The organism is Nesterenkonia sp. YGD6 (genome assembly GCF_022565895.1).
Lineage (GTDB): Bacteria > Actinomycetota > Actinomycetes > Actinomycetales > Micrococcaceae > Nesterenkonia.
The window spans coordinates 56,465-110,740 of record NZ_JAJOYY010000007.1; the positions used below are offsets into that span (position 1 = coordinate 56,465).

At 69.0% G+C, this 54,276-nt stretch carries 49 protein-coding genes; 33 read left to right on the plus strand and 16 right to left on the minus strand.

Annotation, left to right across the window (positions count from 1 at the left end; genetic code table 11):
• Nucleotides 1-74 precede the first annotated feature (74 nt).
• The 4 genes from LTI14_RS11780 to LTI14_RS11795 all read left to right on the plus strand — a co-directional run bounded on the left by LTI14_RS11780 (nt 75) and on the right by LTI14_RS11795 (nt 4,884).
• A complete protein-coding gene (locus LTI14_RS11780) occupies nt 75-890 on the plus strand; it encodes a glycosyltransferase family A protein (protein ID WP_241466231.1) in 816 nt (271 codons plus the stop codon).
• A 104-nt stretch (nt 891-994) separates the two neighbouring features.
• Nucleotides 995-1,825 carry an endonuclease/exonuclease/phosphatase family protein gene (locus LTI14_RS11785; RefSeq protein ID WP_241476637.1) on the plus strand — a complete coding sequence of 277 codons (831 nt, stop codon included), beginning with the start codon at nt 995-997 and terminating at the stop codon, nt 1,823-1,825.
• Nucleotides 1,826-1,961: 136 nt separating this feature from the next.
• On the plus strand, nt 1,962-3,218 hold the full coding sequence (locus LTI14_RS11790; RefSeq protein ID WP_241466235.1) for a flavin monoamine oxidase family protein: 1,257 nt from the start codon (nt 1,962-1,964) through the stop codon (nt 3,216-3,218).
• A 4-nt stretch (nt 3,219-3,222) separates the two neighbouring features.
• Nucleotides 3,223-4,884, plus strand: a complete 1,662-nt coding sequence (locus tag LTI14_RS11795; RefSeq protein WP_241476638.1) for a cryptochrome/photolyase family protein — start codon at nt 3,223-3,225, stop codon at nt 4,882-4,884.
• A gap of 7 nt (nt 4,885-4,891) precedes the next feature.
• On the opposite strand, the gene LTI14_RS11800 is transcribed toward LTI14_RS11795, so the two are convergent.
• Nucleotides 4,892-5,545 (minus strand): hypothetical protein, encoded by a 654-nt coding sequence (locus tag LTI14_RS11800; protein WP_241476640.1) that lies wholly within the window; start codon nt 5,543-5,545, stop codon nt 4,892-4,894.
• Here LTI14_RS11800 and LTI14_RS11805 point away from each other — a divergent pair.
• From LTI14_RS11805 to LTI14_RS11820, 4 genes are all read left to right on the plus strand, one after another.
• A complete protein-coding gene (locus tag LTI14_RS11805) occupies nt 5,536-5,760 on the plus strand; it encodes a hypothetical protein (protein ID WP_241476641.1) in 225 nt (74 codons plus the stop codon). The genes LTI14_RS11800 and LTI14_RS11805 overlap by 10 nt on opposite strands.
• A gap of 80 nt (nt 5,761-5,840) precedes the next feature.
• Nucleotides 5,841-6,059: a hypothetical protein gene (locus LTI14_RS11810; protein ID WP_241466243.1), complete on the plus strand. Its 219-nt coding sequence runs from the start codon at nt 5,841-5,843 to the stop codon at nt 6,057-6,059.
• A 95-nt stretch (nt 6,060-6,154) separates the two neighbouring features.
• Entirely contained in the window at nt 6,155-6,295 is a 141-nt protein-coding gene (locus tag LTI14_RS11815; RefSeq protein ID WP_241466245.1) for a hypothetical protein, read from the plus strand.
• A gap of 3 nt (nt 6,296-6,298) precedes the next feature.
• Nucleotides 6,299-6,748, plus strand: coding sequence for an N-acetylmuramoyl-L-alanine amidase (locus LTI14_RS11820; RefSeq protein WP_241466247.1), 450 nt, complete (start codon nt 6,299-6,301; stop codon nt 6,746-6,748).
• Between the two features lie 14 nt (nt 6,749-6,762).
• On the opposite strand, the gene LTI14_RS11825 is transcribed toward LTI14_RS11820, so the two are convergent.
• Nucleotides 6,763-7,998, minus strand: a complete 1,236-nt coding sequence (locus LTI14_RS11825) for a glutamate--cysteine ligase (RefSeq protein WP_241466249.1) — start codon at nt 7,996-7,998, stop codon at nt 6,763-6,765.
• A gap of 270 nt (nt 7,999-8,268) precedes the next feature.
• Nucleotides 8,269-9,078: an aldo/keto reductase gene (locus LTI14_RS11830; protein WP_241471119.1), complete on the minus strand. Its 810-nt coding sequence runs from the start codon at nt 9,076-9,078 to the stop codon at nt 8,269-8,271.
• Nucleotides 9,079-9,418: 340 nt separating this feature from the next.
• Here LTI14_RS11830 and LTI14_RS11835 point away from each other — a divergent pair, with 340 nt between their 5' ends.
• A complete protein-coding gene (locus tag LTI14_RS11835; RefSeq protein WP_342357761.1) occupies nt 9,419-10,330 on the plus strand; it encodes an NADP-dependent oxidoreductase in 912 nt (303 codons plus the stop codon).
• Nucleotides 10,331-10,482: 152 nt separating this feature from the next.
• Nucleotides 10,483-12,690 (plus strand): catalase, encoded by a 2,208-nt coding sequence (locus LTI14_RS11840; protein WP_241476643.1) that lies wholly within the window; start codon nt 10,483-10,485, stop codon nt 12,688-12,690.
• A 92-nt stretch (nt 12,691-12,782) separates the two neighbouring features.
• Here LTI14_RS11840 and LTI14_RS11845 read toward each other — a convergent pair whose 3' ends face one another.
• From LTI14_RS11845 to LTI14_RS11855, 3 genes are all read right to left on the minus strand, one after another.
• On the minus strand, nt 12,783-13,949 hold the full coding sequence (locus LTI14_RS11845) for an aromatic ring-hydroxylating oxygenase subunit alpha (protein WP_241476645.1): 1,167 nt from the start codon (nt 13,947-13,949) through the stop codon (nt 12,783-12,785).
• A gap of 85 nt (nt 13,950-14,034) precedes the next feature.
• Nucleotides 14,035-15,216, minus strand: a complete 1,182-nt coding sequence (locus tag LTI14_RS11850) for an NAD(P)/FAD-dependent oxidoreductase (protein WP_241476647.1) — start codon at nt 15,214-15,216, stop codon at nt 14,035-14,037.
• On the minus strand, nt 15,213-15,560 hold the full coding sequence (locus LTI14_RS11855; protein ID WP_241466260.1) for a bifunctional 3-phenylpropionate/cinnamic acid dioxygenase ferredoxin subunit: 348 nt from the start codon (nt 15,558-15,560) through the stop codon (nt 15,213-15,215). Before LTI14_RS11855 ends, LTI14_RS11850 begins: the two co-directional genes overlap by 4 nt.
• 187 nt (nt 15,561-15,747) lie before the next feature.
• Here LTI14_RS11855 and LTI14_RS11860 point away from each other — a divergent pair, with 187 nt between their 5' ends.
• The 4 genes from LTI14_RS11860 (at nt 15,748) to LTI14_RS11875 (ending at nt 21,415) form a co-directional block, all read left to right on the plus strand.
• A complete protein-coding gene (locus LTI14_RS11860) occupies nt 15,748-16,518 on the plus strand; it encodes an IclR family transcriptional regulator (RefSeq protein WP_241466265.1) in 771 nt (256 codons plus the stop codon).
• A 150-nt stretch (nt 16,519-16,668) separates the two neighbouring features.
• Nucleotides 16,669-19,323, plus strand: coding sequence for a GcvT family protein (locus LTI14_RS11865; protein ID WP_241476649.1), 2,655 nt, complete (start codon nt 16,669-16,671; stop codon nt 19,321-19,323).
• Nucleotides 19,320-20,489, plus strand: a complete 1,170-nt coding sequence (gene solA, locus LTI14_RS11870) for an N-methyl-L-tryptophan oxidase (protein WP_241466267.1) — start codon at nt 19,320-19,322, stop codon at nt 20,487-20,489. The genes LTI14_RS11865 and solA overlap by 4 nt, the downstream gene beginning before the upstream one ends.
• Entirely contained in the window at nt 20,486-21,415 is a 930-nt protein-coding gene (locus tag LTI14_RS11875) for an aldo/keto reductase (protein WP_241466268.1), read from the plus strand. The genes solA and LTI14_RS11875 overlap by 4 nt, the downstream gene beginning before the upstream one ends.
• A gap of 67 nt (nt 21,416-21,482) precedes the next feature.
• Here LTI14_RS11875 and LTI14_RS11880 read toward each other — a convergent pair whose 3' ends face one another.
• Nucleotides 21,483-22,115 carry a YitT family protein gene (locus LTI14_RS11880; protein ID WP_241466269.1) on the minus strand — a complete coding sequence of 211 codons (633 nt, stop codon included), beginning with the start codon at nt 22,113-22,115 and terminating at the stop codon, nt 21,483-21,485.
• A 170-nt stretch (nt 22,116-22,285) separates the two neighbouring features.
• Between LTI14_RS11880 and LTI14_RS11885 the strand changes: the two genes are divergently transcribed.
• Together LTI14_RS11885 and LTI14_RS11890 are read left to right on the plus strand one after the other, a co-directional pair.
• Nucleotides 22,286-22,807 carry a polyketide cyclase gene (locus tag LTI14_RS11885; protein ID WP_446740398.1) on the plus strand — a complete coding sequence of 174 codons (522 nt, stop codon included), beginning with the start codon at nt 22,286-22,288 and terminating at the stop codon, nt 22,805-22,807.
• Nucleotides 22,808-22,818: 11 nt separating this feature from the next.
• Nucleotides 22,819-23,301 carry a (deoxy)nucleoside triphosphate pyrophosphohydrolase gene (locus tag LTI14_RS11890; protein WP_241466270.1) on the plus strand — a complete coding sequence of 161 codons (483 nt, stop codon included), beginning with the start codon at nt 22,819-22,821 and terminating at the stop codon, nt 23,299-23,301.
• Between the two features lie 326 nt (nt 23,302-23,627).
• On the opposite strand, the gene LTI14_RS11895 is transcribed toward LTI14_RS11890, so the two are convergent.
• From LTI14_RS11895 to LTI14_RS11915, 5 genes are read right to left on the minus strand one after another with little or no spacing between them, the layout of a single operon-like run.
• Entirely contained in the window at nt 23,628-24,560 is a 933-nt protein-coding gene (locus LTI14_RS11895; RefSeq protein ID WP_241476651.1) for a lysylphosphatidylglycerol synthase transmembrane domain-containing protein, read from the minus strand.
• 4 nt (nt 24,561-24,564) lie between these two features.
• The gene (locus tag LTI14_RS11900; RefSeq protein ID WP_241471126.1) at nt 24,565-25,533 is read right to left on the minus strand and encodes a class I SAM-dependent methyltransferase; all 969 of its coding nucleotides are present in this window, start codon (nt 25,531-25,533) and stop codon (nt 24,565-24,567) included.
• A complete protein-coding gene (locus LTI14_RS11905) occupies nt 25,488-26,540 on the minus strand; it encodes a glycosyltransferase family 4 protein (RefSeq protein ID WP_241471127.1) in 1,053 nt (350 codons plus the stop codon). Before LTI14_RS11905 ends, LTI14_RS11900 begins: the two co-directional genes overlap by 46 nt.
• The gene (locus LTI14_RS11910) at nt 26,540-27,358 is read right to left on the minus strand and encodes a CDP-alcohol phosphatidyltransferase family protein (RefSeq protein WP_241471128.1); all 819 of its coding nucleotides are present in this window, start codon (nt 27,356-27,358) and stop codon (nt 26,540-26,542) included. Before LTI14_RS11910 ends, LTI14_RS11905 begins: the two co-directional genes overlap by 1 nt.
• Nucleotides 27,359-27,405: 47 nt before the next feature.
• Nucleotides 27,406-28,638 (minus strand): ROK family protein, encoded by a 1,233-nt coding sequence (locus tag LTI14_RS11915; RefSeq protein ID WP_241471129.1) that lies wholly within the window; start codon nt 28,636-28,638, stop codon nt 27,406-27,408.
• A 222-nt stretch (nt 28,639-28,860) separates the two neighbouring features.
• On the opposite strand from LTI14_RS11915, the gene LTI14_RS11920 reads away from it, so the two are divergent.
• The 4 genes from LTI14_RS11920 (at nt 28,861) to pheT (ending at nt 35,468) form a co-directional block, all read left to right on the plus strand.
• Nucleotides 28,861-30,552, plus strand: a complete 1,692-nt coding sequence (locus LTI14_RS11920; protein ID WP_241476653.1) for a glycoside hydrolase family 13 protein — start codon at nt 28,861-28,863, stop codon at nt 30,550-30,552.
• A 126-nt stretch (nt 30,553-30,678) separates the two neighbouring features.
• On the plus strand, nt 30,679-31,800 hold the full coding sequence (locus LTI14_RS11925; protein ID WP_241476655.1) for a hypothetical protein: 1,122 nt from the start codon (nt 30,679-30,681) through the stop codon (nt 31,798-31,800).
• Nucleotides 31,801-31,850: 50 nt separating this feature from the next.
• Nucleotides 31,851-32,900 carry a phenylalanine--tRNA ligase subunit alpha gene (gene pheS, locus LTI14_RS11930; protein ID WP_241466278.1) on the plus strand — a complete coding sequence of 350 codons (1,050 nt, stop codon included), beginning with the start codon at nt 31,851-31,853 and terminating at the stop codon, nt 32,898-32,900.
• Nucleotides 32,901-32,903: 3 nt separating this feature from the next.
• Entirely contained in the window at nt 32,904-35,468 is a 2,565-nt protein-coding gene (gene pheT, locus LTI14_RS11935; RefSeq protein WP_241476657.1) for a phenylalanine--tRNA ligase subunit beta, read from the plus strand.
• A gap of 64 nt (nt 35,469-35,532) precedes the next feature.
• On the opposite strand, the gene LTI14_RS11940 is transcribed toward pheT, so the two are convergent.
• Together LTI14_RS11940 and LTI14_RS11945 are read right to left on the minus strand one after the other, a co-directional pair.
• The gene (locus tag LTI14_RS11940; protein WP_241476658.1) at nt 35,533-36,729 is read right to left on the minus strand and encodes an N-acetylglucosamine-6-phosphate deacetylase; all 1,197 of its coding nucleotides are present in this window, start codon (nt 36,727-36,729) and stop codon (nt 35,533-35,535) included.
• Between the two features lie 35 nt (nt 36,730-36,764).
• A complete protein-coding gene (locus LTI14_RS11945; protein WP_241471134.1) occupies nt 36,765-37,772 on the minus strand; it encodes a quinone oxidoreductase family protein in 1,008 nt (335 codons plus the stop codon).
• Nucleotides 37,773-37,875: 103 nt separating this feature from the next.
• Here LTI14_RS11945 and argC point away from each other — a divergent pair, with 103 nt between their 5' ends.
• From argC to LTI14_RS11975, 6 genes are read left to right on the plus strand one after another with little or no spacing between them, the layout of a single operon-like run.
• On the plus strand, nt 37,876-38,907 hold the full coding sequence (argC, locus tag LTI14_RS11950; RefSeq protein ID WP_241476660.1) for an N-acetyl-gamma-glutamyl-phosphate reductase: 1,032 nt from the start codon (nt 37,876-37,878) through the stop codon (nt 38,905-38,907).
• The gene (gene argJ, locus LTI14_RS11955) at nt 38,904-40,103 is read left to right on the plus strand and encodes a bifunctional glutamate N-acetyltransferase/amino-acid acetyltransferase ArgJ (RefSeq protein WP_241476662.1); all 1,200 of its coding nucleotides are present in this window, start codon (nt 38,904-38,906) and stop codon (nt 40,101-40,103) included. The genes argC and argJ overlap by 4 nt, the downstream gene beginning before the upstream one ends.
• Nucleotides 40,104-40,115: 12 nt before the next feature.
• Complete coding sequence (gene argB / locus LTI14_RS11960) at nt 40,116-41,060, plus strand: acetylglutamate kinase (RefSeq protein ID WP_241466284.1); 945 nt, start codon at nt 40,116-40,118, stop codon at nt 41,058-41,060.
• Nucleotides 41,057-42,373, plus strand: a complete 1,317-nt coding sequence (locus LTI14_RS11965) for an acetylornithine transaminase (protein WP_241476663.1) — start codon at nt 41,057-41,059, stop codon at nt 42,371-42,373. The genes argB and LTI14_RS11965 overlap by 4 nt, the downstream gene beginning before the upstream one ends.
• Entirely contained in the window at nt 42,370-43,344 is a 975-nt protein-coding gene (gene argF, locus LTI14_RS11970; RefSeq protein ID WP_241471138.1) for an ornithine carbamoyltransferase, read from the plus strand. Before LTI14_RS11965 ends, argF begins: the two co-directional genes overlap by 4 nt.
• Before the next feature lies 1 nt (nt 43,345).
• Nucleotides 43,346-43,846 carry an arginine repressor gene (locus LTI14_RS11975; protein WP_241466287.1) on the plus strand — a complete coding sequence of 167 codons (501 nt, stop codon included), beginning with the start codon at nt 43,346-43,348 and terminating at the stop codon, nt 43,844-43,846.
• A gap of 75 nt (nt 43,847-43,921) precedes the next feature.
• On the opposite strand, the gene LTI14_RS11980 is transcribed toward LTI14_RS11975, so the two are convergent.
• Nucleotides 43,922-44,380 carry an ankyrin repeat domain-containing protein gene (locus LTI14_RS11980; RefSeq protein WP_241466288.1) on the minus strand — a complete coding sequence of 153 codons (459 nt, stop codon included), beginning with the start codon at nt 44,378-44,380 and terminating at the stop codon, nt 43,922-43,924.
• Between the two features lie 164 nt (nt 44,381-44,544).
• Between LTI14_RS11980 and LTI14_RS11985 the strand changes: the two genes are divergently transcribed.
• The 3 genes from LTI14_RS11985 to LTI14_RS11995 are packed head-to-tail and all read left to right on the plus strand — an operon-like array spanning nt 44,545 to nt 48,074.
• Nucleotides 44,545-45,783, plus strand: a complete 1,239-nt coding sequence (locus LTI14_RS11985; RefSeq protein ID WP_241466289.1) for an argininosuccinate synthase — start codon at nt 44,545-44,547, stop codon at nt 45,781-45,783.
• Nucleotides 45,784-45,785: 2 nt separating this feature from the next.
• Nucleotides 45,786-47,252: an argininosuccinate lyase gene (gene argH / locus LTI14_RS11990; RefSeq protein ID WP_241471139.1), complete on the plus strand. Its 1,467-nt coding sequence runs from the start codon at nt 45,786-45,788 to the stop codon at nt 47,250-47,252.
• A 36-nt stretch (nt 47,253-47,288) separates the two neighbouring features.
• Nucleotides 47,289-48,074, plus strand: a complete 786-nt coding sequence (locus LTI14_RS11995; RefSeq protein ID WP_241471140.1) for a lytic transglycosylase domain-containing protein — start codon at nt 47,289-47,291, stop codon at nt 48,072-48,074.
• Here the strand turns inward: LTI14_RS11995 and ykgO are convergent.
• Nucleotides 48,034-48,156: a type B 50S ribosomal protein L36 gene (gene ykgO / locus LTI14_RS12000; RefSeq protein WP_084479720.1), complete on the minus strand. Its 123-nt coding sequence runs from the start codon at nt 48,154-48,156 to the stop codon at nt 48,034-48,036. The two genes, LTI14_RS11995 and ykgO, sit on opposite strands and share 41 nt — an antisense overlap.
• Nucleotides 48,157-48,216: 60 nt before the next feature.
• Between ykgO and LTI14_RS12005 the strand changes: the two genes are divergently transcribed.
• The 4 genes from LTI14_RS12005 to tyrS all read left to right on the plus strand — a co-directional run bounded on the left by LTI14_RS12005 (nt 48,217) and on the right by tyrS (nt 53,786).
• A complete protein-coding gene (locus tag LTI14_RS12005; RefSeq protein ID WP_241476664.1) occupies nt 48,217-49,311 on the plus strand; it encodes a GTP-binding protein in 1,095 nt (364 codons plus the stop codon).
• 41 nt (nt 49,312-49,352) lie between these two features.
• The gene (locus tag LTI14_RS12010) at nt 49,353-50,015 is read left to right on the plus strand and encodes a DNA-3-methyladenine glycosylase (RefSeq protein ID WP_241466293.1); all 663 of its coding nucleotides are present in this window, start codon (nt 49,353-49,355) and stop codon (nt 50,013-50,015) included.
• Nucleotides 50,016-50,139: 124 nt separating this feature from the next.
• The gene (locus LTI14_RS12015; protein ID WP_241476667.1) at nt 50,140-52,404 is read left to right on the plus strand and encodes a HelD family protein; all 2,265 of its coding nucleotides are present in this window, start codon (nt 50,140-50,142) and stop codon (nt 52,402-52,404) included.
• 65 nt (nt 52,405-52,469) lie between these two features.
• On the plus strand, nt 52,470-53,786 hold the full coding sequence (tyrS, locus tag LTI14_RS12020) for a tyrosine--tRNA ligase (protein ID WP_241471144.1): 1,317 nt from the start codon (nt 52,470-52,472) through the stop codon (nt 53,784-53,786).
• Nucleotides 53,787-54,276: the final 490 nt, after the last annotated feature.

The following is a 54,276-nucleotide window of genomic DNA, read 5'->3' on the forward strand; positions in this document are numbered from 1 at the left end:
AGTGCAGGAGTGAAATGTGCTGACTTCTCAAGACGGGCGGCGAGGGCTGCGATCAAGTAAGGGCCGGGGCCGATATGAGCATCAACGACGAGAATCTCGACGAGCGCGCAGCGCCGAACACCGCGCCGGTCACCGTGTCGGTGGTCATCCCGGTCAAGGACGACAGCGCAGAACTGACCGTCTGCCTCGCGGCGCTGGCGGCACAGACCCGGACCGCGGACGAGATCATCGTGGTCGACAACGCCTCTGTCGATGACTCCGCCGCGGCCGCCCGCGCTGCCGGCGCGACGGTGCTGAGCTGCCTGCAGCCGGGGATCCCCGCCGCGAGCGCCACCGGCTACGACGCCGCCACTTCTGACCTGATCCTCCGGCTCGATGCTGACTGTGTGCCGGAACCGCGATGGATCCAGGATGTGGTCTCCGCCTTCGAGCAGCAGCCCCACGTCGCCGCCTTGACCGGTCCTGCCAAGTTCATCGACGGACCGGTGCTGCTGCGGCGTCCACTGGTGCATGCCTATCTCTTCGCCTACAGAAACTTCTCCCGGCCCGCGCTGGGGCATCGGCCGCTGTTCGGCTCCAACATGGCCATGCGGCGCGAAGCGTGGGAGCAGGTACGGCTCTCCGTGCACCGCGACGACCCCGAGATCCACGACGATCTGGACCTGGCCTTCCACCTCGGAGAGCGTCATCGTCTCGGCGCGATGGGCGGAGAGCCGATGGGCATCTCGATGCGCCCCTTCAGGGACGCCAGAGCCTTCCAGCGCCGGATCAAGCGCGGATTCCGGTCCGTGACGGTGCATTGGCCACACGACTTCCCGCCCTTCCGATGGCGCCGGGCGTCTCTGCGCAGACGCGGTCATGCTTCGGAATCGGGACGCGCACGCACATGAGTGCGCCTGACGCGCACGCGGATCCCCGCCCGACGGCCGTCCACCCAGCCGTCGCCCCTGACGCTGCCCTGATCGGGCCCATGCCGGCCCCAAGGCTCCACGTCATGAGCTGGAACATCCGGCGGCGCACCTTCGCCTTCCATCCGCGCCGAGCCGATCGATGGGAGCGCCGGGCCCCCGGACTGCGCAGCCTGCTGCAGACCGAACGTCCGACTCTGCTCGGCGTCCAGGAAGCCCTCGCCGATCAGGTGAGGTTCGTCGCCGACGTGCTGGGCGGCTCCTACCGATCCGTCGGGCACGGGCGGGGGCCTCAAGGGGGAGGGGAGGCCTCGCCGCTCTACTACGACACAGACCGCCTCGAACTCCTGGACTGGGAGCAGAGCGCCCTCTCGGACACCCCGCACCACCCGGGTTCCCGAACCTGGGGAAATCTCATCCCGCGCAGCCTGGTCTCGGCGAGATTCCGGGACCGTGCCACATCCACGGCCTTCCTCGCGATGAACACCCACCTCGACCACCTCTCCCACCGCTGCCGGCTTCGTGCCGCGCAGAGCATCCGGCACCGGGTGACCACCAGTACGCTGCCGGTGGTGCTCACGGCGGATATGAACGCTCAGCCCAGCAGCGCACCGATTGCGGAGCTTCTCCGCGGCGAGGCGCTCGCCGACACCTGGGCCGCGGCTGCGCAACGCGACAGCGAGGAATGGGGGACCTTCGCCAACTACCGTGAACCGCGCCTCGACCGCCGCAGGATCGACTGGATCATGGCCTCACCGGAGTTGGGCGTGGCCCGCGCGGCGATCAATCCGGTGCGCCATCGCAGCGGGTGGGCCTCGGATCACCTGCCGGTCCAGGCGGTGCTGCACCTTCCCCGCCCCGGCAGACATCACCATCTCGGTGATTCTGCTGATCGCGGCCTGGAGCAACGTCTTTGACCTCTACACGCGCATCCCGAACTGGGATCTGCTGGTGCACTTCTTCTGCACACGTGTCCTGGCCGTTCCTCCTGTCGAACCGACGCGTGTCAGACGTTCGGCCTAGACTGACCACCACGCGACGGGATGGGGACTCATGGACACCGACGTCATAGTCATCGGCGCAGGACTCGCCGGGCTGCAGTGCGCCCGCCGCCTGCAGCGCAACGGACACCGGGTCACAGTGCTCGAAGCCGGGGACGCGGTCGGAGGACGGGTGCGCACCGACCTGATCGAGGGCTTTCGCTGCGACCGCGGGTTCCAGGTGCTGAACCCGGCCTACCCTGCCGTGCAGGATTGGATCGACATCGGTTCGCTCGGCCTTCAAGCATTCGGGGTCGGCGCCGTGATCCGCACCTCCACGACCACCACCACGCTGGCCCATCCGCTGCGGCACCCGCAGCATGCCCTGTCCACGCTGCGGAGCAAGCACACCCCGCCCTCAGACCTGCTCGCCTTCGCCCGCTGGATCGCCCCGACCCTGCGACAGTCCGCCACCGGGCCACGTCCCGCGCAGGATCAGACGCTGCACGACTCCTTCGAGGAGGCCGGCCTCACCGGACGGCTGCGACGGGACGTGCTCGACACGTTCCTGGCCGGCGTCCTCGCCGACAGCACCGGGGAGAGCTCGGCGAACTATGTTCGCCTGCTGGTCCGCTACTTCGCCCTCGGCGCCCCCGGGCTGCCCCGCGGAGGGATGCAGGCGCTCCCCGAACAGATGGAGACCTGGCTTCACGAACCGGTGCGGCTGAACACGTCCGCCCGGGACCTGCGGCACAGCGGCGACGGCGTCCAGGTCAGCACCGACGCCGGGCCGCTGCGCGCCCGGGCCGCCGTCGTCGCCGTCGGACCGCAGGACATCCACGAGCTCACCGGCCAGCCGGCGCTGCCCACCCATGGTCTGACCACCTGGTGGTTCCGCGCCCCGGAGCTGCCCCAGCCCGGACCCTTCCTGATGCTCGACGCCAGCCGGCGCGGCGGAGGCCCCGCCGGTCCGATCTGGAACACCGCTGTGGTCTCGCAGGCGGCTCCTTCCTACGCCCCGGAGGGTCAGCACCTGATCCAGGCGACCACGCTGTTGGACCGTCCCGACGGCCTCGCCGAGGAGGCCGCCGTGCGCCGGGATCTGGAGCGGCTCTACCAGGGATCCACCGCAGACTGGGAGCTGCTCACCCATCACCTCGTGGAGCACACGCTCCCGGTCCAACACCCGCCCCTGCTTCAGGCCCGCCCCCAGCAGCTGGGGGATCGCGTGCTCATCGCCGGGGATCACCGCGACCATGGCTCGATCCAGGGGGCGCTGGTCTCCGGCGACCAGGCCGCGCAGTCGCTGACCAGACTGCTCGCCGGCTGAGCCCATGACGAGTCCTCCCGTGCTTCGTCTGGTGCTGCCCCACCAGCTCTTCAAGGAGCACCTCGACGTCGACCCTGACACGGTGTTCGTGCTGATCGAACATGACCTGCTGTTCCGGCAGTACTCCTTCCACGCTCAGAAGCTGGTCCTGCACCGCGCCTCGATGGACCAGTTCGCGCGGCGCCTGCGGGCCCGCGGTCACCAGGTGTGGGTGCTGCGCAGCCAGACCGACCGCAGCTCCCACGCACAGCTGGTGGAGCTGATCCAGAAACTGGCCCCGGCACGGGTGACCGTCTACGACGTGGTCGATGACTGGCTGGAGCAGGATCTGCGCGCCGCGCTCGATGAGGGCGGATGCTGGCTGCGTGAGCAGGATGTGCTGGAGACGCCGAACTTCCTGACCAGCCGCGCGCAGGTCGATGACTGGTTCGGGTCCCACGGTGCCCGGATGCACGAGTTCTACGTCTGGCAGCGCCGCCGGTTCAAGCTCCTGCTCGACGCCGACGGGGAACCTGCCGGTGGGAAATGGTCCTTCGATGCGGAGAACCGCAAGAAGCTCCCGCGCGGGTACACGCCGCCCACGGTGGGGCGCTTCGCGAGTCATCCGATCCTGCAGCGGGACGGAATGTTCGATCTCGACGCGCTGAGGCGCGATGATGACAGCGGCAAAAGTTCTGAAAGTACTGACCGTACAGTCAGTGCCGAAACAGTCCAAGGGTCTGGCACTTCAGCCGATGACGACGGCGCGGCCGACGACGTCCAGCGGGCCATCGCCTGGGTGCGCGACGAGTTCCCCGACGCCCCGGGGGATCCCGCGCTGTTCGCCTGGCCCGTCAGCGCGGAGGAGGCGCGCGAGCATCTCCGCGAGTTCGTCCGGGAGCGTCTGAACGACTTCGGCCCCTATGAGGATGCGATCTCAGCGGAGCACCCATTCATCGCTCATGGGCTGCTGACCCCGGCGCTGAACATCGGACTGTTGGATCCCCGTGAGGTGGTGCAGACGGTTCTCGAGGCTGCCGACGAGTCCACCCCGCTGGCCTCCGTGGAGGGATTCATCCGTCAGGTCATCGGCTGGCGGGAGTACATGCGCGCCACCTATCGCACCCGGGGGCGTCAGCTGCGCAGCGCCAATCGGCTGGAGCACCACAACACATTGGGAACGGGCTGGTGGGATGCCAGCACCGGCCTGGCCCCGGTGGACCTGGTGATCTCCCGCGTCCTGGCGACCGGGTATGCCCACCACATCGAACGCCTGATGGTGCTGGGCAATGCCATGTCGCTGCTGCGGATCCACCCGGACGCGGTCTACGAGTGGTTCATGGAGCTCTTCATCGATGCCTACGACTGGGTGATGGTGCCCAACGTCTATGCCATGAGCCAGTTCGCGGCGGGAGAGGCGATCACCACCAAGCCCTATGTCTCTGGCAGCAACTACCTGCGCAAGATGTCGGACCTGCCCAAGGGGGACTGGGCGCAGGAGTGGGACGGGCTCTACTGGACGTTCATCAGGGATCATCGCGAGATCTTCGCAGCTAACCCGCGCGCCCGCATGGTGGTCTCGCTGCTGGACAAGATGGACCAGGAGAAGCGACGCGCCCATCACGAGCGTGCTCAGCACCTGCTGGAACCCGGGCAGCCCAGCAGGCTGCTCCAACAGCCAGGGTGATGCCGACTCAGCTGCCGTCTGGAGCGGCCCCGCCGCGCTGCGTCCCTTCACGCTTCAGGGCTGCACTCCAGCTGCCGTAGGTGTTGCGGATGCTCGGGCCAGAGGGAAGATCGGTGCGCCCACGCTGCTGCTGGGCCTTCCGCCAGTCCACGTAGCTCTGATAGCTGGTGGTGAAACCCTCCCTGGCTCCTTGGCCGGTGAAGTCCCGCAGCGCCGCGCCGAACTGAGCTGGAGTGAACCGGGCCGTGCCGAAACCGGAGGGCCGCGCTCGGCTCGAAGGGGCCAGCCCGACATTTTGCAGCGCCGCGCTCCAGGACCCGTCGGCACGCTTGAGGATCGTGCTCGCGCCGATGGGCCAGACGTTCCGGGCCCTGTTCGGCGCTGCCGGCTGGGCGGCGAGGAGATGACTGCGCAGCTCCTCGTACTTCTTCGCCGAAAGGCTCAGCGACGGGTCGCCGGCCACTGCGTCGCGACCTGCCCGCACGGCGTCGAGCACCTCATTGACGCTGTCCCCCGCACCCTGGTCCTGCAACATGCGAGTGACGGTGTCACGCAGATCATCGGCGAGTGCGGGGGAATGGCTGCTCGGAATGCGCCCCACCCCGATCGCATAGAACAGGCTGGCCGTGATGGCGCTCTGGCTCACTGGTGATGCGGCCATACGGTTCACCCTCCACGTTGCTGTTGATCTGCGGACTCCGGACGCTGCGGGATCAGGCGCAGCTGCCATGCGCGGAGTCTATAGGCTGGCCCGATGGTCGAATCAGAGGCGCTCAGCTGGGGCTGCTCGGGTCGGGCGCGGTGCTGCTGATCATGCAGATCCTCAGCATCGTGCTGGTGCTGGTGTCATTGGGCCCCGTGAACCTGCTGCTGTGAAGCGAATCGGTGCTGCACCCCTGAACACGCCCTGGAAGGTTCACTTTGTGGACCCCCTGAGCGCCCGGTAGGTTGCGAGAATGCATCTTTCCCGTCGCACTTTGATAACAGCCGCCGCCGCTGGGGCCACCGCCGCCGGAGTCACGGTCGCCTCGGCACTGCCCGCCTCGGCGGCTCCGGGACGGTTCCGCACTCGGCCGCGCCCGCGCATGCGGCGCCAGCCCACCGACTATGACCGCACGCGGAAGCGGCAGAACCCTTCGAACAACCTCGGCTGCCCGCTGGGGAGGGGATTCTGATCGCCTCCCCGCAGGTCGGCTCCAGGAGCGCTCTGGGAAGCACTGACACCGCGGACCGCTGCTGGGCCTGGGTCGGGGGAAGCAGCGGCGAGTCTGTGACGATCCTCGGCGAATGGTTCTCCGCCAGCGCCCGCACCACCGAACAGCTTCCGGCCCTGCTCGCCGGAGCGCAGCTCGAGCTCTCCGCGCAGGACGCAGACACGCTCACCGCCGTCTCACACGATATGGAGAACTGACCCGTGAAACAGAACGTGATCTGGAAGACCTCCCCGAACTCCACCGTGGGTCGGGGCGGGACCGCCGTGGACCGCATCGTCATCCACTACATCGTGGGAAACCTGGCTGCCTGTGACGCCACCTTCCTGAACCCCAACTCCCAGGTCAGTGCGCACTACGGGATCGGCGAGGGGCGCATCCACCAGTACGTCAGCGTGCACAACACCGCCTGGCACTCCGGGAACTGGGCCTTCAATCAGCGCAGCATCGGGATCGAGCACTCCGCGGACCCCGAGCGCGCGCCCACCACGCAGACGCTGAACATGTCGATCCAACGCTGTGTGACGCTGTGCCGGCAGTTCAACCTGAATCCGCGCACCGCCATCGTCCCGCACGAGTCTGTGGTCCCCACCGCCTGCCCGGGCACCGTGGACTGGGAGTACATCCGGGACCGCACCGCCGCCCTGATCTGAGCGGTGCGGGTGGGCTACAGCCAGTCCTCCCCGGCGTTCACCGACTCCCGATTCAGCAAGGCCAGATTCGCTGACTCTCGAGCCGACGCATCCCGATTCAGAGCTCCTGGATCGGACGCACCCTGGTCGAAGGGTCCCTCACTGACGGCGCCCGGATGGCTGACATTGTGGGTGGCGTGCAGCGCGGCGGCGATCACGTCGCGGGGGTCACCGGCGTGACGGAAGGCCTCCCTCTGGTGGTACGCACCGGTCCCGTTGCGCAGAATCTCGCTGATCAGCGCATCCACCTGGCGGTCCTCTCCGTACTCCGAGAGCACCGGTGCGACGGTGTCGAGCAGGTGGGTCACCACTTCCCCGGCCGGAGCTGGCATCGCGGTGAAGGGATCCACCAGCAGAGACTCGATTCCGCAGCGACTGGCCCGCCAGGTCCACGCCCGCAGCACTGCGGTATCCACCGGCAGCGGGGGAACACCGGCGCGCCAATCTCGCGCAGCAGTCTCCACCAGGGCGCGAGTCAGGGTGGCGATCACCGCGGCGTGGCTGGCGAACAGGCAGACATCGGGGACCCGCACCTCCACCGTGGAATGACGTTCGCAGATTCGGGCGTCGAAATAGATCATGCCGTCATCCAGCGGCACCCGGGAGCGCAGCAGGGATTCGCGCTGCCGGTCGTAGGCGTCGATGGACTCGAAGAGATCGGGTGGCCCGGTGTTCGGCCAGCGGCCCCAGGTCTGATAGCGGTAGCTATGGAACGCGGTGTCGCTGTCGTCCCAGAAAGGGGAGTTGCTGCTGAGCGCCAGCAGCGTGGGCAGCCAGACCCGGATCCGGTCCAGCACTGCCACAGCCTCCGCCCGGGAGTGCACCTGCACATGGACGTGCATCCCACCGGTCAGTTGCTGCAGTGCCGTGATGCCCGCCCATCCAGCCATCTGCTGAAACCTCTGGTGCGGGACCAGGTGTGGAGTCACTGCCCCGGGAGCGGTGGCCAGGGCCACCACACGGCCTCCGACGTCGGCGGCACAGGAGTCCGCCCAGGCGCGGCCCGAGCGGATCGTCGCCAGCTGTTGACTCAACGTGGTCTGCGGCGGGTGGACCACCTCAAGCTGTTCCTGCTGCAGCTCTGAGGCCAGTTCATGCCCGGTCTCGGTCCGGACGCCGTGCCGCTCCGCGACCTGCCACCCCAGCGGCAGGAGCTCCAGCTCAGAGTCGTCCACCAGCAGCAGCTCTTCTTCAACGCCAAAGGTTCGCACGGACAGGTCCCTCACCCTCGAGAGTCATTCGGGTACGGCGACGAAACCGGCGGACAGTCACACCCCCGTGCTGACCGCGCCGGTCTTCGCCCCCGCTGATGAGGCGAGCGTACCTGCGAACCTCAACTCGCAGAAGAGTCGAAAGTACTATGGGAAGGTGGTCCTCGCTAAGTCGCAGGTCAGACCCATTCAGCGGCAGAAACCTGCCACTTTTCATGCGTCAGTCTCGGCGTGCGCACCTTGCCGCATGCCCGCCAGAAGGGGCGAGGATCATCCGGTGAAGGTATCCGGGTGACCGCCGCGGCGGCCGTCCTCGCCCTTGTCCAGCGTTGCGATGGCGGTCATGTCCTGATCGCTGAGCTCAAAGCTGTGGATGTCCATGTTCGTCGCGATCCGCTCTGCGGAATTGCTCTTCGGGATCGCGACGACGCCGCGCTGCAGGTGCCAGCGCAGCATCACCTGGGCCGCAGTGACCCCGAGCCGCTGCGCGATCTGGGTGAGCACCGGATCACCGAACTGATCCGTGCGGGCCAACGGGCTCCAGGCCTGCACCACGATTCCGCGCTCCTGGCAGAAGCGGCGGGCGTCGTCGTTGGGGAAGTAGGGGTGCATCTCGATCTGGTTCACCGCCGGGGCCACACCGGAGGCTTCGATGAGGCGCTCCAGCTGGGCGGGCTGGAAGTTCGAGACGCCGACGGCGCGGGCTCGGCCGTCCTCGGCGAGCTCTAACATGGCCTTCCATGTGTCCACATAGTCGATGTCCAGCATCGGCATCGGCCAGTGCATGAGGAACAGGTCCACATAGTCGAAGCCCAGCGTCACCAGCGACTCCGTGAACGTCTCCCGGACGGCGGTGGGCGCGTGATTCCCGTTGTTCAGCTTCGTGGTGAGAAAGACCGCGGCTCGGTCGACCCCGGAGCGCCTGACCGCCTCGCCGACCTCCGCCTCATTGCCATACATCTGCGCCGTGTCCAACAGCCGGTAGCCGGCATGCAGGGCGGACACCATCGCTTCGGTGGTGGCCTTGCCGGTGCCGAAGCCGATCTCTGGCATCTGAGTTCCTGAGTTGAGCTCGATCATGCGGCGATCCTACGCTCTCAGCACGCTGCGGAGGTGGCGCTGGCCTGCACCGAGCCGGGTGAGATGAAGCCCAGAACCGCGGCGAAGCCGGTGAGCACTGCCAGCTGCCCGGGGTCGGATTCCGACTCTGGGACACCCGGCGCAGTGCGTGAACGACTTCTCCTGGAGAGTTCACGGTGCCCCGCTCAGCCGAGGCCGTCCCGGAGCGGCTGGTGGCATCGCTGAGGTCGGTCGTGGCCTCGCCCGCGCCCTCGGACTGGAGCTGAGCGTGGCCGGCAGGGATCTGCAGCGGCGCGGAATAGAAACCGCTCACCGGGGGGTTGCCATGACCATGCGTGCAATGAGCTATTCCAAATACGGCGACCCCCAGACCCTCGAACTGACCGAACTTCCGCTGCCCAAGGTGGCGCCCGGAGCCGTCCTGATCAAGATCGAACGCGCCTCGGTGAACCCGGTGGACTGGAAGCTCATGTCCGGCGGGCTGGATCAGCTCATCGACGTCGTCTTCCCGGTGATCCCCGGCTGGGACGTCTCCGGGGTCATCGAGACCACCGGCCCCGACGTGCCGGAGTTCACCGCCGGTGACCGCGTCGCCGCCTACGCCCGCAAGGACTTCACCCACGGGGGGACCTACGCCGAGTACGTCTCGGTGCCTGCCGCCTCCGTGGCACGGGTCCCCGACGGGGTGGACTTCGACTCCGCCGCCGGACTGCCGCTCGCCGGCCTCACCGCGCTGCGCTCGCTGGAGACCCTCGAGATCACCGCCGAGGACACGCTGCTGATCCATGCCGCCTCCGGCGGGGTGGGCCACCTGGCCGCTCAGCTTGCAGTCGAGCGCGGGGCCACCGTGCTGGGCACCGCGTCGGAGCACAACCACGCGAAGCTGCGCGAACTCGGCGTGACACCGCTGACCTATGGCGAAGGCCTGGCCGACCGGGTCCGCGAAGCCGCGCCCCAGGGCGTCACCGCTGTGGCGGACTTCGTCGGGGAGGTCCTTGACGACACGCTGGCAGTGCTGGCCGACGGTGGCCGGCACATCTCCGTGGCCGACCCCTCCGTCGAGGAGCACGGCGGCCACTGGATCTGGGTCCGCCCTGATGGAGACCGGCTGCGCTCGCTGCTGGAGAAGGTCGCCGCAGACAACCTGCGCGTGGCCGTGGATCGCGTCTTCCCGCTGGCAGAATCCGCCGCGGCCATGGAGGCCAACCAGTCGGGGTCCAACGGCAAGATCCTCATCGATACCACCCGTTGAAGCGCCGACGGTCGGCACCGCGCCTCACGCGTCGTGCCGACCACCAGCCAGCGGGTCTAGCCTGACCACGCGAGGTCTCATCCCAGGGGGAGAGGGCCAACCGGTTCTTCTGTGAGACCAGCTCTGGTCGAAAACCACAGAGAAGAGTTGCGATGAATGACATCCATATTCCAGGCGCGCCACAGGCCGAACCTCCCACGGAGGGCCAGCCGGTCGAGCCGCGCGAGCCGCTTCCGCCCAAGCAGGACCAGCGCGCGGCAGCACCGGTCAGCCCCACGGGCGCCGAAGTGCCGGGCAGTGACACGGGACGCGTGCAGCAGGGCAGGTACCTGACCACCGCGCAGGGAGCCCGCGTCCGCGACACCGACCACTCATTGAAGGCCGGCAGCCGGGGACCGACTCTGTTGCAGGACCACCACCTGCGCGAGAAGATCATGCACTTCGATCACGAGCGGATCCCGGAGCGCGTGGTCCACGCCCGCGGCGCCGCCGCGCACGGCGTCTTCGAGTCCTACGGCACCGCCGGTCACCTGACCTCAGCGAAGTTTCTGGCGGAGAAGGCCACGACCGAAGTGTTCACCCGCTTCTCCACCGTGCTGGGCAGCCGAGGCTCCGCTGACACGGTGCGTGACACCCGTGGCTTCTCCACGAAGTTCTACACCGACGAGGGCAACTATGACCTCGTGGGCAACAACATCCCGGTGTTCTTCATCCAGGACGGGATCAAGTTCCCGGACATCATCCACGCCGGCAAGCCCCACCCGGACCGGGAGATCCCACAGGCGCAGAGCGCGCACGACACCTTCTGGGACTTCGTCTCGCTGCACACCGAGGCGCAGCACCACACCATCTGGAACATGTCCGACCGCGGCATTCCGCGCTCGCTGCGCATGATGGAAGGCTTCGGCGTCCACACCTTCCGGCTGATCAACGCCGCGGGCGAATCTTCGCTGGTGAAGTTCCACTGGAAGCCCAAGCTGGGCGTGCACTCCATCACCTGGGAGGAAGCGCTGATGACCAACGGCGTGGACCCGGACTTCCACCGCCGGGACCTCGCCGACGCCATCGAGGCCGGCGCCTTCCCGGAATGGGAGCTCGGCGTGCAGGTCTTCCCCGACACCGAGGATCAGATGTTCGAAGGCATCGATCTGTTGGACCCCACCAAGTTCATCCCCGAGGAGCTCGCCGAGGTGCAGATGCTCGGCAAGATGACCCTGAACAAGAACCCGCAGAACTACTTCGCGGAGACCGAACAGGTGGCCTTCCACCCGGGACACCTGGTCCCCGGCATCGAGGTCACCAATGACCCGCTGCTGCAGGCCCGCCTGTTCTCCTACCTGGACACCCAGATCACCCGCCTGGGCGGCCCGAACTTCGCGCAGATTCCGATCAACCGGCCCCGCGCGGCGGTCAATGACATGCTCCGCGACGGCTTCCATCAGAGCGCAGACCACGCCGGAGTGGCCCCATACCACCCGAACTCCTTCGACGGCGGCAATCCATACCCGGTCAAGGACATCTCGGCCGAGTCCGGCGTGCCCAGCGCGCTGATCGACTTCCCGGAACCCGTGGCGGCCAGCGTGAAGGTGCGGGAGAACCCGCAGAGCTTCGATGACCACTACACCCAGGTCACGATGTTCTACCGCAGCCTCACCCGCACCGAGCAGCTGCACGTGATCCAGGCGTACACCTTCGAGCTGGCCAAGTGCTACGAGCCTAGGATCAAGGAGCGCCAGCTGCAGCAGCTGACCCACATCGACGCGGACCTCGCCGCCGGAGTGGCCGAGGGCCTCGGCCTTCCGGTGCCCGAGCCGCTCCAGACTCCGGTCGAGCCAGAGGTGCTCAGCCCCACGCTGTCCCAGATCGGCGGCACCTGGCCGATCGAAGGTCGGCTGGTCGGCGTGGTGGTCGATGAGTCCAGCGACATCGACGCGATCCAGAGGATCCGCAGGGCCATCGATGCCCAGGACATGGTCCCGCTGGTGGTCGCCCCCACCGGTGCGCCGCTGTCCGACGGCACCCCGGCCCAGCGGACCTACCTCACCGCACGGTCCATCGAGTTCGATGCGATCGTCTTCCTCACCGCGACCGCCGCCGGCGCCGCCGGGGCCAGCCCGGACACCGACCACAAGCTCGGTGACCCCACCGGTGACCCGCAGGTCGATCCGCGGCTGACGCTGATGGCCGCCGAGGCCTATCGCCACGGCAAGGCAGTGGTGTTCCCCGCGGGCACCCCGTTGCTGGCCGCCAGCGGCGTCTCCCCCACGGCGCCCGGCGTCCTGGTGGGCACACCCGAGAAGCTCACGGACGAGCTCTTCACGCTCATGGGCGCCCACCGCGCCTGGGAGCGCTTCGCCTGAACCCAGCGGGACCAGCTGGGACCAGCTGGTCCCAGCTGGTCGTCCTCAGCGACGGCTGCGCTGCATCAGCCTTTCGGCCCCTCCGTGAGACGTCACCGACCTCTCGCGAAGGGGCCGATCTGTCGTGCCCACCACTGGTGGAACTCCGCGATGTGGTGCTCGCTGGGGACCAGCGCCCCGCCGTCGTCGTAGGCCTTCGAGGACATCGACGGCTGGGTCTGCTCGCAGGCCTCGAAGTCCTGGAGGTTGACCCGGTGGAAGAGCTCCACCGACCGGGAGACGTCCAGCTGCTTCTCCACGACCTCGGGCAGGAACAGCCAGTCGCATTCCACGATGGTCTTCGCCGCTGACACCGGGTACATCCGGTGGAAGATCACGTGATCGGGCACGGTGTTGATGAACACCTGCGGGCGCACGGTGATCGCATAGTACTTGCGGTCCTGGGCTTCTGCGATGGCCGGCAGCGCCGCGACGCCGGCGGAGCCGTCCACGGTGAAGCCCTCGACCTGCGCGCCGAAGGAGGCGCCGTGGATCTCGTCCTGCGCCTGGGAGGCCCAGCCCTGCGCGAACTCCGGGATGACCTCGGTGAGCTCGGGGTGGATGGTGGCGCAGTGGTAGCACTCCATGAAGTTCTCGATGATCAGCTTCCAGTTCGCCGCGACCTCGTAGCGCCGGGTCTGCCCGACCCGAAGCTTCTCGATGCCGTAGTTCTCCAAGCTCTGGACCTCTCCGAAGCGCGTGGAGACCTCCGTCATCACGGTCTCCTCGAACGACGGCGGGGCTGAGCTCCCCGCCGCAGGGCTCACACAGAGCCAGATGTAGCCCAGCCATTCGCGCACGTGGACGGTCTTGAGCCCATGTTCTCCGCGATCGACATCGGGCATCGAGGTCAGGTTCGGGGCGGCGACGAGTTCGCCCTCCAGGGCATAGGTCCAGGCGTGATAGCCGCACTGCAGGGTCTTGGACCTGCCCTCCGCGGTGGTGCAGACCCGCATGCCGCGGTGTCGGCAGACGTTCAGATACGCCTTGATCCCGGCCTTGCGGGTGCGCACCACGATGATCTCCTCCCGGCCCACCGTGACCGTGCGCCACTGTCCGGGGCTTGCCAGGCTGTCTGCGCGGAGCACGGCGTTCCACATCTTCTCGAAGATCTCGGCCTGCTCACGAATGAAGATCTCCGGGTCGGTATAGGCGACCCCGGCGGGGGTCGGTTTCAACGAGGTGCCGGTCAGCGGGGTGTCGAGCTGGTCGATGATCATCGGTTCGTCCTTCGTGAGGGGCTCAGCAGGTCGGGGGTCCACCAGGTCAGGAGGGCCCAGCGGATTCAAGAAGATGCGGGAAGGCTCAGGCAGCCAGGACGGCCGGGCGGATGCGGCGGGACTTGCGCCAGCGCACCACCTCGCGCAGCCGGTTCATGCCCAGGATCCCGATCTCGGTGCCTCCGCGCAGGTAGCTCACCAGCAGGTCGTTTCCTTCGATGCTTCCAGCCAGCACCTGGACCTCGTCGGCGAGCGCGAGCATGCCGGCGGCCTGGATGGTCACGTGATGCTGGTCTGACCAGAGGTAGGGCTCCTGCATGGGGGAGGGGGACCCGCCGAGCAGCGCGGCGGCCAGCGCCTGAGCCTGATCCACGGTCTCCTGCCAGTGCCCCACTGGACGCAGCCCGGTGCGTTGGGCCGACCACAGTGCGCAGTCTCCTGCGGTCCAGACCCCCGGGATCCCGGTGAATCCGGTGTCGTCGGCGAGCACCGCCTGAGTGCCGGGATCCAGGGCGAGGGCGCTGCGACTCAGCCACTCGGTGGCTGGACTCGCGCCGATCGCGCTGATCACGACGTCGGCCGGGATCCCTCGGCCGTCACTGAGCGTGACCACCTGATCCGCCTGCGGATCAGGTGGTGCCCGAGTCACGCCCAGCGCGCGGGCAGCGCCGGTGAAGCGCACGCCGTGCTGCTCATGCAGACTGTGCAGCGCGCGCGCCACCGGCCGACCCAGTCGGCGCAGCCCGGGCAGATCCTCACCGGCGATGACCGTCACGCTGCCGGCCCCGCGGGTGGTGCACGTCGCGGCGGTCTCCAGCGCCAGGAAGCCTCCTCCGATCACCGCAACCCGGGCGCCGGCCAGTGGAGCTGCGCGCAGTGCGGCGGCGTCCTCCACGCTGCGGATCGCATGACCGCTCAGGCGCCGCGCCTCGGCGCCGGTGGCGATCACCACCGCGTCGCCGAGGTAGAAGGTGCCCGAGGCGGTCTGCACCCCCAGCGGCTCCGTGGAGAGCGCGGTCACCGCATCGGATCTGACCCAGCGCGCATCCAGCGGATCGGAGGGGTCATCGAGGTAGAGATCGCACAGATCCGTGGTTCCGCACAGAAAGGCCTTGCTCAGTGCCGGGCGGTCATAGGCCGGATGGGCCTCCGCGCCGAGGATCGTGATCGGACCGGCGTGACCCTGGGCGCGCACCTGGCGCGCCGTGTGATAGCCGGCGAGGCCGGCGCCGATGATGAGCAGGTGACCTTCTTCAGCGAGACTCATGCGACCTCCACCCCCGGAGGCAGCTTCGGCGCCGCCGTGGAGAGCTCCACCAGGACCTCCCCGTCACGGACGGTGACCTGATGGGCCCGCACTCCACGCTTGGCGGGCGGCTGGTCCACCTCTCCGGTGGTCAGCGAGAAGGTGCTCTCATGCAGCGGGCACTCCACGCGGCAGTCCTCCACCCAGCCCGCCGCCAGCGAGGCGTCCTGATGGGTGCAGGTGTCATCCAGGGCGTGGACGGTGCCCTCCTCGGTGAGGAACACGGCGATCGGTGGACTCACGCTGGTGACTCGCAGGCCTTCGCCGGGAACCAGGTCATCGATGGAACAGGCTCGGAAACTCAATTGCCTTCACCGCCACTCAAGGATACTGTTGCATATAGTGCAACAACGTTCGTGATGCACAACAAAAGTATGCAAGGCCGCCCCGAGGGTGCGTCAAGGGTTTGGCCGAAATTGAAGACGAATTCATCGGAGCGAAACGAAGTCCGAACCACACGACATCAGGCCGACAGGAGTCAGGGGTGCTCACATGAGTGAAGTTCAGTCCGTGGATCGCGCGGCGCAGATCCTGCAGCTGCTCAGTGTCGAATCCCCGCTCAGCGTCAGTGAGATCTCCCGGCGCCTGCAGGTCCACCGGTCCACCGCATCCCGGCTGATGGCGACGCTGGAGTCCCATGACCTGGTCGAGCAGGAGGGTCAGCGCGGAGCGTACCGGCTCGGGTTCGGGCTGCTCCGCCTGGCCAGCGCGGTGAGCGCCCGGGTGGACCTCTCCCGCGATGCCCAGGTGTGCTGCGACGCCGCTGCGGCTTCGCTGAACGAGACGGTCAACGTTGCGATCCTCGACGCCGGGTATGCGGTGACCATCACGCAGACGGTGGGGCAGCGGATGGTCGGCGTGGCCCGGCAGTACGTGGGTCAGCGCGCTCCGCTGCATGCCACCTCCACCGGCAAGGTGCTGCTGGCGCATTCCCCGGCCAGCGAGCAGGACCGGGTCCTCGGCGGAGCGTTGGAGGCATTCACCGCCTCCACCATCACTGCGACCGAGGTGCTGGCCGCCGAGCTGACCGCGGTGCGCCAGCGGGGCTGGGCCTCTGCGGTGGCGGAGTGGGAAGAGGGCATCAACGCCTTGGCGGTGCCGGTCCGCGGACCGCAGGGTGGAGTGGTGGCGGCGTTCTCCACCACGGCACCGGCGTTCAGGCTGCCGGAGTCTGCCTTCGTCGAGCATGTGGCGATGCTGCGCGATGCCGCCGGGGAGCTCGAGCATCGACTGGGCTTCCTTCCTCATCCGAACCACCCCTGACGGCACTGCTCCGTTGCGGGGGTCGCGTCCCCGGCGGATCAATTCTGACCGACCCCTTGTCCGGGCCTCGAGGTATCCCTAGGCTGGTGCGTAATACACCATAGTGTTGCGAACTAAGCAACAGTAGGTGGCGGCTGAGGGAGCAGGGACATGGCGCAGCACTCCAGGGGTCCGCGCGTGGTGATCGTGGGCCTCGGCGTCGTCGGCGCGGCGGTGGCCGATGAACTGGTGCTGCGCGGCTGGACCGACGTCACCGTGGTGGAGCAGGGGCCCCTGTTCGAGACCGGCGGCTCGAGTTCACATGCTCCTGGCTTCGTCTTCCAGACCTCCCCGAACCGCGCGATGACGCAGCTGGCTCAGCGCACGCTGAGGAAGCTCGACGGCTTGAGCGTGAACGGGGAGTGGGTCTCCAAGCGGGTGGGCGGCATCGAGCTCGCCACCACCGAGGAGCGGCTGCGCGAGCTGCGCCGCCGACAGGGCTTCGCGCAGTCCTGGGGCGTGCCGGCCCAGCTGATCCCACCGGAGCAGATCGCCGCGCTCTGGCCCGGGCTGGACACCACCGGACTGCTCGGCGGGCTGCACACCCCGACCGACGCCGTGGTGAAGGGTGTGCGCGCGGTGGAGTTCCAGGCCCGGCGAGCCGAGGCCGGGGGAGCCACGCTGCTGCCCTGGACCCGGGTCTCTGCGGTGAACACCTCAGGCTCACAGGTGACCGGAGTCCAGATCTGTCCCGTCGATGTCGAGGGATCCGGCGTCGACACGAGCGAGACCCTGCCCGCCGACGTCGTCCTGCTCTGCGCCGGACTCTGGGGACCGGGGATGGCGCGCGATCAGCTGGGGCTGGAGCTGCCGATGCTGCCTGTGGAGCACGGATTCGGGTTCAGCCTGCCCGTCTCCACCGGGGTCGACGCGGCCACCGAGGTCGTGAAGCCGATGCTGCGGCATCAGGACTGCGCGATGTACCTGCGCGAGTGGGGGGATCGGATCGCCGTGGGCGCCTATGAGCATCGACCGCTGCCGGTGGCCCCGGATCAGATCGCCGCCGCGGAGGACTTCGCGCGCACCGGGATCCACCCGGCCGTGCACCCCTTCACCGCCGAGGACTTCGCCCCCACCTGGGCCGAGGCGCAGCGCCTGCTGCCCCAGCTGGCCAGGGGCGGGGAGGGTGCGGCGGGACTGGACGCCGCGCGCAGCTTCAACGGGATCTTCTCCTTCACCCCCGACGGCGGTCCCCTGCTGGGGCCCGTGCCGGGCACCGCCGGGCTGTGGATGGCCCAATCGGTCTGGGTCACCCAGTCGGCCGGCGTCGGTGAGGTGATGGCGGACTGGATGACCACCGGAGACCCCGGCATCGACACCCACGGTCTGGACCTGGGTCGCTTCGACCCCGCGGTGGTCTCCTCCCGCTGGGCCCAGGAGCAGGGCGAGGAGTCCTACGACGAGGTCTACGACATCATCCACCCCAAGGCCACCACCCTGCGGATGCGCGGGCTGCGCACCTCGGCCTTCCACCCGCGGCAGCAGGAGCTCGGCGCGGTCTTCGAATCCGCCGCCGGCTGGGAGCGGCCGCTGTGGTTCGAGTCCAACCAGGGACTGGGCGAGGCGCGGCTCGGCGACCAGCCGCTCCCGGATCGAGACGCCTGGTCGGGCAGGCACTGGAGCCCGATCGCGGCCCGCGAGGCCCGGCACCTGCGCGAACACGTGGGGCTGGTGGACATGTCCTCGCTGTCGCGGCTGCAGCTGCACAGCACAGGCCACAGCACCACCGACGGTGCTCCACCCAGCACCACCGACGGCACTCAACCCTGCACCGCCGTCGATGCCGACGCTGATCCAGAAGGGCACGGCGCCACCGCCTTCCTGCTGGACCTGCAAGCCCGCGGGCTGCTCAGCCGGCGCCCGAGCAGGACCGTGGGCGGCATCGTCTATGCGTTGCTGCTCGATGAGCGAGGACGTGTGCTCTCCGACATCACCCTGGCCCGGACCGGGCCGCAGAGCTATCACCTGGGCATCAACGGCCCCCTGGACACCGCCTGGCTCCGCGCCCGGATCGCGGAGCATAAGCCGGCCGCAGGGGAGACCCTGCAGCTCACCGATGCCGGCACCGGCGCCTGCGGCCTGGGCCTGTGGGGACCACAGGCGCGCACCGTGCTGCAGAAGCTCGTCGCGGAGGACCTCTCCGATGAGCACTTCAAGTTCTACCGTGCCCGGCAGCTGCGGGTGGCAGGGGTTCCGGTGCTCGCCCTGCGGCTGAGCTACGTCGGGGAGCTCGGCTGGGAGCTCTACGCCCCGGCGGAGTTCGGCAGGTTCCTCTGGGACGCGCTGATGGACGCCGGCCAGGCGCAGCAGATCCGCCCCGTGGGGCGGCGCGCGTTCGAGAGCCTGCGGCTGGAGAAGGGCTTCCGACTCTGGGGAACTGACATGACCCGGGAGCACACCCCCGTCGAGGCCGGGGTGGACTTCGCCGTCACCGGGGAGGCGGCGAAGAAGCTCGCCGCGCTCGGGGCTGATGTGCCGCGGCGCCGTCTGCAGTGTCTGGTGCTGGAAGACCCGGCGCAGGTGCTCCTCGGGCACGAACCGGTCTTCGCCCCCGGCGGGACCGACCCGCTGGGCTATGTCACCAGCGCGGATCAGGGCTATACGGTGGGAGAGTCCATCGCCTACGCCTGGCTGGAGGGTGCGGCCCAGGGTGCGGCACGCAGCATCGGAGATCCGGTGGAGATCGCCTGTTTCGGGGAACGGCTGCCCGCCGTCGTCGCCGCGGAGCCGCGCTTCGATCCGGGCAGCACCAGGATGAGGGGATGAGCATGCAGGGTTCAGCCGACTATGACGTGATCGTGATCGGACTGGGATCCATGGGCGGTGCCGCGGCGAACGCGCTCGCCGAACGGGGCGCCCGGGTGCTGGGACTGGAGACCTACCAGCCGGGGCACGACCAGGGGTCCGCCCACGGCGGGACTCGGATCATCCGACAGTCCTATTTCGAGGACTCCGCCTATGTGCCGCTGCTCTTCAGCTCCTATGCCGGATTCCGCAAGCTGGAAGAGGAGTCCGGACGCGACCTGATGCAGCTCTGCGGGGGCATCTACATCGGGCACCCGGAATCAAAGACCTTCGCCGGCTCGCATGCGGCAGCCCTGGAACACGGGCTCGACCATGAGGTGCTCACCGCCGCCCAGATCCGCGAACGCTTCCCGACCATGGACCCCCACGACGAGGCCATGGGCCTCTATGAGGCCAACGCCGGCTATGTGCGACCAGAAGAGACGGTCCGCGCCAACGCCGAGGTCGCCGCACGCAAGGGCGCCGAGCTGCACTTCGAAGAACCGGTCCGCTGGTGGTCCGCCGACGGAGAGGGCGTCACCGTGCGCACCAGCGCGGGCAGCTACCGGGCCGCGCGGCTGGTGATCACCCCCGGCGCCTGGGCGCCAGAGCTGCTCGCCGGGATGCGGCTTCCGCTGAGCGTGGAGCGGATGGTCTTCCACTGGTTCGCCCCCGACTTCGACGCCGTCCCCTACCCCGCCTGGAGCGAGGAACAGCATCCGGTCTACGTGGAGCAGACGTGTGAGAACCTGCAGATCTACGGGTTCCCGATGACCGACGGACCCGACGGGGGCTTCAAGCTCGGCTTCTTCCGTGAAGGCATCCCCACCACTGCGAACACCATCGATCGCAGCATCTACCCGGCCGAGAACGTGCGCATGCAGGCCCGCGCGCGGGAGCTGTTCCCACACCTGAGCGGGGATGTGGTCCAGGCCAAGACCTGTCTGTACACGGTGACCCCGGACGAGCACTTCGTCATCGGCCTGCATCCTGAGCATCCCCAGGTCTCGGTGGCCTGCGGCTTCTCCGGCCACGGCTTCAAATTCGTGCCGGTGGTCGGAGAGATCCTGGCCGATCTGGCGCTGGACGGGCACACCGCGCACCCCATCGGGCTCTTCGACCCGCAGCGCAGTAGTCTGCAGGGATGAGGACCATCGAACTGCCCGCCGCCGGACGCTCCACCTCCCAGCTGGTGCTGGGACTGATGCGGATCGCGGACAAGACCGACCAACAGGTCCGGGAGCTCTATGACCGTGCCCGAGCGGCCGGGGTGGACTTCCTTGATCATGCCGACATCTATGGGGAGACCCCGCACCAGTGCGAACGCCGTTTCGCCGAGGCGGTCAAGCTCACCAGCGCCGAACGCGACGAGGTGCTGATCCAGTCCAAGGTCGGCATCGTCAAGGACGGCCCCTTCTACGACTTCTCCTATGAGCACATCATCACCGAGGTGGAGGAATCGCTGCGGTCGCTGCAGACCGATCACCTCGACCTCCTGCTCCTGCACCGGCCCGACCCCCTGGTCGAGCCCGCCGAGGTGGCCCGGGCCTTCGACGAGCTCCAGTCCGCCGGGAAGGTGCGCCACTTCGGAGTCTCCAACCACACGGTGGGACAGATCGAGCTGCTCCGCACCGCGGTGACCCAGCCGCTGGTGGTCAACCAGATTCAGCTATCCCTGGTCCACGCCCCGATCCTCACCGAGGGCGCCCAGGCCAACACCCTGGGCCAGACCGGCGCGGTCACCCCGGCCGGGGCCGACATCGTCGAGTACTGCCGCCGGCACGCGATCACGCTCCAGGCATGGTCGCCGTTTCAGTCACCCAGCGGGGTGTTCCTGGACAACCCGGACTACCCCGAGCTCAACACTGTGCTGGAGCGGCTGGCGCAGCAGCACGGGGTCACTCCGACCGGGATCGCCACAGCCTGGCTGACCCGGCACCCCGCCGACATCCAGGTGGTGCTCGGCACCACCCAGGGCAGCCGGGTGGAAGAGGCCGCCGCTGGGTCCGAGATCAGGCTTTCGCGCCGGGAGTGGTACGAGCTGCTGGTCGCGGCCGGGCACCGGCTTCCCTGAGGGCTGGAACCTCTGAGCTTCATCAGCTTCTGAGGACACCGTGTCTCTGCCCGACGCGGGGCGCAGCTCAGGCGCGGTAGCGTCCGGGGCGATGGTTCAGCGCCAGCACCAGGTTCAGCAGCACCGCGCCCAGCGCGGAGTAGAGCACATTCAGCGGGGCGACGACGGTCAGCGCCAGCAGGATGACCACCACGTCCAGGCTCATCTGCACATATCCGGCGCGCAGACCCAGCCGCTCCTGCGCCACGAGGGCCACGATGTTGAACCCGCCCAGGCTCGCCCCGTGGCGGAAGATCGCGAGCAGCCCCATGCCGATCACGATATTGCCCGCCGGCACCCCGTAGAGCGGGTTGAGCTCGGGCAGGGCCAGCATCGGTCCGTGCAGCAGCGCGTAGCCCGAGACGATCGCGACGGCGGCAACGGTCTTGAGCGTGAAGGTCCAGCCCTTCTTCCAGATGGCCAGCGCGAAGAAGGGCACATTCACCAGCAGGAAGAGCCAGGAGAAGTTCAACGGGGTCGCGTAGGTCAGCAGCAGCGCAAGCCCTGCGGTGCCCCCGGTGACCGCCTCGGACTGCTGGAGCACATAGAGGCCCAGGGACGCGAGGAAGGTGCCGATCAGCACGCCGAAGACGTCTTCGGCGGGTGAATGCGGGATGGTTCTCTCCTCTGGCCAGGGAGGAACGTTCTGGGATCCGGACATGAGCGTCAGCCTATAGCGGGTCAACCCCGGTTCAGCGCGGAACAACGGGCTAAGTGAGCACCGTCACGGCGGCCGGGTGGTTGCGTATGGCATTCATCTGTAGGCGCCGCGCAGCATCGGCGGCGTAAGCTGGAGCTCCAAGACTTCAACGGCGAATCGAGGACACCCCCATGGATCCTGTGACACCTGCGCATGCGGCCCGGTACGGCGAGAACGGCGCAGAGGATCTCTCTTATGATCCCGAGTTCTGCGGACGTGTGGTCTGCGCGCGCGACGTCATCCGCGCGCTGCCCATGGTGGTCTTCGAGTTCCTCGCGGACCCCGCGCTGCAGGTCGAGTTCGACGGCAATGACAACCTCGCGAAGGCCGAGGCCGGCCAGCGGGTGCGCGGCGTCGGCGATGTCTTCCGCATGGAGCTCACCAACGGCAAGGTGCGGGAGAACCACGTGGTGGAGTTCCTCGAGGGGCAGCTCATCGCCTGGAAGCCCTCCACCCTGGGTGAGGCGCCAGCCGGTCATCTCTGGCGCTGGTCGCTGGCGGCCACCGAGGACGGTGGCACCGAGGTCACCCACACCTATGACTGGTCCCAGCTGCATGACGAGCAGCGGCTTGCCCGTGCCAGGTCCACGAGCTCCGCGACTCTGGCCCGATCTGTTGCGCGCCTGAAGACCGTGGTGGAGACCTCCGCCTAAGCTTGGGCTCCATGGAGAGCCAGACCGTCACGCAGTTCACCGAGACCGCCACGCAGTTCAGCAAGACCGTGGTCGCCGCCGCCCTGATGCGTCAGCGGCCCGGTCACGACGTCGAGCTCTTCATCGCCCGCAGAACCGCCCCGGAGCCCGTGGCGGGCATGTGGGAGTTTCCCGGCGGCAAGCTCGAGCCCGGTGAGACGCTGCACCAGGGACTGCACCGCGAGCTGAGCGAGGAGCTCGGCGTCGCCGTGGCTCTGCATGCGGAAGTCATCGGCAATGGGCACGGCGCCTACTTCGCCGAGGCCGGCTGGTGGCTGAAGGATACGACGGCGATGCGGCTCTTCCGCGGGGAGGTCCTCGCCGGTGAGCCGTTCCCACTTCAAGACCATGACCGGGTGGACTGGGTCCCGGTCACCGCGCGGCTGCTGGACTACCCGTGGATTCCGGCGGACCGACCGATCGTGGAACAGATCATCAGGGACCGAGACTCCTGAGCAAAAACGTATGACGGGCGTCTGAGCAGGACCTTCGCCGCATCTCGCGTGGGGAGATGCGCGCAGAGGCAGTGAGGAGGGCCCCTGCGCGCATCGCGCTTCCCATCGCGCAAGGCCATTAGAACACCTATTCTACGGCCCGGCAAGCGTCCAGGTTGAAACGTCGAAGTTCTGTTCTATCGACGCTTTCTGTGAGAAATCTGTCAGAACGCAGGTTCGATGCGAACGCGCTGTCCCGAGTTCCGGCCGGCACCCCGACCGGTGTCTCGGGCGCCGTTCCAGACGGTGTTCCAACCGGATCTCCAGCCGGTCCCTGAGCCGGTCCTTCAGGCGGAGCCTCGACCCTCGCGCCGGTCCCTGACCCGCCGGGCCCGCTCCAGCCGGGGGAGCACGCGCAGGGCCAGGATGATCGCCCCGGGCAGGGTGGAGGCCAGCGCCAGCAGGCCATAGCTGATCGAAGCCGTCACACCGAGGTGCGGGGCGAATCCGGCGAGCGAGAATGCCCATGCGGCCGCGGCTTCACGGGGTCCCCAGCCGCCGAATCCCAGCGGGACCGACATTCCGGCGATCGCGACTGCCGCCAGTCCGGGGGCCCAGGCCAGCGGAATCGTGGGGGTCACCACGAGAATCGTCAGCGCGAACAGTGCGGCGAAGGCCGCCCATCCGGTGGCGGAGAGCAGCACCACCTGAATGAGGTCACCACGAGAGAGCGGCTTCAGCCAGCGCCAGGCCACGACGACGGCGGCGGTCGCGACGCCCAACGAGGCGAGCCCCGCGAGCGGCGCCAGCACCAGGAGGGTCAGTCCAGCAGCGATGAACGCCACCGCGGTGCCCATCAGCCGCTCAGCGGCCATGGCCGCGAACGCCCGGCGCAGCGCGCTGCCGCCAGCCTCGACCTCGGCGTCGCTGCTGTCGTCGGCCGCCCGCAGCGCGTCCCCTGCCAGCCCCCCGGGGAGCACCCCGTTGAGGAAGGCCGCCTGCCAGCAGCGTGCGATCGCGGGGCCGACGCCGATGCTGATCCGGTGGTGGCGGGCGATCACGCGCCAGCGCAGGGCCTGGGTGAGCACACCGATCCCGCCGAGCAGCGCCGCGGCGGGGAAGATCCACACCGGGAGCAGCCTGAACGCGTCCATGAACGGGGTCATGCCCCACTGGGCGGCGAGGAAGCCGAAGATGCCCAGCGTGATCGCGACCTGCAGCCCGGCGAAGAGGAAGGTGTGTCCCCTGCGGGCGGTCTGGCTGCGCTGGTCGAGGCTCATCGCGTCACCGGGTGGAGGTGCCTGGCAGACTCAACAGGTCGAGATGTCCCACGCTGACCCGCAGCTCGCCCTGGGACAGCTGCGACTCGCGCGCCGAGAGCCAGTCCTGAGCGACGCCTGCCAGCGACGGGTCATGTTCCACAGCCACAGCGGCGCGATCGCGGAGATACCGCTGGATCAGCGCCGCCTCCGTGGAGTCCAGCGCCCAGTCGGTCGCGATCAGTGTGACCTCTGCGCCGCGATCGCGCAGCAGCTGCGCCACGGTGTGGGCGGCGTCGGGCCCCAGCAGGCCGTCTCGGCGCTGGTGGGCGTCGAAGGCGTCGGTGATGACCGCGTCGCTGGGGTGGCCGGGCTGGATCTCCACGTTCCCGGTCACGGTGAGGCTCAGCAGCGCCGAGACGTGAGCCCCGGCCGCGGGGCCGGCGATCGCGTCGGCGAGCACCTCGGCCTCGCTGGGGCTGAGCAGGTCCAGCAGTGCCGAGCAGGTCACCAGCTGGACCTGCTCGCCACGGGTCAGGCGCGGGAGGTCCTCGATGGTGCCCAGCACCCGGGTGGTCTCACCGGGACCGGCGGCGGAGGGGTCCTCCGCGGCGACCTCGAGGAGATCCGCGTCATGGTCGAGCAGCGTCCAGTGCTGCGCGACGGACAGTCGTGGGGCCAGCCAGGCCTGGTTGGACCCGGTGCCGGCCCCGACGTCGATGACGTGCACGGAGGAGGGTGGCGGCACGGGTGCCGGGGCGGGCACGGAGCCGGCGTCGTCGGTATCTGAACCGGCGGTGTCCGAGCCGGTCGCAGCTGAGCCGGTGGGGATGGGCAGCAGCTCGTCCAGCCGTGCGATCAGCGTCTCGATCAGCGGGGCGGCCTTCTCGCGGGCCTGGTGATCGGCGCGGCGGCGCTGACCCAGCCAATCGGCGGGCACCGGCCGCGTCACCATTCGATCGCCGTTCTGAGATCCTGCGCTGCGTGTGACCATGTCCGAAGTCTAGCCCGGTGCGCCTGCGCGGCGCGGCGCCATTGCTGGCGCAGATGCACATCGCTCGACCAGGCGCGCAGCAGGTCTGACCAGGCGCTGGGGTCGTATGGATCCAGCGCGGCCCCGGGGGTCGGGAGCTCGGACCGAGGCCCCGACGGGTCACCGCACAGGGCGTCCTGCGCACCGGTCCCGGCTCCCACCAGTGCGGGGATCCCGCGGGCGAGCGCCTCGGTGACCACCATCCCGTAGGTCTCGGCCAGGGAGGGAAGCACCAGGAGGTCCGTCTCACCCCACAGGGTCTCCAGCTGCTGCCCGGACACGGGGCCGATCACCGCGGCACGTCCGTCGGGCAGCGCGTCGGCGGCGGCGCGGACCCGCCCCGCATAGCCGGGATCCTGACCTTCCGGCCCGGCGATCACCACGCTCCAGGGCAGTGCGGTGAGCTCTCCGAGGGCCTGCAGCAGACCCAGCGGGTTCTTCCGCGGGGTCACCGCTCCGAGGAAGAGCAGCCGCGCCGGCAGGCTGCCCGCCGCCAGCGCAGCAGGGTCGACCCCGGGCTCCGCCACCGAGACCTGTCCCAGTCCGTAACGAGACTGCAGGTCATCGTGCGCCCACCCGCTGGTGCACACGACGACGTGCGCGGCGCTCACCGCTGCGGCCTCGCCGGCGGCAAGCCGCTGCTGCTCGCCGGGGGTCAGCCCCGACTCGGCCGGCAGCGGCAGATGCACCAGCATCGCGACCCGCGTGCCCGCAGCGGCGGCGACGCGGAGCTCCTCCGGGGCGGCGGAGGCGATGATCCCGTCGATCAGCACCCGCCGGTGCTGCCGCAGGCGCTGCGCCAGGATTCGACGGTCCGCGGGGGCGGGTCGGGGCCAGGCTCCGGGGACTGGGACCTCTTCGACGTCGAGGCCCATAGTCCGCCATTGTGCGAGCACCCGCTGGTTATAGGCCAGCCCGCCGCTGGGTCCGGGAAGGTCGGCGGGCACGATGAACGCGTATCGCGCCATCAGCGCGTCTTCCCGGTGCGGGCGAAGCGTTCCAGGCCGATGGCGTCCCGGGCGAAGGAGAGGACCAGCAGGGTCAGCGCGATCGCGGTCACGGCCGCGGCGAAGGGGACAGGGGTGATCGGCAGCAGCGCGACCCACAGCACCGAGGCCTGGATCGCGGCCACGGTCCGGCGGAACAGGCTGTAGCGCAGCTCCCCGCGCAGCGCCGGGCGGATTCGGGCAGCGGCTGCGAAGAGGTAGCGCATCGCGCCGATCGCCACCGCCCACCAGCCCACGGTGGCCGCCGCGATGAGCGACACCACCAGGAGCGCGGCCGCATCGGCCTCCATGTCCAACCGCGCACCCGAGGCGCTGGAGCTGCGCGTGTGCCGGGCCACCCAGCCATCGACGGCGTCGAGCAGCAGTGCGACACCGATGACCACCGCCAGGACCCAGCTGCGGGCGGGGATCGCCTCGGCGAATATCAGCACCGCCGCGGCGGTGAGCACCCCGATCAGTCCCACGCGGAGCAGGGTCACCCGGTCAGCGGTGGTCACCGCGCGGGGCCGGCGCCGCAGCAATGAGACGGCCGCGACGGCCGGGGCGATGAGCGCGACGGCCATGATCACCACGGCGGTCCCCGCATTCGGAGCGAGAGTCAGGGCCAGCACCAGCGCGACGGCACCGGGGGCGAGGATCAGGACGACGGCGTCCCACGCCACCCGGCCGCGACCGGTGCCTCCCGCAGATGCGCCCGCATCAGGTCCTCCGGCGGCTGAGGACCCAGCTCCAGGCGTCCGGCCCCCGTGTCGATCGGGGCCGCGCCCTGTCTTCTCCATGTCAGATAACCTAGCCGGGATTCGCACCACCGGCAGGGACTCTGCGCTCAATGCCCAGGTCCGCTGTTCAGCGCCTGGTCCTGTATCCGGTCCACCGCGAGCCGGATCGCTCCACGCCGGACCGCGTCGGCCCCGAGCGTCGAAGCTTCGATCTGCAGCCACGGCGCATAGAGGTACTGGGCGAGCTTCTGCTTCGCGAGCGCGGCCACGTCGGTCAGCGCCGGAGCGATGGCTCCGGAGACCAGGATCCGATCCAGATCGAGCAGGCCGGAGAGCACCACGCAGATCCGCGCCAGCCGGTCCGCGAGCTGGTCGATGATCTCCCGCGCGAGCGGATCCCCCTGCGCCGCCGCAGCGAAGACATGTTCCGAGGTCACCGCCTCGGCAGTCACCTCACCCAGCGGACCGGCAAGCTCTGGGGTCTTCTGCAGGGCCTCTCGGGCGAGGTGGCGGGCCCACCAGCCCAGCCCGTTCGCGGACTCGACGCCGTGCACCAGATCGAGCATGCCGAGCTCGCCGATGCCGCCGCGCGGCTGGTGCAGCAGACGCCCCTCCATCACGATCCCGGCGCCGAGGCGCTCCCCGGAGAGGATCACGGCGAAGGAGTCGTGCAAGGAGCTGGACTGCAGGTCCAGCTCCGCCAGGGCGGCGAGATTGGCGTCATTGTCCACCGCGCAGTCCCAGCCGTGCTCGGCCCCCAGGGAGATCAGCTCGGGGTTCATCAGGCTCCAGAAGGGATTCAGCCCCCTGGGGGAGTGCCCTGACGAGTCCACCGGCGCGGGCACTGCGATGACCAGGCACGCGACGTCGGCGTGGGCGAGCCCGGCCTGCGCCAGGGCCGCGTCGACCGTGTCCAGGATCGTGCGTCGTCGCTCCTGGGCCGGCTGCGGCGGGGCATCGGATCCCTGTGGATTCGACTCTCGGGTGGCGCAGCCGACCTCGACGCCGCGCAGGTTCGCCACCGCCGCGGTGACCTGGTGCAGGCCGGCGTCGACGCCGATCACATGGCAGGCATCTTCACGGAAGGCGTACCGCAGGGCCGGGCGGCCCTTGGTGTACTGACCGGCCTGGCGGGAGTTCTCGGACACCTCCAGCCAGCCCTGCTCGGTGAGCTCTCGGCACAGCGTCAGGATCGTGGCCCGGGTGAGTCCGGTGGCGTGCATCAGCTCCGTGGCGGTGCTGGGCTCGCGGCCCCACATACAGCTCAGCACGCGCTGCGCGTTGAGCTGGCGGATCAGCTGGGAAGAACCAGCCGGCGCAGGAGGACGCGTCTGACTCATGGGTGGCCTGCTTCCGAACTGTCTTGTCGAGGAGGAATCCTCCGCACATTATTGCATCGCTTATATTAAGTCTTTATATTAAAGCGGGATTGGAGTTGCCAGGGTTCGACAGCACATGGCTGCGCGCTCTCCGGGCTCACCCAGGGCGCCGTCCAACGATCTCCTCGCAACCTGGATCCAGGTTGCGAGACCCACCCGAAACAACGAGAGGACGAGAACCCCTTGTCATTCGCCTCCACCGCAGAATCGCCGACAGCAGCCGCCGGACTCGGCAGCGACCCCCAGTGGTGGCGCCAGGCCGCGGTCTACCAGATCTACCCGCGCTCCTTCGCCGATGCCGACGGCAACGGCATCGGAGACCTGCGCGGCATCACCTCGCGGGTGGGGTATCTGCAGGACCTCGGGATCGACGCCGTCTGGCTCAGCCCCTTCTACCCCTCGGCGCTGGCCGACGGCGGCTACGACGTGGACGACTATCGTGACGTCGACCCCAAGATCGGCACGCTGGAAGACTTCGACACCATGATCGACGCGCTGCACCGCGCGGGGATCCGACTGATCGTGGACATCGTGCCCAACCACACCTCGGACCGCCATGAATGGTTCCTCGAGGCGCTGAAGTCGCCGACGGGATCGGCCGCCCGGGAGCGCTACATCTTCCGCGACGGCACCGGCGCAGCGGGAGAGCAGCCGCCGTCGGACTGGACCTCGATCTTCGGCGGGCCCGCCTGGACCAGGATCACCGAACCCGATGGCTCCCCAGGTCAGTGGTTCCTGCACAGCTTCGCGAAGGAACAGCCGGACCTGAACTGGCACAACCGCGAGGTCCACGAGGACTTCCTGCAGACTCTGCGCTTCTGGTCCGACCGCGGCGTGGACGGATTCCGGGTCGACGTCGCACACGGATTGTCCAAGGACCTGCCGGCGAACCTGCCCAGCCAGGCCGAGCTGGACGCCACGCCGAAGGACGGTGCCCACCCCATCTGGGACCGGGACGAGGTCCACGAGATCTACCGCGAATGGCGCGGAGTCTTCAACGAGTACGACCCGCCGAAGATCGGCGTGGCAGAGGCCTGGGTCGATTCGGCCCGCCGGCCGAAGTACGCCTCCGCCGAGGGGCTGGGCCAGGCATTCAACTTCGACCTGCTCGAGGCCAGCTTCGACGCTGCGCAGTTCCGCGAGACGGTGACCTTCAACCTGGAGCTGGCGGCCAAGTCCGGGTCCTCCAGCACCTGGGTGCTCTCGAACCACGACGTGGTGCGCCACGCAACCCGCTACGGACTCCCGCCCAAGGCGCCGCAGGAGGACAAGGCCGGCACTCACTGGCTGCTCACCGCCGGCACCTCTCCGGAGCTGGAAGCCGAGGCCGGGCTGCGCCGGGCCCGGGCCGCCTCGCTGTTCGAGCTTGCGCTGCCCGGCAGCGCCTACCTCTACCAGGGGGAGGAGCTGGGGCTGCACGAGGTCGCCGAGATCCCTGACACCGACCGACAGGACCCGACGTTCTTCCGCAGTCCCGGGTTCAGCGTCGGCCGCGATGGCTGCCGGGTCCCGATGCCCTGGTCCAGTGCAGGGGGGAGCTTAGGGTTCGGTGAGGGCGATGCCCATCTGCCCCAGCCAGAGTGGTTCGCCCGCTACAGCGTGCAGGCGCAGGACACGGTCGAGGACTCGACCCTGAACCTCTACCGGCGTGCGCTGCAGCTGCGCCGCGAGCTGCAGGGCGAGGACGCGCTGGAGTGGATTGAGCTGCCCGGTTCTGAGGTGCTGGCCTTCCGGCGCCCCGGGGGATGGCTCTGTGTGACCAACTTCGACGTCGAGGCGGTCCCGCTGCCCGACGGGGAGGTGCTGGTGAGCTCCCAGCCGCTCGCTGTGGACGTGCTGCCGGGGGAGACCACGGTCTGGCTGCGTGAGCACTGACCTCTCCGGGCATCCCTCGATCGCTGTGCGACAGACGCGTGGGCCCTGAGTCTGCGTTCTGTGCGGCGGTTCCGCTGCGCAGCCCCGATGCGAGGGTCGCCGCCCTTCACCGGTAGCGTGAAAGTCATGGACGCCACCGCCCCGACCTCCCAGACCCGTCGCCCGGGCCTCATGCTCGGTGCCATGCTGCTCGCCGTGACACTCCCGGCCTGTGGCTCGAGTGCCGGGGTGCCGGAAGATGCCTACTCCGAGCAGTCTGATGTCGCTCCCGAGGGGGATGACGCCGGAGATGCCGCCGAGGCAGCTGACGCGGATGCGGAAGGCGGGGCGGATGAAGACTCGACCGGCGCTGCAGACCCAGCGGACGGGGAAGACTCAGCCGACCAGGAAGACTCAGCAGCAGCCGACGCACAGGCCGACGCGCAGGCCAACGCACAGGCCGAGGCCGAGCCGGCCGAGCTCCCCGGTGGGGGCGACACGCTCTTCCCCGACCGGCGCTTCCTCGCCGCCTATGGCGCCCCCGGGATCCCCGCGCTCGGGGTCCTGGGTGAGGGGGAGCCGGAGGACGCCGCCGAGCGGGTGAAGTTCTACGCCGAGCAGTACCAGGAGCACTCCGAGGAGCCGGTCCAGCCGGCCTTCGAGATCATCACCTCCATCGCCACCACCGAGCCCGGGCTGGACGGCAACTACAGCAACGCCCTGGATCCCGAGGTCATCGAGCCCTGGGTGGACCTGGCCGCCGAGGAGGACATCTACGTGGTCCTCGACCTGCAGCCCGGCCACGCCAGCTTCCTGGACCAGGCCCAGAGATATGAGGAGTTCCTGGCCCAGCCCCACGTCGGACTCGCCCTGGACCCCGAATGGCGGCTCAGCGAGGGACAGCGGCACATGGAGCAGATCGGTTCGGTCAGCGCCGAGGAGATCAACGAGGTCGCCGACTGGCTCGCCGGACTGACCGCGGAGCATGAGCTTCCGCAGAAGCTGCTGGTGCTGCACCAGTTCAATCACGCCATGATCTCCAGCCGCGAGGAGATCGACACCTCCCACGAAGAGCTGGCCATCCTGCTCCACGCCGACGGCCACGGCACCCCTCAGATGAAGACCGAGACCTACGAGACCCTGCAGCAGGGTCTCAGCGAAGACATCTGGCTCGGCTGGAAGAACTTCTACGACGAGGACTCACCGACCTTCACCTCGGAGCAGACCTTTGACGTCGACCCCAAACCGTGGTTCGTCTCCTACCAGTGACCCGCATAAACTGACCGGGATTGTTTCCACCCACCTGACCCGGGAGCAGAATGTCCACGCCCGAAACACCGCATCCGCTGGATGAATCCGCCATCGACCATGCTGTGCAGCAGGCCGTCGACGCCTTCGCCGCAGCCCGCGACCTCGACGAGCTCAAGGCCGCTCGGCTCGCGCACACCGGAGACAAGGCACCCCTGGTGCTGGCCAACCGGGCGATCGGATCGCTGGAGAAGACCGAGAAGGCAGCCGCGGGCAAGCTGCTCGGCGGCGCTCGCGGGACGATGCAGAAGGCCCTCGCCGCGCGCACCGAGGTGCTCGAGGTCGAGCACGCGGAGCGGATCCTGGTGGAGGAGACCGTCGACGTCACCGCAGCTCACCGTCGTCGTCCCCTGGGTGCCCGGCACCCGCTCTCGGTGCTGCAGGAGCGGGTCTCGGACGTCTTCATCGCCATGGGCTGGGAGATCGCCGAGGGCCCCGAGGTGGAATCCGAGTGGTTCAACTTCGATGCGCTGAACATCGCGCCGGACCACCCATCCAGAGAGATGCAGGACACCTTCTTCGTGGAGCCCCCCGAGGCCCACCTGGTGCTGCGCACCCACACCTCCCCGGTGCAGATCCGGTCGCTGCTGAGCCGCGAGCTGCCGGTCTACGTGCTCTGCCCCGGCAAGACCTTCCGCACCGACGAGCTCGATGCCACCCACACCCCGGTGTTCCACCAGTTCGAGGGCCTCGCCGTGGACAAGGGCCTCACCATGGCCGATCTCAAAGGCACCCTTGAACACTTCGCCCGGCAGATGTTCGGCCCCGACGCCGCCATCCGGCTGCGCCCGAGCTACTTCCCCTTCACCGAACCCTCCGCGGAGCTCGACGTCTGGCACGCGCAGGCCAAGGGCGGCCCGCGCTGGGTCGAATGGGGCGGCTGCGGCATGATGAACCCCGCCGTGCTGCGCGCCGCCGGGGTGGACCCGGAGGAGTACACCGGCTTCGCCTTCGGCATGGGCATCGAGCGCACCCTGATGTTCCGCAACGGCGTCCCCGACATGCGCGACATGATCGAAGGCGACATCCGCTTCAGCCAGCACTTCGGAATGGAGGTCTGAGACATGCGCATTCCGCTTTCTTGGATACGTGAATACACCCGGTTCCCCGCGTCGGGCACCGCCGAGGACCTGATGGCCGAGCTGGTCAAGGTCGGGCTCGAGGAGGAGGACGTACACCGTCCCACCGATGAGCTGAGCGGCCCGATAGTCGTCGGCGAGGTGCTGGAGAAGATCCCCGAACCCCAGTCCAACGGCAAGACCATCAACTGGTGCCAGGTCCGCGTGGTCCCCGAGGGGGCCGCCCAGACCCTGACCCACGAGGGCATCGACCCCTCGGGCGTCCAGGGCGTCGTCTGCGGCGCGCACAACTTCGAGGTCGGCGACAAGGTCGTGGTGACCCTCCCCGGAGCGGTGCTCCCCGGCGATTTCCGGATCGCCGCGCGCAAGACCTACGGCCACGTCTCCGCCGGCATGATCGCCTCGGTGCGCGAACTCGGCATCGGCGAGGACCACGACGGGATCCTGGTGCTCTCCACCCTCGGGCTCGACCCGGAGCCGGGCACCGACGCCATGGAGCTGCTGGGCCTCTACGACTCCGCCGCGGAGATCAACGTGACCCCCGACCGGGGCTACGCCTTCTCGCTGCGCGGGATCGCCCGCGAGTACTCCCACGCCACCGGCTCGCCGTTCATCGACCCCGCTGCCCAGATCAGCACGGGGAAGATCAACACCGACGACGACGACGCCGCCCGTCCCGGTCACAAGGTCACGCTCACCGATCACACCCCCATCTACGGGGTGGACGGCTGCAGCCGCTTCGTCACGCACAAGGTCACCGGGATCAACCCGGAGGCTCCCACCCCGCCGTGGATGGCCTCCCGGCTGCGCCTGGCCGGAATGCGGTCGATCAGCATCGCCGTGGACGTCTCCAACTACGTGATGCTTGAACTGGGACAGCCCAACCACTGCTACGACGCGGCCAAGCTCGACGGCGGCATCGAGGTCCGCCGCGCCGCGCCCGGCGAGAAGCTCACCACCCTGGACGAGAAGGTCCGCACCCTCAACGCCGAGGACCTGGTGATCACGGATCAGTCCGGCCCCATCGGGATCGCCGGCGTGATGGGCGGAGCCCGCACCGAAGTGGACGCCACCACCTCCACCGTCATCGTCGAAGCCGCGCACTTCGACCCGATCAGCATCAGCCGCAGCAAGCGCCGGCACAAGCTGCCCTCGGAGGCGTCGAAGCGCTTCGAACGCGGCGTGGACCCGCTGCTGCCCCCGCTCGCCGCGCAGCGCGTGGTGGACCTGCTGGTGCAGCTCGCCGGCGGCACCGACACCCGTGAGGTCACCGATGCGGGCGCCCCCGAGCTGCCGCAGCCCATCCGCCTGGACCCGGCCCTGCCGGAGAAGCTCACCGGGGTGCCCTATACCCAGGAGCAGATCAGCTCCACCCTCGGCGCCATCGGCGCCGAGCTCCGCCAGGAGGGGGAGCACCTGCTGGTGACCCCGCCGAGCTGGCGACCAGACCTGACCATCCCCGCCGCCCTGGTGGAGGAGATCGCCAGGCTCGTCGGCTATGACCAGATCCCCTCCCGGCTTCCGGTGCCGCCGGCCGGCCGCGGACTCACCACCTCCCAGCAGCGCCGACGCGGCGTCTACGCCGGGATGGCCGCCGCAGGGTTCACCGAGGTGCTCAGCTACCCCTTCTACTCCGAGGCCGCCAACACCCGCTTCGGGCAGGCCGAGGACACCGGGAAGCCGATGCCCATGCTGCGCCTGGCGAACCCGATCGCCAGCCAGCACCCGGCGCTGCGCACCACCGTGCTTCCCGGGCTGCTCGAGGCGCTGCGCCGCAACGTCTCCCGCGGCTTCACCGACGTCGCCCTCTTCGAAGCCGGAGCGGTCTTCCACCCGAAGTCCCAGCTCGGCTCCGCCGCCATCCCTGACCTGGGGGTCTACCCGGGCGAAGAGGTGCTGGCAGAGCTCGACGCCGGCATCCCCGATCAGCCGCTGCACATCGCGGCCGCGCTCAGCGGCGCCGAGGCGGCCGAGCTGCCTGGTGTGCCGGGGCGCCGTCGTGATTGGGCAGACGCGGTGGACGCCGCGCAGAAGGTCGCTGACCTGCTGCGCGTGCAGCTCGAGGTGGTGCAGGGCCAGCATCAGGCCTTCCACCCCGGCCGCACCGCCGAGATCCGGTTCAACGGAGAGCGCGTCGGCCATGCCGGTGAGCTGCACCCGAAGGTCATCGAGGAGCTGGACCTGCCCGCCCGCACCTCGGTGATGGAGCTCGACCTCTCCGCGCTGATCAACGGCTCCCCGGAACAGATCAGCGCCGAGCCGATCTCCACCTTCCCGCCGACCACCCAGGACGTGTCGCTGATCGTGGCTCACGCGCTTCCGGCCGCCGAGCTCGAGGCCACCCTGACCGAGGGTGCAGGCGAGCTGCTGGAGAACATCGAGCTCTTCGACGTGTACTCCGGTGAGCACATCGAGGCTGGACACAAGTCGCTGGCCTTCGCACTGCGCTTCCGCGCCGAGGACCGCACGCTCACCGCCGAGGAGGCCTCCGAGGCTCGCGCCGGCGCCGTCGCACTGGCGCAGCAGCGCCACAGTGCTGTTCAGAGATAGCAGCGCCGTCCAGCGGCAGCCACAGGCGGTTCGTTCCTGATGTCGCAGATGGTCCGGCAGGCGCTCAGTCTGCCGGGCCATCTCGCTGTGGAGCACCCGAGCCTGGTCCGTCGAGCCACTGGCCGCGGTGCATCACCTCGCGCACCGTCCACGCCTGATCCAGCAGCACCAGGTCCGCACGTCCACCGGGGAGCAGCCTGCCGACGTCGTCGATCCCGATCATCTCTGCGGGGTTGGCGGTGGCGGCCATCAGCGCCTGGGCCGGGGTGATCCCGGCGTTCAGGATGCTGCGGCGCACCGCCTCGGCGAGTGTCACGGCGGAACCCGCGATCGCGCCCAGCGTCCCGTCGGGCTCCACGAGCCGGGCGACGCCGCGCGCGACGTCCACAATCGCAGCGCCCAGGCCGTAGCGGCCCTCCGGTGCGGCAGCGCCGGCCATCGCGTCGGACACCAGGACCAGCCGCCGGGACCCGCCGTTGCGGGCCGCCGAGTGCCAGACGTAGCGGACCATCTCCGGGTCCAGGTGCACCCCATCGTGGATAAGCTCCAGGAAGGCCGTGGGGTCTTCGAGCAGCGCCAGCGCCGGGCCGGGGTCGCGGTGATGCAGCCCCGACATCGCGTTGAACAGATGAGTCGCGGCGCTCGCCCCGGCGGTCAGGGCGGCCCGGGTCTGCGCGCCGTCGGCTCCGGTGTGCCCGATTCCCACCGTCCACCCTGCGGCCCGCAGTCGGGCAGCGGCCCCGGTGGCGCCGGGCAGCTCGGGCGCGAGGGTCACGTATCTGATCAGATCCGCCGCAGCGTGCTCAAGCACCGCCGAGACGGCCGCGGGCGTCGGATCGCTGAGCATGGACGCCTCATGGGCGCCACGGTGGGCGATGCTCAGCCACGGCCCCTCCAGATGGACCCCGGCCAGCTCGTCAGCCTCCACCAGAGGGCGCAGCTGCTCCGCCTGGTCCAGCAGCGTCGGGATCGGCGCACTGACCAGGGAGGCGAGCACGGTGGTGGAGCCCCGCCGGCGGTGCGCCGCCAGGACCGTCCGCGCAGCCCCAGGGCCCTCGGTGAAGGCCGAGCCGCCGCCGCCGTGGGCGTGGACGTCGACGAACCCGGGTGCCAGCACCTGGTCGGTGAGGTGCAGATCCGGGCGCGCAGGGGGGTGGCCGTGGCCGGCGTCGAGGATTCTCCCCTCGGCCAGGCGCAGCCAGTACGGCCCGATGGACCCCTCCGGGGTCAGCGCCGCCTCGGCGAAGAGCAGCCGGGTCACCGAAGGATTCCCGGGGTCAGCACGGTGAGCGCCGCTTATGGCTTCAGCAGCAGCTTGCCGGTGGTCCGGCGGTTCTCCAGGTCATCGTGCGCCCGGCCCGCCTCGGCGAGCGGGTAGCTGGCGCCGATGCTGAGCTTCAGATCGCCGCTGGTCAGTGCGCGGAAGAGTTCTGCGTAGCGCCAGGTGCGCTCCTCGGCGTTGCGCAGGTACCAGTGCGTGGCCGGACGGGTGACGTAGAGCCCGCCGCGGCGGTTGAGCTCCTGCGGATCCAGCGGGGGCACCTGGCCGGAGGCGCCGCCGTAGAGCACGAACATCCCGCGGATCGCCAGGGAGTCCAAGGACCCGAGGTAGGTGTCCTTGCCGACGCCGTCGAAGACGGCGGCCACACCCTCGCCCTTGGTGATCTCGCGAACCCGCTCGGCGAAGTTCTCATAGCCCATCACGTAGTCCGCGCCGGCGGCCTGAGCGATCTGGGCCTTCTCCTCGGTCGAGCAGGTGGTGATCACCCGTGCGCCCTTGGCCTTGAGCAGCTGGGTCAGGATCTGGCCCACCCCTCCGGCACCGGCGTGGGTCAGCACGGTCTCCCCGGGGGAGACCCGGTAGGTGGAGTTGACCAGGTAGTGGGCGGTGATGCCCTGCAGCGGCAGAGCCGCCGCCTGCTCATCGGTGACCTCATCCGGGACGCGCACGGCCTTGCCTGCATCGACCAAGAAGTGCGAGGCGTAGGTGCCGGTGGAGGCCTCCAGGGTTGTGATCCGCTGCCCGACGGAGAGTGACTCCACGCCCTCGCCGACGGCGAGGACACGGCCGGCGCCTTCGGTGCCAGGGGTGAAGGGATACTCCACCGGATACACGCCGCTGCGCTGGTAGGTCTCGATGAAGTTGACCCCTGCTGCGGCAGTCTCCACCAGCACCTGGTTCGGTCCAGGCTCAGGCAGCGGCACCTGAGCCTCGACGAGCACCTCGGGGCCCCCTGCCTGCTCGGCATGCACCACTCGTGCTCTGTCGGGCAGATCTTCTGGGAAAACGCTCTGTTCATTCATGGCGGCAAGCGTACCCAACGCAGGCCCGGAGCGGCGAAGTCGGCGGGCCCGACTTATGCATAAATATTGGAGATGACGCATATATCTGCCTAGACTGCTGGGCATGACCTATTCGATCGCTGTCTCCGGAGCCTCAGGCTACGCCGGGGGAGAAGTCCTGCGGCTGCTGGCCGGCCACCCCGAGGTGGAGATCGGCGCAGTCACCGCACACTCGAGTGCGGGGGAGCGGCTGGGAGCGGTGCAGCCGCACCTGGTCACGCTGGCGGACCGGGTGCTCATCGACACCACCGCGGAGAATCTCGCCGGACACGACGTCGTCTTCCTGGCCCTGCCGCACGGCGCCTCGGCGGAGATCGCCGCCCAGCTCGGCGAGGACACCATCGTGATCGACGCCGCCGCTGACCACCGGCTGGAATCGGCTGCCGCCTGGGAGAAGTTCTACGGCTCCGCCCATCAGGGGACCTGGCCCTACGGGCTGCCCGAGCTGCCCGGACAGCGGGCCAAGCTCGCCGGCGCCCGGCGCATCGCGGTGCCCGGCTGCTACCCCACCACCATCATGCTCGGCCTCGCCCCGGCCCTGGCCGCCGGACTTCTCCAGCCCGATGACATCGTGATCGTCGCGGCCACCGGCAGCTCCGGTGCAGGCAAGGCGCTCAAACCACACCTGCTCAGCGCCGAGGTCATCGGCGGGATGAGCCCCTACGGTGTCGGCGGGGTGCACCGGCACACCCCGGAGATCGAGCAGGGCCTCGGCCACGCGGCCGGTGTTGAAGTCCAGGTCTCCTTCACCCCCACCCTGGCCCCGATGGCCCGCGGCATCCTGGCCACCTCCACCGCGAAGCTCGCCCCCGGCACCACCGAGGCCGCGCTGCGCGCGGCCTACCGCGAGCACTACGACGGCGAGGCCTTCGTCCACCTGCTGCCCGAGGGCCAGTGGCCGGCCACCAAACAGGTGGTGGGCTCCAACCACGTGACGCTGCAGCTGGCGGTGGACGAACACGCCGGGCGCGCCGTCGTCGTCTCGGCCGCGGACAACCTGACCAAGGGCACCGCCGGCGGCGCCGTGCAGTCCATGAACATCGCCCTGGGTCTCCCCGAGACCACCGGGCTCAACCTGCTGGGAGTCTCCCCATGAGTGTCACCGCCGCGACAGGATTCAGCGCCGCAGGCGTCGCCGCCGGGCTGAAGTCCGTCAATGCCCAGGGCGACCCGCCGCGCGACGTCGCGCTGGTGCTCAACCACGGGCCGGACAAGCACGCCGCGGCGGTGTTCACCACCAACCGGGTGGCCGCCGCACCGGTGCTCTGGTCCCAGCAGGCCATCGCCGACGGTCGCGCCGACGCCGTGGTGCTGAACTCCGGCGGCGCCAATGCCTGTACCGGGGCACCGGGCTTCGCCGACACCCACCAGACCGCCGAGGTGGTGGCCGAGAAGCTCCAGGCCACCGGGGCGGACATCTCCGCCGGAGACGTGTTGGTCTGCTCCACCGGACTCATCGGGGTGCGCCTGGACATGCCCGCACTGCTGGGCGGGATCGACGCCGCGGTGGCCCAGCTCGAAACCGCCGACTCCGCCGGGCAGCGGGCGGCGCAGGCGATCATGACCACCGACTCGGTCATGAAGATCTCCACGGCTTCCGCCGTGGACTTCACCGTGGGCGGGATGGCCAAGGGTGCTGGCATGCTCGCCCCCGGAATGGCCACCATGCTCTCGGTGGTCACCACCGACGCCGTCATCGCCCAGCCGGACCTCGACGCGGCGCTGCGCGAAGCGGTCCGGCTCAGCTTCAACCGTGCGGACTCCGATGGCTGCATGTCCACCAATGACACGGTGATCGCCATGGCCTCCGGCGCGCACCCGCAGGCAGACCCCTCCGGGGTGGACCTGGCAGAGTTCCAGGCCGCGCTGAACCAGGTGTGCGAGGACCTCGCGACCCAGCTCATCGCCGACGCCGAGGGCGCCCACCACGAGATCGCGATCACCACGATCAACGCCACCACCGAGGAACAGGCCGAGACCGCCGGGCGCTCCGTGGCCCGCTCCAACCTCTTCAAGACCGCGATCTTCGGACAGGACCCCAACTGGGGCCGGATCCTCTCCGCGGTCGGCACCACCGACGTGGACTTCGACCCCTCCACCATCGACGTCAGCGTCAACGGCGTGTGGATCTGCCGCGCCGGCGGGATCGGCGACGACCGGGAGCTGGTGGACCTGAGCGGCCGCCACGTGAAGGTGGTCATCGATCTGAAGGCCGGTCCGGCCGAGGCGACGATCCTCACCAACGACCTGACCCATGACTATGTGCATGAGAACTCTGCCTACTCCAGCTGAAGAAGGACCCCGATGACCTCCAGCATGAAACCGCGCGACGCCGGGAGCCTGAGCTCCGCCGGTGAGAAGGCCTCCGTCCTGGTCGAGGCGCTGCCCTGGATCCAGAAGTTCGCCGGAGAGACCATCGTGATCAAGTACGGCGGCAACGCCATGATCAACGACGAGCTCCGCCGCGCCTTCGCCGAGGACGTGGTCTTCCTGCGCCACGTCGGGGTCAACCCGGTGGTGGTGCACGGGGGAGGCCCGCAGATCAACGCGATGCTGGAGACCCTCGGCATCGAGTCCGAGTTCCGCGCCGGGCAGCGGGTCACCACCCCCGAAGCCATGGACGTGGTCCGGATGGTGCTCACCGGGCAGGTCGGGCGCGAGCTCATCGGACTGATCAACAGCCACGGCCCCTACGCGGTGGGCCTCTCCGGCGAGGACGCCGCGCTGCTGCGCGCCACCCGCACCACCGTGGAGATCGACGGCGAGACCGTGGACCTCGGCCTCGTCGGCGAGGTCAGCGGGGTCAACCCCGATGCGATCACCGACCTGCTCGCCGCCGGGCGGATCCCGGTGATCTCGACCATCGCCCCTGAGTTCGACTCCACCGCCGCCGACGCCGCTCCCACCGGCGAGGTGCTCAACGTCAACGCCGATCTCGCGGCGGCCGCCGTCGCCTCGGCGCTCGGTGCGGCCAAGCTGGTGATGCTCACCGATGTGGAGGGCCTCTACGCCAACTGGCCGGACAAGTCCTCGCTGATCTCCTCACTCAGCGCCACCGACCTGCGTGCCATGCTGCCCAGCCTGGAATCGGGGATGATCCCGAAGATGACAGCGGCGCTGAAGGCCGTGGAGGCCGGCGTCCCACGTGCCCACGTGGTCGATGGCCGGGCGCCGCATTCGATGCTCCTGGAGATCGTCACCACCGAGGGCGTCGGCACCCAGATCGTTCCCGACGGGGAGGCCCTATGAGCCAGCAGAACACGCCCGAGCCGAACACCGCTGACCCCAGCACCGCCGATCTCAGCAGCGCCGATCTCAGCAGCGCCGACCTCAACAGCGCCGCGCTCGCCGTCGAGGACGGTGATCAGCTGCTGGCCCGGTACACCGAGTCGCTGCTCGGGGTCTTCGGGACCCCGCAGCGGGTGCTGGTCCGCGGCTCAGGCGCCACCGTCTTCGACGCCGACGGCCGGGAGTACCTCGACCTGCTCGGCGGCATCGCGGTCAACGCCCTGGGCCACGCCCACCCGCTGATCACCAGCGTGGTCTCCGCCCAGCTGAGCACCCTGGGGCACATCTCGAACTTCTTCACCAGCCCCACCCAGATCGCGCTCGCCGAGAAGCTGCGGCACCTCGCCCAGGCACCCGCCGGCTCCAAGGCGTTCTTCACCAACTCCGGCGCCGAGGCCAACGAGGCCGCGTTCAAGCTTGCACGCCGCCATGGCGGCAGCGAACGGCCCCGGATCATCGCCCTGGAGCACGGCTTCCACGGACGCACCATGGGTGCGCTGGCGATGACCCACAAGCCCAGCTATCGCGAACCCTTCGAGCCCCTGCCCGGCGGAGTCGAATGGGTCCCGGCCGGAGACGCCGAGGCGCTGCGCGCGGTGGTGGATGAGACCGTGGCCGCCGTGATCATCGAACCCGTCCAGGGCGAGGCCGGAGTCCACGGCCACCCGGCCGGATACCTGGAGGCGGCACGCGAGATCACCCGCGCCGCCGGGGCGCTGCTGATCTTCGACGAGGTGCAGACCGGCATCGGCCGCACCGGCTCCTGGTTCGCCTCCGCGCCGGCAGATTCGACCCCGGTGCTCCCGGACGCGATGACCCTGGCCAAGGGCCTCGGCGGCGGGTTCCCGATCGGGGCGATGCTCACCTTCGGGGAACACCCCAGCTCGCTGCTGAACCCCGGCCAGCACGGCACCACCTTCGGCGGAAACCCCGCCGCCACCGCGGCCGCCCTGGCCACCCTGCACGTCATCGAGTCCACCGACCTGCTCCGCCATGTCCGGGAGGTCAGCGCCTACACGGCCAGCCGGCTCGCCGCGCTGGACTTCGTCACCGAAGTGCGCGCACACGGGCTGCTGATCGGATTCGACCTCGCGGCCGCACCGGGTGAGCCGCTGGCCCCCGCGATGGTCGCCGCGGCACTGGAGGCCGGGTTCATCATCAACGCCACCGGCCCTTCGACGCTGCGCCTGGCCCCGCCGCTGATCATCACCGCGGAGCAGATCCAGCTGTTCATCGACGCCCTTCCCGAGATCCACCGCAGGAGCACCTCATGACCGTCCGTCACTTCCTCACCGACCTGGACCTCAGCCCCGTCGAGCTGGACCAGGTGCTGACCCTCGCCGGACATATGAAGGCCAACCCCTATGCGATCAAGGCACTGGCCGGCCCGCAGACGGCCGCGGTGTTCTTCGACAAGACCTCCACCCGGACCCGCTTCTCCTTCGTCGCCGGGATCTCCGCGCTCGGCGGCGCCCCGCTGGTGGTGAACCCCGGCGAGTCCCAGCTCGGGCACAAGGAGACCATCGCCGACACCGCCCGGGTGCTCGACCGCATGGTCAGCCTGATCATCTGGCGCACCTACGCCCAGTCAGGCCTGGAGGAGATGGCCCAGCACAGCGCGGTCCCGGTCATCAACGCGCTCTCCGACGACTACCATCCCTGCCAGCTGCTCGCCGATCTGCTGACCCTGCGCGAACACCTCGGCACCACCCAGGGCCGCTCCCTGGCCTACCTTGGAGACGCGGCGAACAACATGGCGAACTCCTACCTGCTCGCCGGGGTCAACGCCGGCATGGACGTGCGCATCGCCGGCCCCGAAGGCTTCCTGCCCGAGCAGCACATCATCGACGCCGCACAGGCCCGCGCCGCGCAGACCGGCGGCAAGGTGCTGATCACCACCGATCCGGTCCAGGCGCTGGACGGCGCCGACGCGGTGGCCACCGACACCTGGGTCTCCATGGGGCAGGAGGAGGAGAAGCAGCAGCGGCTCCAGCTCTTCGGGGACTACCGGGTCGACGCCGCCGCCATGGCCCACGCCGCGCCGGGCGCCGTCGTCCTGCACTGTCTCCCGGCCTACCGCGGGGTGGAGATCAGCGCCGAGGTCATCGACGGGCCGCAATCGGTGGTCTGGGACGAGGCGGAGAACCGGCTGCACGCGCAGAAGGCGCTGATGGCCTGGCTGCTGGTGCGCTCCGGGCTGGCCGACGAACAGACCGCGGAACTGGTCCGCGCGGGGGAGCGCTGAGATGTCGCCGACCACCAAGACCGCCCGGCACGCGAAGATCCGCGAGCTGATCTCGCGCTCCCAGGTCCGCTCTCAGGCCGAGCTCGCCGAACGCCTCGCCGACGCCGGCGTCACGGTCACGCAGGGGACGCTCTCGCGTGACCTGGTCGAGATCGGAGCCGCCCGGGTGCGCGGAGTCCAGGGCGGGCTGATCTACGCGGTGCCCTCCGACGGCCACGACCGTGAGCTGCAGGCCGACCAGACCGAGGCGACGACGACGGCGCGGCTGATCGCGCTGTGCAAGGACCTCTTGGTCTCTGCCGAGCCCAGCGCGAACCTGGTCATCCTGCGCACCCCTCCCGGAGCGGCGCAGTTCCTGGCCAGCGCGGTGGACCACGCCGGGATCCCGGAGGTCCTGGGGTGCATCGCCGGAGACGACACGATCATGGTGGTCACCACCGAGCCGGACGGGGGAGCGGCGGTCGCGCGGCGCTTCACCGGCTTCGCCGAGGGCCGCAGCTGAGGCAGCCTCGGGCGGAGGCGCAGCGCCGGTCGGCGGCACAGGGGCCCCTCGGCTGCTCGGCCTGAGAGGGGCGACTCAGCGCTGGTGGCTGTCCAGGATGGCGCGCATCGAGTCCAGGCCGAAGATCTCGGCCACCGCGTAGGCGCTCTGCCGCCCCAGGCGGGGGTCTGAGCCGGCGTCGAGCAGCGCCTTCGTGGCCGGTACGTTCTGTCGGAACACCGCGCAGCCCAGAGCGGTCTGACCTTGATCGTTGATCCGGTCCACATCGGCGCCGCGGGCCAGGAGGCCTTCGGCCTGCTCGGTGTGGTCGTTGTAGACGGAGAGGATGAGCAGCGTGTCACCCTTCTCGTTGCTCAGGTTCACCGGCAGGCCGCGATCCACGAGGTCAAGCAGCTCCTCGGTCTTGCCCGCCCGGGCGACGCCGAACATCGAGGCCAGGAACTCCATCTGCTCCTCGGTCAGCTCAGGCGCCCCGCCTGTGGAAGGCTGCTGGTTCGCCGGGAGATCGGCCGAGTGCTGGGAGTCCTGTGACATGGCCGCAAGTCTATCTGAGACAGGGCCGGCGACCTGATCCGCTGGGGGCGCGGAGAGGATAACCTGACGGGGACCCCGAACCTCACCGACACGTTTATGCAGACCTGCGAATAATTATGTAGGCTGTCGTCGAGCCAAAGTTCCGTTCCCCAAGGAGATTCGTTGTGACTGATCGTATTGTTCTCGCCTATTCCGGCGGCCTCGACACCTCTGTGGCCATCGGCTGGATCGCCGAAGCCACAGGCCAGGAGGTCGTCGCCGTCGCCGTCGACGTCGGCCAGGGCGGTGAATCACTGGAGACGGTGCGTCAGCGCGCCCTGGACTGCGGCGCCGTGGAGGCCTATGTCGCCGACGCCCGTGACGAGTTCGCCGATCAGTACTGCATGCCCACGCTGAAGGCCAACGGCCTCTACATGGACTCCTACCCGCTGGTCTCCGCGATCTCTCGTCCGGTGATCACCAAGCACCTGGTCGCCGCCGCCCAGCAGTTCGGCGCCACCACGGTGGCCCACGGCTGCACCGGCAAGGGCAACGACCAGGTCCGCTTCGAGGTCGGCATCCAGACCCTGGGCCCGGAGCTCAAGTGCATCGCCCCGGTCCGCGACCTCGCCCTGACCCGCGAGCTGGCCATCGAATACGCCGAGAAGCACAACCTGCCGATCGAGACCACCAAGAAGAACCCCTTCTCGATCGACCAGAACGTCTGGGGCCGCGCCGTGGAGACCGGCTTCCTGGAAGACATCTGGAACGGACCCACCAAGGACGTCTACGAGTACACCGAGGACCCCTCCTTCCCGCCCTCAGCCGACGTCGTCACCATCACCTTCGACCAGGGCGTCCCGGTGGCCCTCGACGGACAGACCGTGACCGCGCTCGAGGCCATCGAGCAGCTCAACCGCCGCGCCGGTGCGCAGGGCGTGGGCCGGATCGACATCGTCGAGGACCGCCTGGTGGGGATCAAGTCCCGCGAGATCTACGAGGCCCCCGGCGCGATGGCGCTGATCGCCGCGCACCGCGAGCTCGAGAACATCACCCTGGAGCGCGAGCAGGCCCGGTTCAAGAAGACGGTGGACCAGCGCTGGACCGAGCTGGTCTATGACGGCCAGTGGTTCTCCCCGCTCAAGCGCAACCTCGACGCCTTCATCGACGAGACCCAGAAGTACGTCTCCGGCGAGATCCGGCTCGAGCTGCACGGCGGCCGCGCCACCGTGCAGGGCCGCCGCTCCGAGACCAGCCTGTATGACTTCAACCTGGCCACCTACGACGCCGGCGACGCCTTCGATCAGTCCAGCGCCCGCGGATTCATCGACATCTTCGGCCTGTCCTCCAAGGTGGCCTCCCAGCGCGAGCAGCGCATCCACGGCAAGCCGGACTTCTCCGGCCTCGGCAACCTGGACCGCTGAGCATGAACCCGGAGAGCACCAAGCACGGCACCAACGAGGGCGCGCTCTGGGGCGGAAGGTTCGCCTCAGGGCCGGCAGATGCGCTGGCCGCGCTGAGCAAGTCCACGCACTTCGACTTCCGGCTGGCCCGCTATGACATCGCCGGATCCCGCGCGCACGCCAGGGTGCTGCACCGCACCGGTCTGCTTGATGACGTCGAGCTGCACGGGATGCTTTCTGCCCTCGACCAGCTCGAGGCCGACGTGCTCTCCGGGGACTTCACTCCGGCGCAGAGCGACGAAGACGTGCACGGGGCGCTGGAGCGCGGACTGCTTGCCCGCGCCGGCGAGGACCTGGGCGGGAAGCTGCGCGCCGGACGCTCGCGCAACGACCAGATCGCCACCATGGGGCGGATGTTCCTGCGTGATCATGCCCGGGTCATCGGCGCCGGGGTGCTCGGCACCATCGAGGCGCTGATCACTCAGGCCGAGGCCCACCCGAATGCGCCGATGCCGGGCCGGACGCATCTGCAGCATGCGCAGCCGGTGCTGCTGAGTCACCACCTGTTGGCCCACGCCTGGGCGCTGCTGCGTGATCTGCAGCGGATCGTGGACTGGGACCGGCGGGCGGCCACCTCGCCCTACGGCTCCGGCGCCCTGGCCGGATCCTCGCTGGGTCTGGACCCGCAGCGCGTGGCCGAGGAGCTCGGCTTCGGCCAGGCGGCCTGGAACTCCATCGACGGCACCGCGGCGCGCGATGTCTACGCGGAGTTCTCCTGGGTCAGCGCCATGATCGGCGTGGATCTCTCCCGGATCAGCGAGGAGATCATCTTCTGGGCCACCAAGGAGGCCGGCTTCGTCACCCTCGATGATGCCTTCTCCACCGGCAGCTCGATCATGCCGCAGAAGAAGAACCCCGACGTGGCCGAGCTCGCCCGCGGCAAGTCCGGTCGCCTCATCGGTGACCTGACCGGGCTGCTGGCCACGCTCAAGGGCCTGCCGCTGGCCTATAACCGGGACCTGCAGGAGGACAAGGAGCCGCTCTTCGACGCGGTGGACACCCTGGAGCTGCTGCTTCCGGCGGTCTCCGGGATGATCGCCACCCTGGTCTTCCACACCGACCGGATGGCCGAGCTGGCCCCGCGCGGCTTCGCACTCGCCACCGACATCGCCGAATGGCTGGTCCGCCAGGGCGTGCCCTTCCGAGTGGCACATGAGCTCTCCGGCGAAGCCGTCCGGGTGGCTGAAGCGCGCGACGTCGAACTCTGGGACCTCACCGACGAAGAGCTCAGCGGCATCTCTGTCCAGCTGACTCCGGCGGTGCGTGAGGTGCTGACCACCTTCGGATCGCTGAACTCACGATCCTCCCGCGGCGGCACGGCGCCGTCAGCGGTGGCCGAGCAGCTCGAGGAGCTCACGCTGCAGCTGAGCCCGATCAAGGAGTTCATCCGCTCCGCGGGCAGCAATGTCGGTCCAGACAGCGTCAGCTGAGCTGTTCGCTGAACCGGGCGCTGGAGTGAACCCCACATGACCCAGGCCGCTTCGAGGCGGCGCAGAGCCGTCCCGGCCGTCCTGGCCGGGGCGGCTCTGCTTGCGCTCACCGGATGCGCCGAGCCTCGGCAGGCCCCGGGCCTGGAGTACCCCAGCGCCCCCGCTCAGCGGCTCCCCGAAGCGGCCGCGCCCGCCGAGGCCCCCGCGCCCGGGCAGCCATGGGCCCCCATCGCCGGGCTCGCCGACGAGCAGTGGCTCGAGGCGGTGGCGGACCGCACCGGCATCCCGCAGCGCGCCCTCGCCGCCTACACCGGAGCGGCCCTGCTGGTGGAGCAGACCCGACCCGAATGCGGACTGGGCTGGAACACCCTGGCCGGCATCGGGCAGGTCGAATCCCAGCACGGCACCTACGCGGACGCCCAGGTTCAGCCAGACGGTCAGGTCGCCCCCGCCATCATCGGCATCCCGCTGGACGGATCCCCGGGCCTGGCCGAGATCCCCGACACCGACGGCGGCGCACTGGACGGGGACGCCGAGTGGGACCGGGCGGTGGGGCCGATGCAGTTCATCCCGGCCACCTGGGAGCTCTACGCCCAGGACGGCTCACGCAGCGGAGCCTCAGATCCGCATCAGTTCGACGACGCCGCGCTCACCGCCGCCGTCTACCTGTGCGAGAGCGGGGAAGACCTGACCAGTGACGAGGGCTGGGTGGACGCCGTCGTCGCCTATAACCAGTCGATGGAGTACGTCAACGACGTCGCCGCCCACGCCCAGGACTATGTCAGCCCTGACGGGCCTTCAGCCGCGGATTCTTCTTATTGATCACGTAGGTGCGCCCCCGGCGTCGCACCACCTGTGATCCCGGCTTGTTCTTCAATGCACGCAGTGAATTGCGGACCTTCATTATGACCTCCTAGTGAGAATGAGTAGCATTAGCGTTAACAATACTCGAAGGGAGTCGGCGATGACGATGTCAGGCGAGGTGCCAGCTGTGCAGGTGGTCGCGGTGATGGGGGCCTGCGGTCCTGAGCGGAAGGACTTCGCCGCAGCACTGGCCCAGCGGCGCGGCGCCGTGCTGCTGCAGGCTGATCGCCTCGCGACGGATGAGACGGCGCTGGATTCTGCGCTGCGGCTGCTGCGGCTCGTGCCCGACAGGCCCGAGCTGGTGGTCGAGTATCCACTGGCCAGCGCCATCACCGAGGTCATCGGCTCGCTGACGGCGTCAGACGGGCTGAGCGGTCTGGACCGTGACCACAGGCCGCAGCCCCAGCTCACCGAGGTCATCTGTGTCGTGGATGCCGCTCACCTGCTCGACGACCTCGCATCCGATGACTACGTGGTGCTCGAGGCTGACCAGCACGGGAGGCACCCGGGGGAGCTGGCCTACGTCTGCCGCGCCGAAGTCATCGTCAAGCAGATCGAATATGCCTCCACGGTCATGATGGTGAACTGGCGCCTGATCGACCCGGGTGAGCTGGCCATTCTGGTGGCGCTGGTGGCCCACCTGAGTCCGCACGCGCAGGTGCGGTTCAGCGGAGATCCTGGGGCTCGGACTCTGCGTTCGAAGGTGCCCGGCTATTCGGGGGAGGAGTCCCGTGCCGGTTGGACCTGCCTCTTGAACGGCGACTTCCAGCCACGCCATCGGCACGCCCGCGTCTCGGCCTTCCGCTACGAACAGCTCCGCCCCTTCCACCCCGGCCGCCTCAAACAGCTGTTGGATCTGCGCGTCGAGGTCGAGGAGTTCGGCCGCGTGATCCGCTCCGCAGGATTCGCCCGGCTCGCCACCCGAGGCCACATCACCGCGCAGTGGGAGCACATCGGGCAGATCATCTCGCTGGCTCCGCTGGTCTTCGATCATCAGCTCGAGGACCCCGAGGAGATGCTCGCCTTCGGTCAGGACATCGCCTTCATCGGGATGGACCTCGACGCCGAAGGACTCACAGCGGCCTTGGACGAGGCCACGCTCACCGATGTCGAGCTCACCGACGGTCCGCAGCTCTGGCGCACCTTCAGCGACCCCTTCCCGGTCTGGGAGTCGGTCACCGAGGCCGAAGACTGAGCCGAGCACCAGCCCGGGACCAGGTCTGCCATCATGGGCAGATGGACTCTGCGCGACTGAACGCCCTCTTCGACGCCCACGCCACCGAGCTGGCTCCGGCGCTGCTGGGCTGTGAGCTCACCGTGCTGACGGAGGGCGGGTCCGTGCGGGTGCGGCTGACGGAGGTCGAGGCCTACGGGGACCAGGGCGAGGATCCTGGCGCGCACAGCTACAACGGCAAGACCGCTCGCAATGCGGCGCTCTTCGGACCTCCCCGGCACACCTACGTCTACCTCAACTACGGGATCCACCGCTGCCTGAACTTCGCCTGCGCCGACGAGGGCACCGCGGGAGGCGTGCTGCTGCGCGCCGGCGAGGTCCTTGCCGGCCGTGAGCTGGCGATCGAGCGCCGCGGCGGCCGCGACACCGGAGCGAAGCTGCTCTCAGGGCCCGGCCGGCTGGGCCAGGGACTGGGCATCACCCTGCCGATGGACGCGCTGCCCGTGCACCTGAGGAACTCCGCCGCCAGCGCTGACCCCGCACGGTTCACCCTGACCCCGCCCGCCGAGCCGGTGAACCCCGAGCAGATCCGCAGCGGCGCGCGCGTCGGAGTCTCCGGAGCCGGCGGCAGCATCGGCTATCCCTGGCGCTACTGGCTCGACGCCGACCCCACGGTCTCGGCCTACCGCCCCGGACGCAATGTTCCTGCGGAGGTCAGCCCCTGACCCGGCTGGAATCTCGACAGATTCGGTTCAGCGGAATAGAGGTATGCTTGGTGGTCAGCAAATTCGCGACGGAGAGCTGCGCTGCTTGATGAGTGATTCACAGTCCTCGGCCACGGCCGAGATCATGCCTGAAGACAACGACGTTCCGGTGCCCGGCCTCGAAGCCGGAGTGGAGGAGGAGCGCGAGTACGTCGGCGTGCTCTACTCCCGGCTCGATGAGCTCCGCGCGGAGAAAGAGGTCCAGCTCGCCAAGGTGCGCCGGGTCGGCTCCAGCGGCACCATGCAGAACGCCTCCGAGCGCGACGCCTTCGCCGCGATGTACGAGGACCGGCTCGCGCAGCTCAATGCGGTCGACGATCGGCTGGTCTTCGGCCGCCTCGATCACGACTCGGGAGAGTGCCGCTATATCGGGCGCATCGGACTGACCTCCGCGAGTCACCAGCGGCTGATGCTGGACTGGCGCGCCCCCGAGGCCGGCGTCTTCTACCAGGCGACCGCCTTCGAACGCCAAGGCGTGCGCCGTCGTCGACATCTGATGCTCAAGCGCCGTGAGGTGCACGGGGTGGAGGACGACATCCTCGACGCGACCATGTTGGAGGAGGCCAGCCACAACCATGGCGACGGCGCCCTGCTGGCCGCGCTGACCGCACGACGCACCGGGCAGATGGGCGACATCGTCGCGACCATCCAGTCCGAGCAGGACCGCATCATCCGCGCCGAGCTGCCCGGCGTCATGGTGGTCCAGGGCGGACCCGGCACCGGCAAGACCGCCGTGGCGCTGCACCGTGCGGCCTACCTGCTCTACAGCCACCGCGACCGGCTGAAGTCCGCCGGCGTGCTGATCGTGGGCCCGAACTCCACCTTCATGTCCTATATCGACCGGGTGCTGCCCTCCCTGGGTGAGACCGGTGTGGTGCTGTCCTCCCTCTCAGAGCTCTTCCCCGGGGTGCGCGGCACCGAGGAGAGGGACTCGCGGGTCGAAGAGATCAAGGGACGCCTGGACTGGGTCCAGATCATCGACGCCGCCGTCACCCACCGCCAGCGCACCCTCCCGGATGTCCGCGACGTCACCGTCGACGGCACCCGCGTCGGGGTCACCCCGAAGATGGTCAATCGGGCCCTCGAGCGGGCCCGCGCCACCGGCAAGCCTTATAACGAGGCGCGCACCACCTTCGTCAAGGTTCTGGTCAAGGAGATCGCCGAGAAGCTCGAACGGATCATCGAGAAGCGCTCCGAGGGCAATGACGCCGACCGGTCCTACCTGCTCGAAGACGTCCGCACCGCTCGCGACGTCCGGGTGCTGCTGAACCTGTGCTGGATGCCGCGCAGCCCGCAGGGACTGCTCGAAGATCTCTACGCCAAGCCGAAGTACCTGGCCGACGTCGCGCCCGAGCTCACCGCTGCGGAGCGGGACCTGCTGCAGCGCCAGCCCGGCAGCCCGTTCACGAGTGCAGATGTTCCGCTGCTGGATGAGGCCGCAGAGCTGCTGGGCACCCTGGATGAATCGGCCGGGCGCGAGGCCGCACGACAGAAGGCCGCTGCGGCGCGCTCGTTGGACAACGCCCAGCGCGCAGTGGAGAACGCCACCCCGCAGCTCGAGGAGATGGGCATCGAAGGGTTCCTCGACGCCCAGGCAGTGGTGGACATGAACGCCGAGTCCGGCCCCCGGCTGACCGCGGCCGAACGCGCCCAGGTGGACCGCAGCTGGACCTACGGCCACGTGGTGGTCGATGAGGCGCAGGAGCTCTCGCCGATGCAGTGGCACGTGCTGATGCGCCGCTGCCCGCTGAAGTCCTTCACCATCGTCGGTGACATCGCCCAGGGCTCCTCGCCGTCGGCCGCGTCGAGCTGGCAGGAGGCCATGGCGCCCTTCGTTGGAAAGCGGATGCGCGTGGAGGAGCTCACGGTCAACTACCGCACTCCCGGCACCATCGTGGAACTCGCCGAGCGGGTCGCCCAGGCCAATGGGCTCCAGACCACCTCGCTGCGCACCGTGCGCGAAGGTGACTACCCGCCGGTGATCGAGAAGGTCCAGGCCGATCAGCTCATCACCGCCGCCACCGCCGCGGTGCGCGCAGAACATGAGCGAGTGGGGGAGGGGCTCGTCGCGGCGATCGTGCCGCAGCGGCTGCTCGCCGCCGCCCGCCGCGCACTGGTGACCGAGTTCGGTCCACGCGTGGGTAGGGGTGCCGGTTCATTGACCGAGGACATCCTGGCGCTCTCCGCCGACGAGGCCAAGGGCCTGGAGTTCGACGCCGTGGTGCTGATCGAGCCGGCAGAGATCCTTGAGGAGACCGCCGGACGGGTGGGCAGCCTCTACGTCGCCCTCACCCGACCCACCCATGCGCTGCACGTCCTGGCCGCCCGGGAACTCCCGGCCGGGTTCTGACCGATTCTGCCGGGTTCTGACGGACCAGGCCCGAGATGATTGGTAACGTACCTGCTGTGACCCAGATGAGCCTCGAATCCACGAACCCGGCGCTGGCCGCTCAGCGCAACGACGACAGCTTCGAGTCGCTCTGGCAGGAGCTGAACTGGCGGGGACTCGTCCATGTCTCCACCGATGCAGACGCGCTGGAGCAGGCGCTCTCGGGTGAGCCCATCGTCTATTACTGCGGCTTCGACCCCACGGCGGCCTCCCTGCACCTGGGCCACCTGGTGCAGCTTCTGACCATGCGCCGCATCCAGCTGGCAGGGCACAAGCCGCTGGCGCTGGTGGGCGGTTCCACCGGTCTGATCGGAGATCCGAGGCCGTCGAGCGAACGCACGCTGAACACCCCAGAGGTCGTCTCCGGCTGGGTGGATTCCCTGCAGCAGCAGATCAAGCACTACATCTCCTTCGACGGGGAGAGTGCGGCCACCATGGTGAACAACCTGGACTGGACCGAAGGTGTGAGCGCGATCGAGTTCCTGCGTGACATCGGGAAGTACTTCCGTGTGGGCACGATGATCAAGAAGGACATCGTGGCCAAGCGGCTGAACTCCGATGAGGGCATCTCCTACACCGAGTTCAGCTACCAGATCCTGCAGGGTTTCGACTACCTGCAGCTCTTCCGCCAGTACCACTGCACGCTGCAGTTCGGCGGCTCGGATCAGTGGGGCAACCTGACCTCCGGCACCGAGCTGGTCCGCCGCGCCGAAGGTGCCCAGGTGCACGCACTGGGCACACCTCTGATCACCAACTCCGACGGCACCAAGTTCGGCAAGTCCGAGGGCAACGCCATCTGGCTCGAGCCGCAGCTGTGCTCGCCCTATGCCTTCTACCAGTTCTGGCTCAACCAGTCCGACGCCGATGTGATCGACAGGCTCAAGGTCTTCACCTTCCGGACCCGGGAAGAGATCGCCGAGCTTGAGCGCTCGGTGCAGGATGCACCCTTCAAGCGAGAGGCCCAGCGAGCACTCGCCTGGGACGTGACCTCCCTGGTGCATGGCGAAGATGCCACAAGGAAGGTGATCGACGCTTCCGGTGCGATCTTCGGCAAGGGGGAGCTGACCCTGATCGATGAGCCCACCCTGCAGGCGGTGGCCTCCGAGCTTCCCCATGCACACGTGCCTGCCGGGGAAGCGACTGCAGTCCGACTGCTGGTGGACACCGGCCTGGTCAAGTCCAATGGAGAGGCACGTCGGGCGATCAGCGACGGCGGCGCCTACGTCAACAACGAGAAGATCACCGATGCCGATGCGCCGGTGGACGCCTCGATGTGGCTGCACGAGAAGTTCCTGCTGGTCCGGCGCGGCAAGAAGAACCTCGCGCTGGTCCATCGGGGATGAGTCCGGGTTCGATGTGAAAACCGCCAGGTCACGGGGATCCAGGGGTGTGATGCAGGTCGCACTGGTTTTGGTTTGCGGACTCGGCGGGGCGTGTGTAAAGTTCTATCTCGTGCTCAAGGGGGCACGGCGGGAAGCTGAGGCGGACCGCGAAGATCCCCGGATTTGATAACCACATAGCTTCTCCCCACACAGGATCTGTTCCTTGTTGCGGTGCGCTGGCCTTCTGGGCTGGTCATCGGCTCAAGCGATGTGTTCCCGGGGGGTTCGAGACCACGGTTTGTGTGGTGTTCATGCAGAGTTGACCTCGAGTTGACGAAGGCGAACACCGCGACGTAGAGTTGAGAACCGCGCAGACGACGAGTTCGAGTCGTTCGCAGCGAGTATTCGCTGGGAATGATTCATTCGAAGTCGGGTCAGGACGGCGGAAACGCTGAATTGACGAAGCGGGAGCTTGTTGGTAAGCTTACAAAGTTGCTTCGGAGCGATTCAG

What these genes read in the sequence shown, in the direction of transcription:
- LTI14_RS11790 (WP_241466235.1), top strand. Translation starts at nt 1,962, where the DNA reads ATGGACACCGACGTCATAGTCATCGGCGCAGGACTCGCCGGGCTGCAG.
- LTI14_RS11845 (WP_241476645.1), bottom strand. Translation starts at nt 13,949, where the DNA reads ATGATCATCGACCAGCTCGACACCCCGCTGACCGGCACCTCGTTGAAA.
- ykgO (WP_084479720.1), bottom strand. Translation starts at nt 48,156, where the DNA reads ATGAAGGTCCGCAATTCACTGCGTGCATTGAAGAACAAGCCGGGATCA.
- argH (WP_241471139.1), top strand. Translation starts at nt 45,786, where the DNA reads ATGAACCCGGAGAGCACCAAGCACGGCACCAACGAGGGCGCGCTCTGG.
- LTI14_RS11810 (WP_241466243.1), top strand. Translation starts at nt 5,841, where the DNA reads ATGCATCTTTCCCGTCGCACTTTGATAACAGCCGCCGCCGCTGGGGCC.
- LTI14_RS11850 (WP_241476647.1), bottom strand. Translation starts at nt 15,216, where the DNA reads ATGAGTCTCGCTGAAGAAGGTCACCTGCTCATCATCGGCGCCGGCCTC.
- LTI14_RS12015 (WP_241476667.1), top strand. Translation starts at nt 50,140, where the DNA reads ATGCCTGAAGACAACGACGTTCCGGTGCCCGGCCTCGAAGCCGGAGTG.
- argF (WP_241471138.1), top strand. Translation starts at nt 42,370, where the DNA reads ATGACCGTCCGTCACTTCCTCACCGACCTGGACCTCAGCCCCGTCGAG.
- pheS (WP_241466278.1), top strand. Translation starts at nt 31,851, where the DNA reads ATGTCCACGCCCGAAACACCGCATCCGCTGGATGAATCCGCCATCGAC.
- pheT (WP_241476657.1), top strand. Translation starts at nt 32,904, where the DNA reads ATGCGCATTCCGCTTTCTTGGATACGTGAATACACCCGGTTCCCCGCG.
- LTI14_RS11915 (WP_241471129.1), bottom strand. Translation starts at nt 28,638, where the DNA reads ATGAGTCAGACGCGTCCTCCTGCGCCGGCTGGTTCTTCCCAGCTGATC.
- argB (WP_241466284.1), top strand. Translation starts at nt 40,116, where the DNA reads ATGACCTCCAGCATGAAACCGCGCGACGCCGGGAGCCTGAGCTCCGCC.
- LTI14_RS11835 (WP_342357761.1), top strand. Translation starts at nt 9,419, where the DNA reads ATGAGCTATTCCAAATACGGCGACCCCCAGACCCTCGAACTGACCGAA.
- LTI14_RS11925 (WP_241476655.1), top strand. Translation starts at nt 30,679, where the DNA reads ATGGACGCCACCGCCCCGACCTCCCAGACCCGTCGCCCGGGCCTCATG.
- LTI14_RS12010 (WP_241466293.1), top strand. Translation starts at nt 49,353, where the DNA reads ATGGACTCTGCGCGACTGAACGCCCTCTTCGACGCCCACGCCACCGAG.
- tyrS (WP_241471144.1), top strand. Translation starts at nt 52,470, where the DNA reads ATGAGCCTCGAATCCACGAACCCGGCGCTGGCCGCTCAGCGCAACGAC.
- LTI14_RS11885 (WP_446740398.1), top strand. Translation starts at nt 22,286, where the DNA reads ATGGATCCTGTGACACCTGCGCATGCGGCCCGGTACGGCGAGAACGGC.
- LTI14_RS11840 (WP_241476643.1), top strand. Translation starts at nt 10,483, where the DNA reads ATGAATGACATCCATATTCCAGGCGCGCCACAGGCCGAACCTCCCACG.
- solA (WP_241466267.1), top strand. Translation starts at nt 19,320, where the DNA reads ATGAGCATGCAGGGTTCAGCCGACTATGACGTGATCGTGATCGGACTG.
- argJ (WP_241476662.1), top strand. Translation starts at nt 38,904, where the DNA reads ATGAGTGTCACCGCCGCGACAGGATTCAGCGCCGCAGGCGTCGCCGCC.
- LTI14_RS11865 (WP_241476649.1), top strand. Translation starts at nt 16,669, where the DNA reads ATGGCGCAGCACTCCAGGGGTCCGCGCGTGGTGATCGTGGGCCTCGGC.
- LTI14_RS11980 (WP_241466288.1), bottom strand. Translation starts at nt 44,380, where the DNA reads ATGTCACAGGACTCCCAGCACTCGGCCGATCTCCCGGCGAACCAGCAG.
- LTI14_RS11805 (WP_241476641.1), top strand. Translation starts at nt 5,536, where the DNA reads ATGCGGCCATACGGTTCACCCTCCACGTTGCTGTTGATCTGCGGACTC.
- LTI14_RS11780 (WP_241466231.1), top strand. Translation starts at nt 75, where the DNA reads ATGAGCATCAACGACGAGAATCTCGACGAGCGCGCAGCGCCGAACACC.
- LTI14_RS11875 (WP_241466268.1), top strand. Translation starts at nt 20,486, where the DNA reads ATGAGGACCATCGAACTGCCCGCCGCCGGACGCTCCACCTCCCAGCTG.
- LTI14_RS11890 (WP_241466270.1), top strand. Translation starts at nt 22,819, where the DNA reads ATGGAGAGCCAGACCGTCACGCAGTTCACCGAGACCGCCACGCAGTTC.
- LTI14_RS11905 (WP_241471127.1), bottom strand. Translation starts at nt 26,540, where the DNA reads ATGGCGCGATACGCGTTCATCGTGCCCGCCGACCTTCCCGGACCCAGC.
- LTI14_RS11860 (WP_241466265.1), top strand. Translation starts at nt 15,748, where the DNA reads ATGAGTGAAGTTCAGTCCGTGGATCGCGCGGCGCAGATCCTGCAGCTG.
- LTI14_RS11965 (WP_241476663.1), top strand. Translation starts at nt 41,057, where the DNA reads ATGAGCCAGCAGAACACGCCCGAGCCGAACACCGCTGACCCCAGCACC.
- LTI14_RS11895 (WP_241476651.1), bottom strand. Translation starts at nt 24,560, where the DNA reads ATGAGCCTCGACCAGCGCAGCCAGACCGCCCGCAGGGGACACACCTTC.
- LTI14_RS11880 (WP_241466269.1), bottom strand. Translation starts at nt 22,115, where the DNA reads ATGTCCGGATCCCAGAACGTTCCTCCCTGGCCAGAGGAGAGAACCATC.
- LTI14_RS11795 (WP_241476638.1), top strand. Translation starts at nt 3,223, where the DNA reads ATGACGAGTCCTCCCGTGCTTCGTCTGGTGCTGCCCCACCAGCTCTTC.
- LTI14_RS11830 (WP_241471119.1), bottom strand. Translation starts at nt 9,078, where the DNA reads ATGATCGAGCTCAACTCAGGAACTCAGATGCCAGAGATCGGCTTCGGC.
- LTI14_RS11945 (WP_241471134.1), bottom strand. Translation starts at nt 37,772, where the DNA reads ATGAATGAACAGAGCGTTTTCCCAGAAGATCTGCCCGACAGAGCACGA.
- LTI14_RS11800 (WP_241476640.1), bottom strand. Translation starts at nt 5,545, where the DNA reads ATGGCCGCATCACCAGTGAGCCAGAGCGCCATCACGGCCAGCCTGTTC.
- LTI14_RS12005 (WP_241476664.1), top strand. Translation starts at nt 48,217, where the DNA reads ATGACGATGTCAGGCGAGGTGCCAGCTGTGCAGGTGGTCGCGGTGATG.
- LTI14_RS11995 (WP_241471140.1), top strand. Translation starts at nt 47,289, where the DNA reads ATGACCCAGGCCGCTTCGAGGCGGCGCAGAGCCGTCCCGGCCGTCCTG.
- argC (WP_241476660.1), top strand. Translation starts at nt 37,876, where the DNA reads ATGACCTATTCGATCGCTGTCTCCGGAGCCTCAGGCTACGCCGGGGGA.
- LTI14_RS11910 (WP_241471128.1), bottom strand. Translation starts at nt 27,358, where the DNA reads ATGGAGAAGACAGGGCGCGGCCCCGATCGACACGGGGGCCGGACGCCT.
- LTI14_RS11785 (WP_241476637.1), top strand. Translation starts at nt 995, where the DNA reads ATGAGCTGGAACATCCGGCGGCGCACCTTCGCCTTCCATCCGCGCCGA.
- LTI14_RS11900 (WP_241471126.1), bottom strand. Translation starts at nt 25,533, where the DNA reads ATGGTCACACGCAGCGCAGGATCTCAGAACGGCGATCGAATGGTGACG.
- LTI14_RS11975 (WP_241466287.1), top strand. Translation starts at nt 43,346, where the DNA reads ATGTCGCCGACCACCAAGACCGCCCGGCACGCGAAGATCCGCGAGCTG.